Raw genomic sequence first — 56396 nt, 5'->3', positions numbered from 1 at the left:
AAGCGCCCAGGCGCGGGCGGGGACGATGCTCACGCCGTGAACCGTATCGCGGCAGTTTCGTTGGGGATCTTCCTGCTGGCGGCGGGGGTGGCGCACTTACTGGTGCCCGGCTACTTCCGCACCCTCATTCCGCGGTGGCTCACTCGGCCCGCGCTGCTGGTCGCCGCCACCGGTGCGGCGGAGATCGTGGTGGGTGTAGTGGTGCTGACCCCGCGGTGGCGTGCGGCGGGCGGGTGGTCCGCCGCTGCACTCATCAGCGCCTACCTGGTCTCCCACCTCGACGCCCTGCGGTCCGCCCGGGCCCACCGGGCCCGGTTCCTGGAACGACCAGTGGGAGTAGCAGCCCGGCTGGTGGTCAACCTCCTCTACATCTGCTGGTCGGTCATGGTTGCCAAGGCGGCCTCGTGATAAGGCACTTGACACGGACGGAAGGTGTGAAGGCCTGGACGAGTACGGATGCCTGGGGAGTGGCGCGGCGGTTACGGCCGGGTGCCGGAGCGCTCCGAGAAGTGGGCTGCCGACACCTGGCTCAGCGCCAGCACGCTGAGGCCGAACATCAGGACGCCCAAGGGGACGTGGAGCGACGGTATGTGCGCGATGCCCAGCACGACCTGCACCGAGGCGAGCACCAGGAAGCCAGCCGCGTTCAGCATGGGGCGGGGAGAGCCGCCGCCGGGCCGCCAGGCCAGGATCGCGGCGAGCAGGTACAGCATCGATGCGCCGTACATCACGCGCGCTCCGACACTGTGCAGCGTCTCGCCGTGTGAGGCCAACAGCAGGCCGGCGGTGGCCGCCTGGAAGAAGATGGCCAGGGTTTGCAGGGCGATGGCGACCTGCGGGAACGTGAGGCTGCGCTGTCCTGCCGTCCTCGGGTTGGCCATTTCGCGGTCCCCTCTTCTGCCTCGCGGCGGTTGGTCGATAGTGTCTTGGCAGTCCGACGACGCGGGCCCGCGAAATGTGAGGCGGGCTTCCGGCCTCACACGCCGATGCGGTGTCATCGGAGCGGCGGGCGCGGCAAGAGCGGAAGCGGATAACCAGGGAGCGGGTCCGACCCATGAGCACCCCATCCGAGCCGGGGCTGAGTGTGATCGTCGACGAGCGGCGCCACCTGATCAATCTCGCCTACCGGCTGCTCGGTTCCCTGGTCGAGGCAGAGGACGTCGTGCAGGAGACGTGCGCCCGCTGGTACGCGATGTCGCAGGCCCGGCAGGAGGCCATCGAGTCGCCCGGCGCCTGGCTGACGACGGTGGCCACCCGCATCTGTCTGGACCTGCTCGGGTCGGCGCGCCTCCGGCGCGAGCGCTACGTCGGTGAGTGGATACCCGAGCCGCTGCCCGACCGTACGGAGTGGATCGGCGGACCGGCGGGCGGCGGCAGGGCCGAGCCGGTCGACCCCGCCGACTGGGTCACCCTGGACGAGTCGGTGAACATGGCCTTCCTGGTCATCCTGGAGTCGATGACGCCGGCCGAGCGCGTGGCGTTCATCCTGCACGACGTCTTCCGCTACCGCTTCGCCGAGGTCGCCGAGATGGTCGGCCGGACTCCGACGGCCTGCCGGCAGCTGGCGTCCTCCGCCCGCCGACGGGTGCGCGCCGTACAGGCGCCGGCCGTTCCCGCGGCCGGACAGGCCCGTGTGGTGCGGCACTTCAAGCAGGCGTGGGAGGCCAGGGACATCGAGACCCTGGTTGGTCTGCTCGACCCTGATGCCACGATGACCGCCGACGGGGGCGGCATGGTCGGCGCCGTCCTTCGCCCGGTCCGCGGCAGCGAGCGCATCGCCCAGTACCTGATCCACATCGCCGACAACGCCCCCGGACTCACGCTCCTCGAACGGATGGTCAACGGCCATCCCGGCCTGGTCGCCCAACACGCCGGCGTGACCGCGACCGTGGCGGCGTTCAGCCTCACCGGCGGCCGCATCACCCGCATTTGGGCGGTCCGCAACCCGGAGAAACTCCGCTCGTGGACTGAGAACGGACTGAACTGACCCAGGGGCCTGACGATTAATAACTCCTTGATCTGGTGGGCTGGTTGGGTCATAGGATCAGGGTGTGACGGATGAGATGGCAACGGTGCTCGGGGAGGTGCTCGCCCGGCTGTTGCCGCAGCTGGATGAGCGGCAGCGGCGCCTGACGCTTGGGGCCGCGGCCAGGGTGCTGGGATACGGGGGCGTGCGCCGGGTTGCCCGCCTTGCGGGGGCGGCGGAGTCCACCGTGGCGCGCGGCGCCCGGGAGCTGGGGTCGGACCTGGAGCCCGCTGGCCGGGTCCGGGCCGAAGGGGGCGGGCGGAAACTGCTGCGTGAGAGTGATCCCGGCCTGGTGGCGGCGCTGCTGGCACTGGTCGAGCCGGACCAGCGTGGGGATCCGGAGTCGCCGTTGCGCTGGACGGTGAAGTCCACCCGGAATCTGGCGGCCGAGCTGACCCGCGAGGGCCACCGGATCGGGTCGGATACGGTCGCCGCGCTGCTGAAGGCCGAGGGCTTCTCCTTGCAGGGCACCTCGCGAACGACCGAGGGCGCCAGGCATCCGGACCGCGACGTCCAGTTCGGCTACATCAACGCGCGGGTCAAGGAGTTCACCGCGGCCGGGCAGCCGGTCATCAGCGTGGACACCAAGAAGAAGGAGGTGCTCGGCGACTACGCGGTCGGCGGGCGCGAATGGCACCGCGCCGGAGAGCCGGTGCGCGTGCGCGCGCACGACTTCCCCGAGAAGGACGCGCAGAAGGCGGTGCCGTACGGGATCTACGACCTTGCCGCGGACGCCGGCTGGGTGTCGGTGGGCTGCGACTGGGACACCGCCGCGTTCGCGGTGGCCACCCTGCGCCGCTGGTGGGAGGCCGAGGGCCGGCACCGTTACCCGGACGCGACGCGACTGCTGATCACCGCCGACGCGGGCGGGGCGAACGGCTACCGGGTGCGGGCCTGGAAGAAGGAACTCGCCGACTTCGCCTTCGCCACCGGCCTGACCGTGACTGTCTGTCACTTTCCGCCGGGCACTTCGAAGTGGAACAAGATAGAGCACCGGCTGTTCTCGCAGATCAGCACCAACTGGCGCGGACGCCCGCTGACCAGCCACGAAGTCGTCGTCGGCTGCATCGGCGCGACGACCACCCGCACCGGACTCACGGTCCACGCCGAACTCGACCCAGGCAGCTACCCCACCGGCGTCACCGTCCCCGACCATGTCATGGACCGACTTCCGCTGGACACCCACGCGTGGCACGGCACCTGGAACTACACTCTCCGCCCCGAGCCGCTCGCTCCCGAACCTCCAGCTGTCTCAGCAGAGTTCGGCCGCTTTCCCGTCGGCGACAAGGCACCCGCCTGGCTACACCACCCCAGCCTGACCGGCATGGAGCAACCCGACTGGCAGGACCTCCAGGAGCGCTACCGCCGCTACCTCGCTGACTACCCACCGATCATGATCCCGGGGAAGAAGACGGGGCCGGGCACCGGCAGTCGCTACCTGTCCGCCGCCGACCGCCTGCTGGTCGGCGTCCTCAAGGCGCGCTGGAAGATCCACAACCCGCCGCTCGCAGCCCTGCTCGGCACCTCACAGGCGCGGATCACCGAAGCAGTCCACGAAGCGAACCGGATCCTCGACGCCCTCGGCCACCCCATCCCCCGCGGAGCGATCACCGTGACCACAGCCGACCAACTCGCCTCCATCGCAGGCCACACCCTGACCTCCGACGAGCCCGCCAAGATCAGCAAGTAGTTTTTCGGCAGCTCCCAGGGCTTCGGCGTAGTCGTGTGACGTCCGGTTCGGCGCTGCCCGGCTCCATGCGCACAGCAACGGACAGATCGCCTTTCCGCCATCGACACCCCTACGGATTCGTCGAAACCAGTTTTCGAATCGATGTCACATCCTGCTGGGCTGTGCGGTCCACTCTTGCGAAGCCGCGCGGACGGGAGCGCAGCCGGCGGAGGAGCAGCGGAATGAAGCAGCACATCGTGGTCATCGGTGCCGGGTACGCGGGCCTGACGGCGGCACTTCGGGTAAGCCGCCGCCACCGGGTGACGTTGATCGATCCCAAGACCGAGTTCAGCGAGCGCATCCGGCTCCACGAGGTGGCCGCCGGTCGCGGATCCACCGGCGTTCCACTGCGTGAGTTGGTGGCCGGGCGTGACATCTCCACGGTCACCGCCCGCGCCGTCGCGATCGACCTGGACGGCCGCAGCGTCTCGCTCGACGACGGCACGGTGGTCGGCTATGACCGCCTGGTGTACGCCCTCGGCAGCAGGACCGACACCGCCTCAGTGCCCGGGGCGGCGGACCATGCCTACACCGTCGAGCGGGCGGGCGAGCTGAGCGCCCGACTGGCCGGGGGCGACGGCACGGTGGCGGCCGTCGGAGGCGGGCTGACCGGTATCGAGGTGGCCGCCGAGCTCGCCGAGTCCGCTGCAGGCTGGAAAACCTGTCTGGTCACCGGACAAGAACCGGGCGCGGGCCTGTCCCCCGCCGGACGCCGGCACGTCACGGCCGCACTCGAACGGCTCGGCGCCCGCATCCACGCCGACACCAGGGTGACGGCCGTCCACCCGCACGGGCTGTCGACGGACCGCGGCGAGATCCCCGCCGACGTGGTGGTCTGGACGGCGACGCTCACCGTCCCGTCCCTTGCCGCCGAGGCCGGACTGGCCGTCGACGCCAGGGGGCGCGCCCTGGTCGACGCCACTCTTCGCTCAAGCTCGCACCCCGATGTGTTCGTCGTCGGCGACGCTGCCCGCGTGAGCGCACCCGGCATCGGGGAACTTCGCATGGCCTGCGCAACCGCCATGCCGACCGGCGCCTACGCCGCCGAGGTCATCGACGCGCTCTCCCGTGGCCGACAGCCTGCTCCGTTCCGCTTCCGCTACCTTGCCCAGTGTGTGTCCCTGGGCCGCAACGACGCGGTGATCCAAGCGGTCCGCGCGGACGACTCACCCCACCACCTAGTGATCACCGGCCGCCCCGCCGCCAGGATCAACGAGTGGATCAACCGCTACACCCTCGGCGCTCTGAACGCCGAACGCCGCCGGCCCGGCACCTACCGGTGGGCCAAGCCACTGCGCACCACTGCACCGAACGCCCCCCTCCCGCCGCTGCGGAAGCCGGTCGAGGAGCCGTCGGGCCGCCGGGTCCTGTTCGGGAAGTGACCACCCGAGCGACGACGAGGGAGGGACTGCGAGCGGAGCTACCAGCCCTGCCGCTTGCCAACGCCGCTCGGGTCCCCGGCAGCAAATGACCTCCGACAGGCCGACTTCGAAGATCAAGGAGTCGGCCTGAATAACGCCGCCGCCGAGAGCTTCTTCGCCGTCCTTTGCCGGGCCTTGCTGTGCAAGGTCTCTGGCTGCTCTATGAGGAGGTGATGTCGAATTGGTCCCCGGGGGCCGGAGTCGCCTCCGAGATCCTCTCGGTGGTGGAACCCGACAGAGCTCGCGTGTAAGCCCCGCCACGAACACGATCGGCCCCCGGCTGGGCCGCTGCGTGCCCGCCGGTCTTGTTGTTCAGCCAGTAACGCATGCTTCCACCGACCGGATTCAGATTACGGTAATCCGGCCCGTAGAAGTAGGCCGGCTCGAAGTGCAGAGCCCTCACAGGGGGCAGCGCAGCCAGAGGGACCCCACGAGATCACCCCGCCGTCCGTCGCCCATCGCACGGTGGATATCGGCAAATGCCGCAGTGAAGACGGCGAACGACCCTTCGGGTATCACCCGGGCGTTGTGGGTGCCGATAAATCATCCGGCCTGGTCACGGCCTTGTCACCTGGCCGCGGGTCTGCGTCTGTCGGCCTCGTGGTTGTCTTCCCCGCGGGGCAGCACGGACGGCATGAGGGTGCATTTCTCCGGGTGCGTTTCTCCTTGAGTGACCACCCCACTGACCAGCCGCGATGCGACCGACCGCACGCGATTCGGTAGCCGGTTCCGAGACTCGTAGGGCCCAGCGGTCCACAGCATCGGGCCTGAAGGACTGGCAGGTGCATGGCGCTCACCCAGGAAGAAACGCACCCACGGCATGATGATCTGTTGTGCTGCTGCGCCTGGCCTATCTCGCCGTAACCAACGCTTTCGCCCTACTACGCCTGCTGCCGATGAGCGGGCGCGAGAAGGACATCGAGACCCTCGCGCTCCGGCACCAACTCCTCATCCTGCAGCGCCAGGTCGGCAAGCCCGCCTTCACCGACACCGACCGTGCTGTCCTTGCCGGCCTGCTCCACCACCTCCCCACCGACAAGCTGCGGCACCTTCTGGTCCTGGTCCGCCCGGACACGATCCTGCGCTGGCACCGCGACCTGCTCAAGCGGCGCCATGCCACCACCTGCGTGCCCAAGCGCCGTGGACGCCCGCCCACGGTCAGGTCGATCCGCGCCCTGGTGCTGCGCCTCGCGCGCGAGAATGCCTCGTGGGGGTATCGCCGGATCCATGGCGAACTCGCAGCCCTCGGGATCAAGGTCGCCGCCTCCACCGTCTGGGAGATCCTTCGCGAGCACGGCATCCCGCCCGCGCCCGAGCGGCAGAGCACGACCTGGGCCGACTTCCTGCGCGGCCAGGCCGAGGCCCTGCTCGCCTGCGACCTCTTCGAGACCCGCACCTTGACCGGCGCTCGCCTGTAGGTCTTCGCCGTCATTGAGCACGGCACCCGGCGCATGCGGATCCTCGGGGCCACCGCACACCCCACCTCGGAGTGGATCGTGCAGCTCGGACGTAACCTGCTCATGGACCTCGAGGACGCGGGCAACAAGGTCAGGTTCTTGATCCGGGACCGCGACTCGAAGTTCACGGCCTCCTTCGACGCCCTGATGACCGACACTGGCCTGAACGTCGTGGTCACCGGCATCCGGATACCGCAGATGAACTCCGTCATGGAGCGCTGGATACAGACCTGCCGACGCGAGCTGCTGGACCGCGCCTTGATCTGGAACCAGCGCCACCTTCTCCACGCGTTGCGCGAGTTCGAGACCTTCTACAACGAGCACCGGCCGCACCGAACTCTGAAGCAAGCCGCGCCACTCCGCCCGCTACCCGAACCGATCAACGAACCAGCACAGATCAGACGTCTGGTGGTCCGTCGGCGAGACCGACTGGGCGGAACCCTCCACGAATACCAACATGCCGCGTGACCAGGCCGGATGATTTATCGGCACCCACAGACCTGCTGGCAGCCGCCCGCGCCAGCGAGCCCGATACGCCGGCGCCGACAACGGAGGACTCCTCGTGCAGGGCCGGTCCGATGATCCGACTCACCCTCTCCGCTGTCGCCACACTCTTGGCCCTCACCGGCCTGGCCGTCCGCCACAACGACGCCGAACTCCTCCGCCAGCACCACTGGCGCGTCGAACATCAGACCGCCGCCGCCATCAGCCACTACCAGCGACTCGGCAACCCCATCCCCGCGCACCTCCGCCCCGCCGAACCGAACCGGTCACACCAGCAAGATCCGCCGCTGTAGTACGTGGTCCCCATACCGGCAGATCGCCAGAACCCTCATTCAACGAATTATGCGCAACACAGGCCGTGAACTGCCTCGATTTCTGGTCACACAGGAACTACCACTGTCCGAACGATCTTGTCAGCAAACGTCTGCCGCTTGGCGTCCCACAGCGGAAAGAGCCAGCCGATGTAGCAGGCGAGCGAATCTAGGATGTGGCACAGGTCACGGGCGAAAGTCATCAGGGTGCCGATCGGCCGGCCGGTCTCCTCCGAGACGAGCTTGATGCCCATCACTCTTTTGCCAAAACTCTGGCCTTGCCCACCCAGGATGCAGCGGTTGTAAAACCAAAAGGCCAGCGCCACAAGGTAAGCGAGCACGATGACGAAAGAGGTACGGGTGATGGCTCCGATGAAGACGATGATGAGCACGGGAACAATGTCGAGGAGGTACCCTCCGGCGCGGTGGAACCAGTCGGTATATGGGATGGCAGGTGATTTGATGCCTGGGTACGGCGCCGCGGTGCCCGTGGACCCGGGCGGCTGGCCGTACTGCCCCGGGCCGGACGCACCGGGCGGCTGGCCGTACTGCCCCGGGCCGGACGCACCGGGCGGCTGGCCGTACTGCCCCGGGCCGGACGCACCGGGCGGCTGGCCGTACTGCCCCGGGCCGGACGCACCGGGCGGCTGGCCGTACTGCCCCGGGCCGGACGCACCGGGCGGCTGGTCGTACTGGCCTGAGTGATCATCTTGGTCGGTCATTTCTGCCCCCACTCGGAGTCCTGGAACACTAGGTCAGCCGCTCGCGCGACCAGCTTTGAACCTGAGGCCTGTGACCCAAATAGGTCTCTAGAACATGGGCCCAGCCTCGTACTTGGGGCACCTATTTGTTTCGTTTTATCATCGATCTTTCTCATCGGCTCAGCCGAGCTTTGCCTGCAAGGCGATCAGCGGGTCGCAGTCGATTAGGCGTGAGGTACCGCGAGCCTGTTCAACAAGGAACATGGCCGTCGCTGGCAGCGCCTGGACCTCACGTGGCTCCAGGTCAAACTCATACACCCGTTCGGAGCTCTCACTGTCGCTGGTTGAAACGTTTCGCGACGCGCTGCTGCCCTGGCTTTGACTCACCCCGACATTCGCCGAATGGCTGACGGAGAACTGCCCGCCGAAGGTAGAGGACGTGCTGCGTCCTTGCTCGCGGCCAGAGCCGCGGCTGGTACCTTGGTCGTAGGCGACGCCGCGCGTCTTAGTTATCTCGCTGAGGACAAACTTGTGGCTGCGGCCAACCTGTTCAGCCGCGTGAGTGGCCTCCCGGTAGTCGGATAGTCGCATGAAGACGCAGATGTTGCTGGCGCCGAGCGCACCAAGCGCGTGATCACCCAGGCGGTTGAACATCAGCAAGACCCGCAGGCGGCGCGTCTCGGCAAGAGCGAGCAGCCTGTCGAGTGTGCGCTGGTAGAGCCGGTCGGCGCCGGCGACGACCAGCACGTCGCCGGCACCACTACTCCCGCCGTTGTCTGTGAGCTGCCGGAGCAGCCGCTGCACCAGCAGGTCCGCTCCGAGGTCGTGCTCATACACATTCATGTCGTGCGCGACGTCAAAGAGGAGGAGGTGCGGGACCTGACCGGCCGTCTTCGCCGCTGGGGTCGGTGCCCCACCAGCACCGCCGGTGGGTCCGGGGAGGCGGGCGAAGAACGAGAGCTCTTGCAGGGCATGTTCCAGCTGATAGGAACGGCCCAGCAGATCCGTGCCGGTGCGGATCTCCTGGCCGAACATCTCGGTGAGCGCGTCGAACTCGTCTGCGGATAGCTGAGCGTCCTCCTCTGTGAGAGGCGCCTCGCGCAGAAGGATGCGCAACGCCGAACGCAGTCGGCCCAAGCTCACGTGGGGCTCCAGTTGCATTGCGATACTACGGAGCGTTGCGCGGTCTTCCATGTGCTCCCTGCGATGGGCACTTGGGTCCTCTGTTGCAAGGGCATCGAGCACTAGCGAGATGAGCTCCTCGGAGCTGAGGCCCTCGAACAGATCGAGCGAGGATTCCCTGGCGGAAATCGTGGCCCGCTCGACGGAGACTCCCCAGGCGCTGACTAACCTCGCGCTTTCACGAAGTGGGCTGTCCGGCAGGTGATCAGCAAAGCAGAAAGGGCCTCTGACCTGCGAGAATAAGGATTGTCTAGGCCCTTGTTCCCGCACCAGCCGGAGGCACTTCCCAGGTGAGTAAGCGTATCGGGTCGTATCCGCGTGTGCGGGTGTCGGGTGGCGGTGGCGGGATTGTCTCGCAGGCCGGCGGGGTGCTGCTGGTGGAAACGACCCGAAGAACAGGGCTGGCTGATGCGCTGTCTGCGGCGCTCGCGCCGTGGCGCAAGCCCAGGGCGGTTCATGACCCCGGCAAGATCCTGTTGGATCTCGCGCTGACAGTGGCATTGGGCGGGGACTGCCTGGCGGACGTCGCGATGCTGCGGGCCGAGCCCGCCGTGTTCGGGCCGGTGGCATCGGATCCGACTGTTTCCCGCCTGGTCGACACCCTGGCGGCGGCTGGACCCAAGGCACTGACGGCAATCCGCCGTGCTCGGGCCGAAGTCCGCGAGCGGGTCTGGCGGTTGGCCCGCGAGGCGGCCCCGGACGCGGGCGGCGAGGTGATCGTGGACATCGACGGCGTGCTGGTCATGGCGCATTCCGAGAAGGAGCACGCCGCCAAGACCTGGAAGAAGACGTTCGGCCATCACCCGCTGTTCGCGTTCGTCGACCACGGCCGAGACGGGTCCGGGGAACCTGTCGCCGGCCTGCTCAGGCGCGGGAACGCGGGCAGCAACACCGCCGCCGACCACATCGAGGCCGCCCGAATGGCCCTGGGCCAGCTGCCGAAGAAGTACCGGCGTGGACGCCACACCCTGATCCGCGCCGACTCCGGCGGCGGCACCCACAAGTTCCTCAACTGGATCACTGCACGCGGAAGGTGGCTTTCCTACTCGGTGGGGATGACCATCACCGACGCCATCCACCAGACCGTCCTGCTCGTGCCGGCCTCGGCCTGGACGCCCGCGATCGGGCCGGACGGCGAGATCCGGGACGGCGCCTGGGTGGCCGAACTCGCCGGGGACGTCCTCACTGGCTGGCCGAAGGGCATGCGGCTGATCGTCCGCAAGGAACGGCCGCACCCCGGAGCCCAGTTGCGCTTCACCGACGCCGACGGAATGCGGCTGACCTGCTTCGCCACCAACACCGCCCACGTCCCGATCGCCCACCTGGAGCTGCGGCACCGCCAGCGCGCCCGCGCCGAGGACCGCATCCGCGCCGCCCGCGACACCGGCCTGCGCAACCTCCCCCTCCAAGCGGCCGCGCAGAACCAGGTCTGGCTCGAGATCATCCAGCTCGCGCTCGACCTGCTCGCCTGGATGCCCATGCTCGCCCTCACTGGGCCCGCCCGCCGGTGGGAACCCAAACGCCTGCGGCTACGGCTGTTCTCCGCCGCCGCCCAACTCGTCACCACCAGCCGCCGCCGCGTGCTCCGCCTCGCTCGACACTGGCCCTGGACCGATGTGATCACCAGCGCCTTCGAACGGCTACAAGCCCTGCCGAACCCGGGCTGACCAGCGTCGATGCCCTATCCCAGCCAGCAACTGACCCTCCCCGGAGACGTGGAACCCGGCGCCCACCCGACGCGACAGCCGGGCCACAGGCATCCTCGCCACCGCCAGAAAGCCGAAACGGCCCGCCGGATGAACCGACGGACCGTCACGAAAGATCGAGGCTAACTCGGCAAGGCTCGCGGTGACATGCCATTCGCTGAGGTTGGCGATAGTCAGGTTGTTGCCACTGGCGAGCATGGAAGTCCCCAGGGTCAGCAGGAGCGCCTCCCAGCCGATATGGGTTCCGCCGAAGACCGGTACCACGGACCAGGGCTGCTCTGGCCGAATGGAGAACCACAATGGGGCGTTCAGATATCGGTGCGCGTCCTCCGCTTCGAACTCCAGGATTCGCTTTCTCCATTTCCGCCACGTCACGGCAATATTCTCACCGTGCTGGGCTGCGGGCGGCCTGTTTCGCTCAAGCGAGCGCCTCGCCGGCTGGGGTCGCCGGAACTCCCAGCCCCAGCGTTCGGTGTGTGCGAACAAGATCTCCACTGGCGATGGGGGGACGTCAGGCCCGGCAGTCACCGCGTGAACCTCCGTTCAGCCCCCCTGCAGCGCGCGCACCGCTTCACGCGTGGGTGGACAGGCACGAAAAGTCTTAAGACAATGGTCTGGTAGATGCTCCGGCTCGGCAACTGCGTGAAGGGGGAGGTGACGGATGGCCTGGCAGACGGCCGGTTACCTCGCTGGACTCGGCATTCGCAAGGCAGTAGTCAGTGCTGCCGACAGGGCGCGACTGAGGGCGGCAATGAGTCCTGCCGGTGCTGCTGTCGCCGAGCCTTTGCTGGATATCGACCGGGTCATCACGGACGGCTACTTCTTCCAGCTGGGTGTGCCATGGGGCTGGCGAGATCTGTCCCGCCAGGAGGTTGACTATGCGGTCATGCAGATGGGGCTGCCTGTGGTGGCCGGCGTCGCAGCCGACCGAGCGGACGATGCCTGGACGGGAATGCTGGTCAGCCCGTTCCAGCTAGAAGGTCCAGGTCTGGCGGAACTCATGATGAATATGGATGAGTTTCACCGGCGCAGGTTCTCGAACGTGCCTAATGGGCATCCGCTGGGATCGCCAGGGAAGATTCTCATCGATGGTGAGCTGGGGCTGTTCCTCCACTATGGGCTCGACGACGATGGCGCCAACAGGGGGCAACCGTCCGTCCCCATCGTCCCGGTGAGCATGACCGAGGCATACTTCGCCCGGCGCGGGCAGGGGTTCCGGATGGAGTTCCGCGCCGACTCTATTGACCACGAGCGCTACTTGCCATGCCTGTGGACGATGCTCGGCAGCTGGCGGTGGCTGAGATGAGAACGAAGACCAGGCCAACCGGGGAACCTGGACACGACGTTGCGGGACTACTTGCCCTCGCCCGGAGCGCCCCACTGTGGCAGCTCGAGTCGGTCGCGGAGGTTCCTCAGTATGGCAACGCGGTGACTGAGCTGCCTCAGCGTGCTGCGGCCCTGTCGATTACCCCAGCGCTGCTTGCAGCGAACGTACTCGGCCAGCCAGTGGTGTCGGTCTGGGTCCGGAGCCGCGCTCACGGCCCGGTCGTCATCTTGAACGGTGGCTTCGACCTCGGGCCAGCCCAGGAAGAGTCTGGTCTGCGGCGGCTGGCCGCCCCGGCCACAGCGTTGGCGAGACCAGCCGACGGTCCCGCGTGGGCTGCCCTGCTCGATGGGCCGGCAGATCGCAAGGACGCTGCTGGTGACTACATTGCTCCGGAGCCGGATACCGCACGATGGCAGTGGCTCCGTTATACGCCGGTCTTCGACCCGCTCAGTACCGAGCTTGCGGGGGAGTCAACGGTGGCGGGCCTGCGCGGTGCCATGCGCGGCAGTGTCGAGGATTGCTTCGAACTCCTTGCCGCTCAGCCGCTCGCATGGTTGATCCACGCCCACCCGGTGCCGGATGCGGCGGCGGGCCGCGAGCTGACTCGCCTGGCGCACCTGATGCCCGGCCTTCGCAACAGGGCCGGGTCCGCGGAGAGCCACAAGCTGGCCCTGGAGCGCGCCGAGGCGTGGTTCCGCGAGATCTCCACTTGGCGGCCGAATGGCTGGTGGCAAGTCGACGTGTACGTGGGAGCCTGCGACGAGTCGGTGGCCCATCAAGCCGCCGCCGCACTCACCGGTGCGCCGGAGCTGCGTCAAAGCATGTACACCCTGGCACCGGTACAACTGTATGAGACGTTTGCCGCGAGTCCAGACATCCCCGACGGAAACCAGGGTGTAGACCGTCCAGGCCTCGCCGGCGCCCCAGACGGACCGGAGGGGTGGGGATCTGCGTACCTGCTGGCCTCGCTCACGCGGCCGCCCGTGCGTGAGGTGCCTGGCGTGCGCGTTGTGAAAGCGCCTCGCTTTGACCTCACCGCCGAGACTGCGGGTCCTGTCCAGATCGGCGAACTGCTCGACGCCAACCTCCTGCCGTGCGGCCAGTGGTCGATACCTCTGTCAAGCTTGAACCGGCACGCATTTGTGTGTGGGGCGACCGGCTCCGGCAAGTCGCAGACGATCCGCATCCTGCTCGAAGCCCTGAGCACCGCCGAGAAGCGCGTACCGTGGCTGGTCATAGAGCCAGCGAAGGCCGAATACGCCGGACTGGCAGCCCGGTTGCCAGCAGACCAGGATGTCGTCGTTCTTCGGCCAGGAGATCCAGACCTCATCCCCGGCGGGCTTAACCCCCTCGAGCCCGAACCCGGTTTTGGGCTGCAGACGCACATCGACCTGGTCCAGGCCCTGTTCATGGCCGCCTTCGAGGCGGACGAGCCATTCCCGCAGGTACTCAGCCGGGCGTTGGTGCGCTGCTACCAGGACCGTCGCTGGAATCTCGGAACCGGCGAGCCCGCACAGTCTTGGCGCATGCACAGCCCGCAACACCCTCCGGCCTGGCCAAGCCTCTCCGACCTGCAAGCGGCCGCCCGCCAGGTCGTCGACGACATCGGATACGGCCGGGAGGTAGCCGACAACGTCCGCGGGTTCATCGACGTACGAATAGGGAGCCTGCGTCTAGGCAGCCCGGGGCGGTTCTTCGAAGGAGGCCATCCGCTCGATATCGGCGCCCTGCTTGAGCAGAACGTCGTCATCGAGTTGGAAGGCCTCGGCTCTGATGCCGACAAGGCATTCCTCATAGGCATCGTCCTCATTCGCCTGGTCGAGCACCTGCGGGTGCACCGCGCGAAGGCCACCAGCCTCATGCACCTGACGGTGATCGAGGAGGCTCACCGATTGCTCAAGAACATGCCACCGGGGAGCCCGGCGGCACAGGCCGTGTCGCTCTTCGCTGATTTGCTGGCAGAAATTCGTGCTTACGGCGAGGGCATCGCGGTCGTAGAGCAGATCCCCTCCAAGATTATTTCCGACGTGGTGAAGAACAGCGCGGTGAAGGTGATGCACCGGCTGCCCGCCACCGACGACCGCGACTTCGTCGGGGCCACCATGAACTTGGACGATGCCGGCTCTGAATACGTCGTAACGCTGCGTCCCGGCATGGCGGTCGTGCATGCCGATGGGATGGACCGCCCCTGTCTGGTGCACGCGCGCAATGGTGAGGTACATGAGGGCGGCACCCCGGCATTCGTGCCGCCGCGAGCCACGTCGCGCCACAGGGAGTGCGGCTCGATGTGCTCCGCCTCCTCTGCAGAGGCCTGCACGCTCCGCCAGATCAGCACGGCGGAGGAGCTGGCCGCGGCCCTGCCGGAGCTGACCCTATGGTTGGAGGCCGAGCTCATCACCCACCTGATCGGCGGCGGCTACAAGCTGCCCGTACTGACCGGCACCATGTTCGAGCAGCTCCGCGCTCTCGACCCCCGCACCGTGCAGTGCACTGTCGCCTCAGTCGTGCACGGCAGCATCGACGCAAGGTACGGTCCGCTGGCCGAGTTCTATGACCCCGGCCTGCTCGGCGAACACCTGAGCTCGGCTGCCATTGGGGCAGTGGACCGATGCCGTGCTGAGGCTCCATGTTGGCCGGCGACCCGTCAGTGTGACCGCTCGGAGCCGGAATTCCAGGCAGGGCAGCGCCGATTCATCGACCTACTCGAAGAGTTGGGCAGCATGGAACCCGGAGCTGTGATCCCGAATTGGCTGGCCCAGGAAGGCCGTCGTCGCGGCGCTTCCAGGCTTGGCGATAGAAGCACTGCAGCGCAGGCGCTGGAGGTGCTCCGCAATCACCGCTGGGCCACCTATGCCGGCCAGCAGACGCTGTACTGGGGCGCAGGACCGGAGACGCCACTAACGGGCGCGATCCGGGCACTGGCTGGCTCAGCCGAGGCACGAGACCGTACCGCCGTCTTCACCGCTCTGAAGCGACTCGAGATGCAGCCGCCCGAGTGGCTCGTATCTCGGCTTTGCCCGCAGGAGGACGTCTCATCGACGGAAGGATGAACCATGGGCGCAGATGGCACGATCGGCCCCCGTCGGCCAGACGCCCCGCTGTCGGGCAGTGACAGGTCCCCTGGAAGGCCAGACGCGGGCCCGCATCGTGACGAAGGGACGCCCGCCACCGACCGGAACGATCGTCCGATTCAAGACATCAAGCCCGTCCAACGCGCCCCAAAGGGCCAGGCCTCCGGTGACGCCGCTCGTACTGCCCCGACCACAGCCGACGTACCCACCGCTGACGCCCCGCTGTCGGGCAGTGACAGGTCCCCCGGAAGGCCAGACGCCGGCCCGCATCGTGACGAAGGGACGCCCGCCACCGACCGGAACGATCGTCCGATTCAAGACATCAAGCCCGTCGAACGCGCCCCCGTTGTGATCGGCGAGCAGCAAGACAGGGTCGAATACGCCGCGAAGCGGTTCGGCGCCGAAACCTATCCAGGGCTGACTGCTGAGCAAGCCGGGCTGCCGGAGGGTAGCGCAGAACTCAAAGCCGCTCAGCTTGAGCACAACCACGCCTGGATCAACCAGATGAAGGACGAGGGGCGGCTCATCATCGACACTGGGCCTGCCGAGCCGCGCGAACATTACCCTGAGCCGACACGACGCAGGGACTGGCCGGAGGCTCCCTACGAAATGGAGTTGGGCGCCATCGAGAATTTTCCCAACGTAATCCGACCATGGGAGAACATGACAGGGGCGCCAAACTTCCCATGGAAATACGACTCATCGACCTACCAGATGGACGACGTCGCCGCTCGCCAGGAGCAGGACATCCTCCGGAAGCAGGGCAACACGGACGGGGCCGAGGACATCGAGAAGGCGATCGCCGGGCTTCCAGTGAGCGACGCCATCAAGGAAGACGCCCAGGCGTACCTCGACAGCCTGGACAAGGCGGTCTCCGACCCCGTTGACACGCCGCCCACCGACATCGACGACCGGCTGCCGATTCAACCTGACGCACGAGCCGACGCGCCGTGGACCTTGACGGTGAACGGGCCGGAGGATTTTCCCGATGTCATCCGGGAACAGCTCAACGACAACGACCTTGTAGGAATGCAGTTCCCGGTCGAGGTGGTCCATCGGCCCGCCGAAGCCAACGAACGCTGGGATAGCTACTCCAACTTCAACTGGGAGTCGGCCGAGGACCGGAGCATGGCGGAAATCATTGTTGCGGCTCGCCAGGAGCAGGACATCCTCCGGGAGCAGGGCAACATGCAGGGGGCCGAGGACATCGAGAAGGCGATCGCCGGGCTTCCAGTGAGCGACGCCATCAAGGAAGACGCCCAAGGGTACCTCGACGGCCTCCTTAAGCGGTCTGAGGTCCACGTCCGGGCAGACGAATACAAGGAAAAGTACCCCCGTAGTCTTCGGTGGTTCGGCTCCTCAGCTGAGATGGCAGACGACAGCCTCATTGGGGCGCGCGACAACATTCTGCAGACGAGTGGAGGTCAACAGCTTTCGAGAGTTGAGATGACTGACATCATCGATGCCCTTCAGGCGATCGATGCCGTAGAGGGATTCGCCTTGAGGCGGGACTTTTATGGCACCGACGGCAAGCGGCCCATAGACTACTACTCCTCAGACGCGAAGAACGCCCGGGTGTCGATCACCTTCGATGAAGGGGCCAGCATCACCTACATAGCATCGGAGGTGGCGCCACAGCCCGAGTTTGGGGGGCCTGATCACCCAGGCGGACGAGACCAGAAACGGCTGCTGGCCTTCGACGGTCGCCAGGCGTGGGTCGACGTGCGTCCTCTCGGCGCAGATATCTCGTTCGATGACAAAGACCGACCAGAAACCTACACATATCCCGACAGGAGCCCCCAAGCAGGAGGAAAAAGGCCATAAGCCTCGACAACCCTCCGACGACCCCCGCCCCAGCTGGCGGGCTCGCTCGACGCGCCGTCGCGCACACATCGGCTCTCGGCCGGGCATTCGGGTTGCCGCTGTTGGGGCAGGGCCGGGCGGGGGCTGGCGGGGCAGGGGTGCCCCCGGCAGCAAGGTGCGGTGCGTGGGTCAGAAGGGCGGTTCCGCCGGGGTGCGCTCGGGCCGGGTGAGGGCCACGCGCAGCCAGGGCCGCAGGCGGGGGCAGGTACACACGTCGTCCTGCGGCTGCGGGTCGGGTTCGAACGCGTACCGGCCGTCGGGGTGGGGGAGGGGAGTTGGCCTGTTTCCGACCTGCCGCGCGGTGTGGTGGGGCATGATCACAGCGTGAGCATGTGGTGGGCCGGGCGCAGGGACACCCTGCTGGTGATGGTTCTGCAGACACGGATAGCCCGGTTGATCACATGCGAGTGGCAAGCATGCCACCGGCTGCCCGCTACCAGCTACCGATATACCTGCGACGGGTAGCCCTCACGGGCTGATTCGGGGCAAACGTTGCCTGACGTGGCACTAGTGTCCTGCGCCGGAGATCCGTCGTTAGTTGTGTGTGAGCTCTTCTTCTCCTGATCTCCCGGTGCGCCGTCGTGGTCCCGCCTTGGAACCGTTGTTGCTGTCCGACGAGGAACGGGCCACGCTGACGCGGTGGGCCCGCAGAGCCTCGTCCGCCCAGGCGTTGGCTCTGCGGGCCCGGATCGTGCTGGCCTGCGACGGTCCTGATGTGCCGTCGATCGTCGGCGTGGCAAGGGAGTTGGGCATCACTGCGGACACGGTCCGCAAGTGGCGACGCCGGTTCCTCGCCGAGAGGCTGGACGGCCTGGTAGACGAACCCCGACCGGGCCGGCCGCCCACGATCGCGGTCGACGAGATCGAGGCGGTCGTCGTGGCGACGCTGGAGGAGATCCCGAAGAACGCGACACACTGGTCCCGGAGCTCGATGGCCGCCCGCAGCGGCCTCTCGAAGTCGACCGTCGGACGGATCTGGCGGAAGTTCCAGCTCAAGCCCCACCTGGTCGGCACCTTCAAGCTGTCCACCGACCCGCTCTTCATCGAGAAGGTCCACGACGTGATCGGCCTGTACTTCGACCCGCCCGAAGGTGCGGTGGTGCTGTCGGTCGACGAGAAGTCGCAGATCCAGGCCCTCGACCGCTCCCAGCCGGTCCTGCCCATGATGCCGGGCATGCCGGAGCGTCGAACCCACGACTACGTGCGCAACGGTCTGACCACCCTGTTCGCCGCGTTCGACACCAGCAGCGGGAAGGTCATCACTTCACTGCACCGCCGGCACCGTGCGGCGGAGTTCAAGAAGTTCCTCGTCAAGATCGACCGCGAGGTTCCCGACGGGCTCGACATCCACCTGATCTGCGACAATTACGGCACCCACAAGACCCCGGCCATCCGTGCCTGGCTGGCGCAACATCCCCGATTCCATATGCACTTCACCCCGACCGGGTCCTCGTGGATCAACCAGGTGGAGCGGTGGTTCGGCTTTCTCACCGACCAGATGATCCGACGTGGTGCCCACAAGAACGTTCAGGCCCTTGAGAGGGACATCCGCGCCTGGATCAAGAACTGGAACGAGGACCCCAAACCGTTCACCTGGACCAAGACCGCCGACGAGATCCTCGACTCCCTCGCCCGATTCTGCCGACGGATCTCCGGCGCAGGACACTAGCCTCGATCTTGCATGACGGCTCGTCAGCCTGGCTGGCGGGCCGTTTCTGCTTGGCTGGGCTGGGTGTTCTGCCGACGGGTATGGCGAGGGCCCGGCTGTCGCGTCGGGTGGGCGCCGGGTTCCACGGCTCCGGAAAGTGGCGGGTGCTCGTCGGGACGGGGTGTTGTCGCTGGTCAGCCGGGGTTCGGCAGGGCTTGCAGGCGTGCGAAGGCGTCTGTGATCAGGTCGGTCCAGGGCCAGTGGCGGGCGAGGCGGAGGTGCCAGCGGCGGCCGGTGGTGACGAGCTGGGCGGCGGCGGAGAACAGCCGCAGCCGCAGGCGCTTGGGCTCCCACCGGCGAGCGGACCCGGTCAGGGCGAGCATCGGCATCCAGGCCAGTAGGTCGAGCGCGATCTGGACGATCTCCAGCCAGACCTGGTTCTGGGCGGCGTCGTGCAGGGGCAGGTTGCGCAGTCCGGTGTCACGGGCGGCGCGGATGCGGTCCTCGGCGCGGGCCCGCTGGCGGTGCCGCAGTTCCAGGTGCGCGATCGGGGCGTGGGTGGTGTTGGTGGCGAAGCAGGTGAGCCGCATGCCGTCGGCGTCGGTGAAGCGCAACTGGGCTCCGGGGTGCGGCCGTTCCTTGCGGACGATCAGCCGCATCCCCTTCGGCCAGCCCTTGAGCACGTCACCGGCGAGCTCGGCGACCCAGGCGCCGTCACGGACCTCGCCGTCCGGCTCGACGGCCGCCGTCCAGGTCGAGGCCGGGACCAGGAGCACGGCCTGGTGGATCGCATCGGTGATAGTCATCCCGACCGAGTAGGACAGCCATCGGCCGCGTGTGGTGAGCCAGTTGAGGAACTTGTGGGTGCCCCCGCCGGAGTCCGTCCGGATCAGCGTTCGGCGTCCGCGCCGGTGCTTCCTCGGCAACTGGGCCAGCGCCAGACGGGCCGCTTCGATGTGGTCGGCGGCGGTGTTGCTGCCCGCGTTGCCCGGTCTCAGCAGGCCGGCGACCGGTTCCCCGGAACCATCGCGGCCGTGGTCGACGAACGCGAACAGCGGGTGGTGGCCGAAGGTCTTCTTCCAGGTCTTGGCGGCGTGCTCTTTCTCGGAGTGCGCCAGGACCAGGACCCCGTCGATGTCCACGATCACCTCGCCGCCCGCGTCCGGGGCAGCGTTGCCGGCCAACCGCCAGACCTGCTCGCGGACTTCGGCCCTGGCCCGGCGGATCGCCGCGAGCGCTCGCGGTCCGGCCATGGCCAGGGTGTCGACCAGGCGGGAGACGGTCGGGTCGGAGGCCACCGGGCCGAACAGGGCGGGCTCGGCCCGCAGCATCGCGATATCGGCCAGGCAGTCCCCGCCCAGGGCCACGGCGAGCGCGACGTCCAGAAGGATCTTGCCGGGATCATGAACCGCCCGCTGCTTGCGCCACGGCGTCAGCGCCGCCGACAGCGCCGCGTCCAGCCCCGCCTTGCGGGCGGTCTCGACCAGCAGCACGGCGCCGGACTGCGAGACCACCCCGCGACCATCGCCCTCGACGCGGACACTCGGATACAACCCGCTACGCTTCTTCACCTGAGGAGTGCAGCTTTCTTGATGACGATCATGACCCTAGACAAGTCCAATCGTCCCAGGTCAGCGGCACTCCTCGTTCTTTTGATCACGCCTCGGACAGCGCTGCTCGTGAAAGCGCGAGGCTAGCGACCGGGCCCCCACCTCCACCAGGTCGGCGGCCTCCTGGAGAAGGCCGCCACCGAGCTGCGCACCGCCGACCGCTTCCGCGGCACCCTCCTGCCCGTCGTCATCCGCCACCTACGCTGCGCCGCCGCCGTTCTGGCGCACGCCCGGGCCCGCCTTCAGGCACCGGCCGGGCCGACCGCCGAGACGCACCCGGGCGCCGGGTGGCCATCAGGCTCGAGAACTGCCGCGCGCTGAGCGTCGCGCACAAGGCCGACTACCGTTCCAGCGCCGACTCGATCGTCCGCAGTTGGCTACTTCGAGGCCTCCCCTCGGGCGATCGCCGCACGCCTCGACAGAGCCTGCCTCCTGGGCATCCTGTGCCGCTGCGGGCAAGCCCAAGCCACCGGCAAGGTGGTCCTCGCCGTACGGACCCCACCGAGCTTTCGGCCCCACTCGTGGAAGAGCTCGTCGCACTCCAAGGCGGAACCGAGCGTCACCAGGCGGCTGGCGCGCTGGCGGCGTGGTGCATGTCGGTGAGGGCGGAGGTCAGGCGTGTGGAGCCGACGGTGGCTGCGAGTGCGGTGGCCTGGGCGGCGTGGTGGTCGGCTTCGGTGCGCTCGCCCTGCCGGTAGAGCACGGTGGCCAGGCGTGCGGTGGCCATCGCCCGCACCCGGGCCTGGGTGGTGTCGGCGTCGGCGGCCCGGCGCAGGTCGGCGACGACCTGTGGATGCAGGCGGCCGGTGGTGGCGGACAGCAGGTAGAGGGCGAAGCCGGTGTCACTGCCGACCTTGGCTGCAGTGATGGTCTGTGTCCAGGCCGGTCCAGCGGCGGGATCGGTGACGCGTTCGTAGGTGCGCTCGGCGGCCAGCAGGTGCCGAGCCGCCTGCCGCTCATCGCCAGTGAGGGCGTGGGCCTGGGCGCGGACGGCGGCGAGCATCGCCCGCGTCGCGGCGGGCAGGCGACCGTCCACCTGCTCGGCCAGCAAGAGGGCCTGGTCGGGGTGGCGCAGGTGGATCTCCTGGCGGGCGGCGTTGGTGGCCAGGTGGCACAGCAGCCCGGGGTCGCCGTGCCCGCGGCCGGCGGTCAGGCCGAGCTGGAACAGCGGGCGGGCCTCGTCGTACAGGCCGGCGTCGAAGCTGGACCAGGCGGTCAGGTTCGCGAGGCGGGCGATCGCGCCGAGCAGCGCGCCTCGTACGGCGGGGGGTGGTGGACGCCGTGGTGAGGTCGATGGCGGCGTGCAGCTCGCGCAGCGCGAAGTCGCGTACGGCCCGCCCCCCGCAGGTGCGGTCCCAGTGCTCCAGCACGGTGGTGCGCTCGGCGATCGCGGTGACATCCGCCTTTCGCAGGCGGGAGACGGGTCGGGCGGGCGGCAGCAGGGCCGCCAGCGCGACGGCGAGGACGTCTCGGCGGTTCGAGTCACTCACCTCATCGGGATGATCGTGGTGGACCTGCTTGGCGACCAGGCCCAGCTCGGCCGCCGTCCCCACCCCCAACACCAGGCAGAGGGCCTGCCGGTAGTGCTCGTGCGGCCAGGTGATGAGGCCACGTTCTATGCGGGAGACGTAGCCGGCGTCAAACGACGATTCCCGCGCGGTCGCCGCCTCGACCACCCCTCGAACCTGGTCGGCGACCTGGCGCTGCGTCAGGCCGAGAGCCAGTCGCGCGCGCCTGAACAGCGCGTTCACCACGGGCGTCCCACCCCCAACTCTCGGTTCAGGACGAGGATTCATCGTATCGACCGCCGCACGGACTGCCCACCGATCTGCCCTGTGGATGTCACCCGATCCGGTGGTCTCCTGGATGTGCCCAACCCGCCGACAGGTACCAGGGCGAATGGGCACCCCAAGCCCGGCCGGGACCGTACAGTCCTGGCCATGAACGACAACACTGCGTCGTGGCGCGAGATCGAACGCACCACCGTATTCAGCAAGTTCGGCCGGTCCGTCGACCGAGTTGACTTCGAGCTGCCGAACGGGCGGAAGGAGGAGTTCTATCTCAAACGCGAGCGCTCGGCCGGCGCGGTGCTCGCCCTCACCCCCGACCAGCGCGTCATCCTCGCCCGCCAGTACCGGCCCGGTCCCGACCGCGTGCTGTACGAACTCCCCGGCGGCTTCATCGAACCCGGCGAGCAGGCGACCGAGGCCATCGCTCGGGAGCTGCTTGAGGAGACCGGTTACCAAGGCGAGGTGCACGCCGCCGGACCGTTTTGGCACGACGCCTACTCCAACGCCCTGCGCTTTGCCTTCTTTGCCACCGACTGCGTCAAGGTCGCCGAACCGCAGCCGGAACGCACCGAGTTCATCGACGTCGTCACCCTCACCCTGGACGAGTTCCGCACCCGCGTGCTCCGCCAAGGAGGGCTGACCGACACCGCTGCGGCTTACCTCGCCCTGGACGCTCTTGCGCTCCTGTAGCCCAGGAGACGGCGGGCGGGCCCCGGCACCCCAGCTCACCCGCCACCCGGGAGGACCCCGTGACCGAACGGAGCACCACCGAAACCCGCCCCGCCCACTGGTACACCAGCGCTCTCGTCTGCCTGCCCGCCCGTGCGGTCGCCCTGGTCCTGGCCGGCGGCAAAGGCAGCCGGCTGCGCACTGCGGCCGACCCGGAGCTTCAGGGCACGCCGAAAGTGCTGGTGCCGATCGACACCCCCGCCGGTCGCACCCCGATGCTCGGCCACGTCCTCACCGAACTCGCCGCCGTCGGGTTCCGCCGCATCGCCGTGCTCACAAGCACCGACCCGGCCAGCGGCGCCGACACCGTCGAGACCTACGCCTTGACCCACTCGGCTCGGCACGTGGAGCTGACCATCCACCGCGAGGACCACCCGCTCGGCACCGCCGGCGCCGCCTACGCCGCCCTGGCCCACCTGCCCGACACCCCGGCCGCCGTGGTGCTGCCCGCCGACACCCTCTTCCCCGCCGCCCTGCTGCCCTCCGCCGTCGCTGCGCACAACGCCCGCTCGGCCGCAGTGACCTGGACGGTCACCACCGCGCCCGGACGCTCGGCCCAGAACGCGGGCCGACTCTTCCTCGACCCCGGCAGCGAGCACATCGTCCACGCGCTGGAAGGCGTGGACGCCACCCTGCCCCCCGACAGCCGGCAAGGCCTACAGCAGGCCACCAGTACCGGCGCCGTCATCCTCACGCCCACCCCGTTCCAGGCTCTGTTCGAGGAGTACGCCCAGCGGCTCGCACAACCCGCCGAGGCGGACTTGTACCGGCAGTTCATGCCCTGGGCGATCAGCCAGGGCCACCGGGTCGGCGCCTACGACATCCGTACTCCGGCCCCCGACCTCGGCACCCCCGACCGCCTGGCCGCCTTCGGCCGCACCGCCTGAAAGGAGATCAGCACCGTGCTCACCGAACAGTCCGCCCTGACCGAGCAGCAGACCCGCCACTTCCGCGACCTCGGCTACCTTCGCCTGCCCAATCCCGGCCTGCCCCGCAACCTCCTGTCCGACGTCGCCGAGGTGGTCCGCGCCCGCGCCGCCCGCCTGCCCGCCGGGCAGGCCAAGGTCTACCGGCTCTACCAGCACAACCGGGCCCTGATGCACCGGCTGGTCGCCCACCCCGCCCTTACCGGGCCGCTGACCGCGCTGCTCGGCCCCAACGTGGTCTACGTCCTCAACCGGCAACAACCAGGGCTCCCTGAACGCCCCCGGCGCCCAGGAGGTGCGGTTGCACCGCGACATCCTCCAACCCACCCGCGGCCTGCTGACCGCCGTCGTGTACTTCGAGGACGCCACCGTGGAGACCGGCTGCACCTGGATCGTCCCCGGCTCCCACCACGCCCCCTACGTCGGCGTTCCGCAGCCCGACGGCGGCGGCACCTGGATGGACGAGCACCCCGAACTCGCCGAGCTCGCGGATCAGGCCGTCCCCGTGCCGGTCCCGGCCGGCGGCGTCCTGTTCCTCGACGGCACCGTCTTTCACACCGTCGGCCCCAACAACGGCGGCTCGACCCGCACCAGCGCGGACCTCGGCTACCGCAGCGCAGACGAGCTCGACGCCCACCCCGACCCGGACCGGCAAGTGGTCGTCGCCGGTGCCCACCTGTATCGGGGCAACGACCGGCCCAACCGACGAGAGCCAAGACGAGGCAGCAGTCCGCGCGGGGAGCGCGCACCGGGTTGGAGATGGTGCGTACTCCCCGCGTCCCTCGTTCCTGTCTTCCCCCGCCGGGCATGATGCGGCCGTCCTGCTGCGCGAGGCGTGAGCGGTGTGCCAGACGGACGATGCCCAAGCCGGTGTCCAGCCGCGACCGACATGCTGCCCCTGTGCCATGAACGGACCGCCCACCGCTGCTTCCTGCTGACGACGCCGTCGACCTCAGCGTGACCTGCTCACCACCGCTGCCCGGCCGAGGGCCGATGTGTGCGCGGCGGCGCGCCGAGCGAGCCCGCCAGCCGGTGGGGGAGGGGAGTTGGCCTGTTTCCGACCCGCCGCGCCGTGTCGTGGGGCATGATCACAGCGTGAGCATGTGGTGGGCCGGGCGCAGGGACGCCCTCCTGGCGGAACTGGCAGACGCGCTGGTGTTCTTCGGCGCCGACGTGGTCGAGGACCCCGGCATCGGCGAACTCGCCCACACCACCGAGACCCTCGCCGGGGAGTACCGCACCAGCGACCGGGGCCCCCACCTCCACCAGGCCGGCAACCTGCTCGCCCAAGCCGCCACCGAACTGCGCACCGCCGACCGCTTCCGCGGCACCCTCCTGCCCATCGTCACCCACCACCTACGCTGCGCCGCGGTTGCTCTGGCGCACGCCCGGGCCTGCCTTCAGGCACCGGTCGAGCCGACCGCCGAGACACACCCCGGCGTGAGGTGGCCGTCGGGCTCGAGATCTGCCGCGCGCTGAGCGCGGCGCACGGGGTCGACTACCGCTCGCTGTTCCATGAGGCCACCGTCCTGCTCGCCGGTCTACAGGACCCGGAGCACAAGCCACTCGCGGCCCTCATCAACCGCGCCGCCGGCCTTGGGCTTCGACACTTCCGACCGCTGCTGGCATCGTCTGGTCCGCAGGGCGGTCAGTCCCACCACAGCATCCAGCTGTCGGCGCTGACGAGGCACTGCGCGTAGGCGGTCAGGGTGCCAGTTCCCTGGAGGATGTTGTCGGGGCAGAGTGCCAGGTGTTCGGCGGCGACCACGCGGGCCTGGCTCATGCTGGCGGGCGGGGCCGCGATGCTGAGGTGGAGGGTGTTGAAGCCGGCGCCGACGACCCGGGCCCCGAAGCGCTCCTCCCAGCTGCGGAGCACTGCGGCGATCTTGCCGGTGTCGTTCTCGTGGTTGACCGGGCCGCTCCATCCGCACGCGGACAGCGCATCGGCGCCGCTGCCAGCTGGGATCAGTCCGATCCGAAGAGCGGGACGGCCTTGCAGCAGCCGGGTGGCGAGTGCGCGGGCGTGCTCGTCCGGGTCCGCCACCAGGTCGGGGGAAGGGGCCGGCCCGGGCCAGGTGGAGCCGAACGGGGCCGTGATGGCGTGCCGTTCCCCGGCTTCTTCCGGATCGTCCGTCCGGCACACCGCCACGCCATCCCACCATTCGCGCAGCAGAGCGGCCGCATCATGCCCGGCGGGGGACGACATCTGCTGCGGGTACAGCTCCTCGGACTGCCAGGGGCGGAAGTCAGGCTCGTCGCGCAGGGGAGCGAGGAGCAGCGGCCACAGCCCCGAGCGCTGCCGTTCGCGGTGGAGGCTCTCCCAGAGCCCGGCGGGGGGCCGGTCCGATGCTCATCCACATGACCGGTGTGCGGTCGTCGCCTTCGTTGGAACCGAGGAGACGGCCGGCCGGGAGAGGGGTCGCCAGGGCAAGGTGGTTGGCGGTCTGGGCCGGGAAAAGCTGGTGAAGTTCAGCCGGCAGCGGCTGGGGTGCGGTCATGCGCACACGCTAGGGGCGCATGCTGACACCACGGACGCTCAAGTCGGCCAGCCGCGAGCGACGCCCGGCGAACGCCGGAGGGGGCAGCCGGGCGGTCATCCGTCTGGCTGCCCCTGGCACTTCGGTCAGTTCGCGGGCTGGACGAGCGTGGCGGCGTCGGTGTTGGCGCCGCAGAGCACCACGCAGACCTTCTCGCCGTTGCCGGGCCGGTAGCTGCGGCTCGCCGTGGCGGGGCGGGTGGGCAGGTCCCGGCCGGGAGCGTGTTGGTCCGGGGAGGTGAGCGCGGCGAGGGCGGTGGCGGCGCCGTGTTCGACGGCGACCCGGCGGTGGTCCCACAGCGCCTGGCGGGCGCGGACGATCTCGGTGTCCGGTACCAGCACGGAGTGGACGCCGTCGTGCTGGGCGGCGGCGAGGGCCATGGTGGAGGTGCGGCGGGCGCCGAGGGAGTCGGCGGCGATCGAGTCGACGGGGACGTCGACCAGATGTCCGGCTTCCAGGGCGGCGTTGAGTGCGCGGCAGTTCTCCGGCTCGACCGCGACGGTGCGGATGCCGTGGTGCTGGGCGGCGGTGGCGACGCCGGCGAACAGGCCGCCGCCGCCGACCGCGACGACCACGGTGTCCAGGTCGGGGATCTGGGCGTGGATCTCCTCCAGCAGGGTGCCGGCGCCGGCGGCGATCAGTGGGTGGTCGTAGGCGTGGGAGGCGAGCGCGCCGGTGGCGGCGGCGAACTCCTCGCAGGCGGCCAGCGCCTCGGCGTACTCGGCGCCTACCAGGCGCACCTCGGCGCCGTAGCCGCGGAGCTTGGCCACCTTCACCGCCGGAGCGGTCTGCGGCAGGAAGACGGTGGCGCGGACGCCCTGTTGCTGGGCGGCCCAGGCACACGCCAGCCCGGCGTTACCGCCCGAGGCGATGGTCACCCCGGCGTCGGGCAGGGTGGCGGCGTCGCCGTGGGCCTGGATGAAGTTCTGCGCGCCGCGGGCCTTGAACGAGCCGGTGTGCTGCATGAACTCCAGCGCCAGCCACACCTCGCACGGCTCGACCACACGGTCGTCCAGGGGGTCGCGGTGGGCGGTGCGGATCGCGCCCGGGTCGACCTGGGCCAAGGTGACGGGGCGGATGCGTCCGGCGATGCGGTCGGTGGCGGCCTTGATGTCGCCGTACGTGAGCTGGTGCACGTCGTTGCTCCTGCGATGAGAGGTTCACGACCAGGCGATGAGCTGGCCGGTGGTGGTCAGGCCGAGGAAGAACGCGAACGCGATCCGGCGGCCGGTGGGGTTGGGTTCGACGGCGTGGAAGTTCGCGGGGTTGAACAGCAGCCCGTCGCCGAGCTGCGGCCTCAGGTCGACGTGCTGGCAGCGCTCGACCGCCTCCACCCGGAAGCCGTACGTCTGGCGGTACTGCTCGTCGGCCGGCTCCCAGCGGTGGCGCCACACGGTGGTCGCCCCACCTGCCTCCGGCACCGACACCCAGACGTTGAAGGCGAGCTGGGCGAGCACCTCCTGGTCGAATAGGCCGATGGGGAACTCGCGGTTGATGTCGTCGTAGTGGACCAGGGCGCCCGCGTTGATCTCGCGCAAGGTGCCGCCGAAGACGGCCTGGCCGCCGATCGTGGCCGGGGCGACGGCCGCGCCCCAGGCGGAGCCGAGGCGGGCCAGCGCGATGGCGATCGGGTCCGGGCGCATCCCGGCCCGCTGCCAGGCCGCCCGGGCGGCCTCCGCGTCCTGCCAGTACCGGCCGGAATCCAGGCGGCCATCCGGGCCGCGGTAGTCGTTGAGGGCCGGGCCGAACCGGACGATCCGGGTGGGCACGCGGGGCGGGTCGTAGTCGGCGGTGGGAAGCCGGTCCAGCGCGGACAGCGCGCTCGCGCAGGCCGACCGGTCGAGGAAGTCGGGGACGCGGACGGCTGCGAGGGTGCCGGCCGCGAGGTTGGCCAGGTGCCGGTCGGTGAAGGCCGCAGCGTCCACCGCGGTGAACAGCGGGTCGAGTGCCGTGGTGCGGGGCATGTCGCCTCCGTAAGGAGTCGGGGACCTACCGCGACGGTACGCTGTACCGTACGCTGACTCGCATGCCAAGGCAATCCACTTCCCTGGACCGCGCGACTCCCGAACACATCGCCGAGCAAGCCCTGTTGATCGTGGATCAGGACGGGCCCACCGCGCTCAGCTTCCGCACTCTGGCCGCCGCGTTGGACATCTCCGTCGCCTCCCTCCAGCGCCGCTGCACCGACCTGGCCGGACTGCTCGACCTGGTCACCGACCATCTCGCCGCCCAGCTCCCGGACATCGAGCCCGGCACTGACTGGGCCGCGGCGACCGAGCGGCGATTCACCGCGCTGTACGAGCTGCTGACGGCTCATCCGGGCCTGGTCGCTCTGCGCGGCGGACGCCCGTGGCTCGGCCCGCAGCTACTCAAGCGCCTGGTGGAGCCGCAGCTCGCCGACTCGATCGCGGCCGGCGTGACCGCCGAGGACGCGATCGTCACCTACCGGCGGCTCTACCTGCTGACCCTGGGCAGTGCGAGCTTCGTCGACCACCGCGACCCCAAGGCCGCGCAGGCCGCCACCCGCCAGGCCCTGGCCGCCCTCGACCCCGACGAGTTCCCGGTGCTGACCGGCCACCTGGCCCAGGTCCTGCCCGCCGTGGTCGACCACGAGGTCTACTACGGCGCTCTTCGCCAGCTGATCAGCGCCGCCGACCCGGCGCGGGCAGTCATCGTTCCCGGGCAGGCGGCCGAGGGGATGTAGTCCGTGTGGAGAGCACCCTCGCCGCCTACCGCGGCCAAACCGCGTGGCCGGAGCTGATCCACGGCCGCCCCGCCGTCGTCTACCCGCGCCAGCTCGCCGCCGGTCCGGTACGCGCCGGCGACGGCTGGTCTGGCCAGCGCCAGCCGGAAGGCTGGGCCGAGCCGCATCCGCTCTGGTCTGCCGTACTCGACGGCCAGCAGCTCACCATCACCGGCCCGGGCGGCCCGTGGTACTCCGGGCTGCTGGCCGCAACCCGCGACCGGCGCCGGGCCGCCCGGACCACCGGCGCCGTCCTGCAGATCACCGGGGAGTTCACCAACCCTCTGGAGTTCCCGGCCGCAGCCGCAGCCGGCCTCCTGCAGCTGTGCGTCGTGAAGCTCACCTTCACCGGCGACACCTGGTAAAGCCGCCGCGCCCAGGACCGAGAACGCGCCAACAGCTGCAGTGCTGCTCCTCAAGCCCGTTCAGACGTCCGCCTCCGCCGGATTCCAGATCCCGTACCGAAAGCCGTCCCAGAAGCTCCGACCGGATGCCTCCTCGCCCGTGCCGGTCGGGGCGACGCCCCCGCCGGCGCGGATTGTCAGGGCTCACACGGCGACTGTCCGGCGCTCCTGACGTCGCAGCAGGCACGCGGCTGACCGGATCGGCTCCGGAACGACGGCTGTCGGACCCGCATGCGATCGTGTGCGGAGGGGCTGACGCCCGCGCTGGTGCGGAGGGGACGGAGGGGCACGATGACGGGCTGGGCCGGTGTGACCTGGGACAGCTGGCGAGACCACGGCGACATCCGCGCGCGGCTGGAGGCTGGCGCCGACCCGGATGTGTGGAGCGGGGGGCGCCCGCTGCACCGGGCGGCAGGGTTTGGCTCTCCCGAGGTGGTGGCCGAACTGGCGGGCCGTGTCTCGGACGTGGACGCGCTGGAGTACGGGACGACGGCGCTGTGGGCGGCCGTCACGCAGGACCAACCGGACAATGCCCGAGCCCTCGTAGCCGCCGGTGCCGATCCCTGGCGGCCCCAGCTTGGCGGCTGGTCGCCGGGCCGCCTCGCCCTGGCCGGGCCAGTCCCCGACCTGTTCCCCGTCCCCGACGAAGAACCCGGCCTGACGGCAGCCGAACGGGCCACCATCCAGAGTGGCCGGCAACTCGTCGAGGCACTGGGACGTTTCCACTACGAGGGCACCGGCATCGCCTGCATCGCCGGCATCGACGCCACCGAGGCGATCCGCCGCCTGGACGCGACGCCTGTGGACGAGGAGTTCATGGCAGACTTCCTCGACAACCCGTACGAGTACGACGTGGACGAGAGCCTGCTCATCGCCGGCGTCACGACCGTTCCCGGCGGATGCATCGTCACCCAGCCCTGGGGCTACACCCCGTCCATCCCGGGCGCGATGATCCGCCTGACCACCGGTACCGTCGGCTACGGCCTCTACGCCAACCCCAAGAGTGGCAACCAGGGCAGCATCGTCCGCAACGGCACCGTCGAAGGCTGGGACCTCCACCCCGGCGGTGGCGCCCTCCCTGACGACACCCCTGAGGAGGTCCTGGCAAGCTATCTCTACCGCCGTCACGCCGTCGCCTACGCCTGCGCCTTCGCGGGTCTCCGACCCACCAGCGCCCGCGCCGTCACCGGCCCTGCCGACACCTGGATCCGGCTGCCCGACCTCGACTACTGGCAGCACTGACCTACCGGCAGGCCCCGGATGGCAGCCACACGGCGGTGGCCCGCAGGATCGAGAGGAAGCTCAACACACTGAACTTGGCAGAGCGACAGTCCCCCACACTCAACGACCGGGTGCCCGAGCTGTAGGCATGAGCACGCGGCGGCACCGTCAAGCGGCAAGTGCGTGGGCTCGGTGGGACCAAGGACCACGGCCACCGTGCGGCGAACAGTCGGCCCCGCTGCGCCCCAACCCGCTACAGGGCCTCTCGCAGCGATGCGTGTCAGCCGTGGACCTGGTGTTCCACCCGGTGCCGCAGGTAAGGGTCCGGGTGCGACCGCGCGATCGCCTGGGTGGCGCCCAGCCGCAGCCCACGTACCTCCTCCTCGAGGCGATCGGGTCCGCTCAGGCGCTCCGATGTCAGCAAGGGGTCGGGGATCTCGACCACGATGATCTGCGGTGACCACGGGGACCAGGTCCGCCAGAGCCGCGCCGCGTCCAGACAGGTGGCGGGGTGGTCGGGGGCGTGAGTGCCGGCGGATGTCGGCACAGGCGAGGGCCGTGTTCCCGGCCGAGCGGTCGGACGAGTGGACCACCACCGTCGGCGCGTGACGCCCGCGGTCAGGGCGGCGAGCTGGGCCGTGTTGAGGCCGAGCACGCGGGCCTGGCTCTTGGCGACGTTGCCGAGCAGGGTGCCGAGGGTCTGAGGGGCGGGCCCGCACAGTGCGGTCGGGAAGGGGGTCAGGCGGTGGCCTTGCCTGCGGTGACCAGGGCGGTGAGTGCGGTTCGCTGGACGTACACCATCAGGCCGACGGTGATGCCGGCCATCGCCAGGGCCATGAGGACATGGCCGAGTGCCGAGACGAGGGCGAAGCCGAGGGCGCCGAGCAGGACGTGGGTGCCGATCCGCAGGCCCACGAGGGCGAAGGCCACCTTGCGGGTGCCCTTGCCGCGCCACAGCAGTTTGGCGAGCTTCAGTCGCTTGCGCAGCAGGGTGAGCGAGACGGTGATGTTGGCCGCGACGAGGAGGATCAGGGCGGGCCAGGCGGACGGGAATGCTCGCAGCAGGTCGAAGGCGCCGGCCAGGACGCCCTCGAAGCCGAAGAACCAGGCGGGCAGCCGCATCTCGCCGACCGAGGGCAGCAGCTCACCGGCCGCGCCGGCGGCGTCGAGGCCGGCGGTGGGTTCGGATGCGGCCGCGTCGGTACCGGTGCTCGCCATGGTGTCCCCCGTGGTGTCGTCCCCTGCCGGGACCTACCCGCCCCGGTGATGATCATCAGTCTCGCATGCCGGTCCGGCCGCAGGTAGCGGCGATGCGTCAGCAAGGAGAGATGACGGATGTCATGAAGCCCGACGCCACACCGCCTCGAGCGGCTTCTCTCCGGGCGCCGGGCCCGACGCCCGGCTGGGCGTGCTCAGGGCTTGCCCTTCGAGACGAAGAGGACGACGACCGAGCCCCAGGCCACGGCGGAACCGGGCCTCGGCTCCGTGTTGATCACCGCCCCGGCCCTGGTGGTTCCGCTCCTGACCAGACGCTGGCCGGGCCTGCTTGAGGGGCTGCGCTGTGTGCGAGAGCGGTTCTGTACGACTGCTGGGTGACGTGCACGGTGACGTGCGCGGTGGCGCGCGGGCCGTCCCATAGAAGGGAACGGCCCGCGGCTGGGTGGTTCGGTGGTGTCTGCGCTCAGCCCAGTTGCTGGGCGTTCAGGCTAGTGAGGTGTTCCTGGGCGGGGCTTTCCTTCGCGTAGAGGACCTGGATGTCGATGGCGAGGCCGGTGCCGGGGTCGATGGTGTGTCCGCCGCCCGCCGGGGAGCCGAGCAGGACGCTGCCCTCGGTGCCGTCCCGCAGGATCTGGCCCCAGAAGACATCGGTGAAGCCCTTGTACAGGGCAGTCCCGTCGGGCAGGTCACCGAAGCCGAGCGCCCATTTCACGACGCGCGTCTCGGCGGCGCGCACCGTGATCCGGTAAGAGTAGATCCACTTCTGACTCTCCCAGTCCTGCCACTTGCTCAGGAAGGACTGCTCGACGATCAGGTTCCCCAGGAACGGGGCCGCCAGCGCCGACTGCGGCTGGTCGTTCCAGGTGCCGTTGGGACTGTCGGCCATCGCGATCCGCGCCAGGTTCGCGATCGAGGACCTGCGGTCCACCGGCAGCGAGTGCCCCCGCTGGTCGGCGGCCGAGAAGAGCGCGTTGTCCTCGTCGGTGCGGTTGACGACGCTGCTCACCCCGTCGCCGCTGTGGTCGAAGCTGTACACGGAGAAGTCGTTGACGTGCGAGCCCACCGGGATGGCCAGGATCTTGTCACCGACCCCCGGCCTCTGGCCGATGTTGAAGTTGGTGGCGCGGTAGAGGCAGAAGCTTCCTTCGGGGCACGCCTCTTCTCCCTGGCCGTAGATCAGCTGCGCGTTCTCGTCGCTCACTGTGTCTGCCTTCCTGTTGACGACTGATGGGCCCGCACAGGAGCGTCCGGACCCCTGCATCCGCTGGAGTCCTTCGGGCCGTGGCGTATCGGTGCCGGCCAGGGCGGTGCCCGGCGACCCGGGGCGCGCCTACGGAAACCCGTCGATACTGAAAGTGACCGTACCATTGCCATTCGTAGTCGAATGGTCCGATTCGCATGGCCACTTCGCCCCCGATTGGCCAGTACCGACTGTTCAGTTGACGCAGCAGAGCCCTGTCCGGAGCCGGCCGGTCGACCGCGTACATCTGGGCGCGGATGATGGACGACCACGACACGCCACTCACCAACGCCGCCATCAACGACTTCCTCCGCCAAGGAAGGAGATCCACCGCCACCCGCCGCTGAGCGAACCGACCGGCGATCAGGTCCACGATGGGTCACCGCCCGACGCAGTCAAGATCTACTCATGTTCTTCTGCTTCCGCGGGGATGGTCCAACGCAGCAAGGTGGTGGTGCCGCGCTGTTCCAAAGTGACGGCGTAGACCTGGTCCCAGGCACGTTCGCCGTGGTGGCGCATGGAGTGGTCGCCCGGGTCCCAGCCCAGGTGCAGGATCTGGGACCCGTCGAGGTCGATCTGCCCGGCGAGCAGGGGGTGGGCCTCTCCAGCTCGTTCGAGCAGGTGGAAGTGGGTGTGCTTGTCTACGGAGAAGACCAGGCCGGTGCGGGGCCCCTTCGACAGCCAACTCTGGAGCTCGTCGGCGAGCTCTTGGGCCTCGTGTAGGGGAAGATCCAGCTGGCCGTAGGGGCCGCGGCGCCCGTCGACCTGGGACATCGACTCGCCGCCGAAACGGACGTGGGCGTCGTCCTCGTACTTCCCCCAGTAGGTGACATCGGCGAGCCCGTCGATCGACTCGCCTGGTAGTCCGACGAACGAGTCGAGGGCTCGGGCGTCCCCGAGGATCATGCCGCACCGGTCGATCGGCAGGTCACCGAGATGGACCGGCTCTCCGCCGGGATCGCCCGGCCAGGGCAGGCCGAGATCGACTTCCAGGAGCGCGATGACCGGCCCGTCGTACGAATCCCACGTCTGCGCGCGGACCTTCAACGGCCGGTCGGCCGCAGCCGGCACCGCGACCGCTTCGCAGAACCACTCCTGGCTCGGGCCGTCCGCAGGCTCGTGGAGGTGGCCGCCACCCTGCTCCGCAGCAGCCGTTGCACGCACGGACAGCGGGTCGCCGTGCTCGGGCCACTGGTCGATCCAGCCGGCCATCCCCAGGACCAGCACGCCGGACGGTGTTGTGACGACTCCCAGGTCGACAGAGGTCTCACTCATCCGGTGATCCAACCAGGTCAGACTGTCACTAACAGTGCCTGGCTCCGCGATCGCCATCTGCCACTGCCATCCGCCGACATCGCTGAGGGTCACACAACACTCCACAACCTCACCAAGATCGTTTGGCAAGCGGTCAAGATCATCCGACACGGGACAGAGACCACGGGATTCCCTGTCAAGTCTGTATGTGTTGTGCAATCGTTAAGGTCCAACTGAGTGGCCAGCTGAACCACACCGGTGTCACCCTTCGTAGCGGTCGCTAGGGCCTTCTCATGGTTGGAGACCATCTAGTGTCCTGCGCCAGGAATTCGCTTCATATCTATAGTCTGTGTTCATGGCGCGTATGGGGCGGCCGATGGCCGAGCTGACCTTGACCGACGACGAGCGTGAGGCGCTGGTCCGCTGGTCGCGGCGGGCGAAGTCCTCGCAGGCCCTGGCCCAGCGGTGCCGGATCGTGCTCGGCTGTGCGGACGGCAAGACGAACCAGCAGGTCGCCGCAGAGCTCGGCATCTGGCCACAGACGGTCGGCAAGTGGCGGCGGCGCTTCCTGGAGCACCGCCTGGAAGGGCTCGCGGACGAGCAACGCCCTGGCGCTCCACGGAAGATCAGCGACGAACGGATCGAGGAAATCGTCGTCGCCACCCTGGAGCGCACCCCCAAGGACGCCACGCACTGGTCGCGGGCGTCGATGGCCGCCGAGACCGGGTTGTCGAAGTCCACGGTCGGCCGTGTCTGGCGGGCCTTCGGCCTCAAGCCCCACCTGGCCGACACCTTCAAGCTGTCGAAGGACCCGCAGTTCATCGACAAGGTCCGCGACGTGGTCGGGCTCTATCTGGACCCGCCGGAGCGAGCCCTGGTTCTGTGCGTCGACGAGAAGTCCCAGATCCAGGCGCTCGACCGCTCCGCCCCGGTGCTGCCGATGATGCCGGGCATGCCCGAGCGCCGCACCCACGACTACCTGCGCAACGGTGTCACCACCCTGTTCGCCGCCCTGAACGTGGCCAGCGGCGAGGTCATCGGCTCTCTCCACCGCCGCCACCGCGCGGCCGAATTCAAGAAGTTCCTCGCCAAGCTCGACAAGGAAGTGCCCGCCGGCCTGGACGTGCACCTGATCTGCGACAACTACGCCACCCACAAGACCCCCGCGATCCAGAAGTGGCTGGCCGGACACCCCCGGTTCCACCTGCACTTCACCCCGACCAGTTCGTCCTGGCTCAACCAGGTGGAGCGGTGGTTCGCGCTGCTGACGGACAAGCAGCTGCGGCGCGGCGTCCACAAGTCCGTCCATGCCCTGGAAAAGGACATCAGGGCCTGGATCAAGAGCTGGAACGAGAACCCCCGCCCGTTCACCTGGACCAGGACCGCCGACGAAATCCTCGAACGACTCGCCTCATATCTTGAACGAATTCCTGGCGCAGGACACTAGGGGTCTGTTGCGAAAGTGGATCAAGGTTGTGCATGATCGCGCGCTGTAGTGCGTGGAGATCTGACGGATTGGCAGTGGGCTCGGCTGGAGCCGTTGCTGCCGCTGGGGAAGAAGGCGGGGCGGCCTCCGGTGTGGCCGCGTCGGCAGCTGATCGACGGCATACGGCTGTGATCAGCACTTTCGTAGAACTCCTTAGTAACGCTGCACGATGGACACGAGATCGCGACACGGCCCACTCCTCGTGACGGTTGGCCGCGCCGCTGCGAGGCTGGGCGGACGAGAAGTGTGCTGGAAGGTGGGCGTTCATGGAGACATTCGTTATCCCTGACCCCGGACGCATCGCGGTGATCGAGGTGGAGGCCGACATCGCCAGGTCACCCGAGGATGCCTTCGATTACTGCAGTGACCCCATGAACGAGCCCCAGTGGAACGTCAGGATGAAGGGCGTCGAGAAGGTCACCGATGGACCGTTCGACGTCGGAGCTCGGTATCGGATGGAGTTCGTCTCCGGTCCTCCCGTGATGAGCGAGTGCGTGCGCCTCGAGCGCCCGAGCGTCTGGGAGATGTTCGGCAGGTCGAAGGTGATGCGATCGGGCTGGCGAGGCCGTGTGCTAGCGGGCCCTGCCGGCGCCCACCTCGTTCTCAGGATGGAAATCCAGCTGCGCGGGGTGCTCGCGCTTGCGACGCCCCTTCTACGCCGCCGCATGCGCCCGGAGCTCCAACGCGACATCGCCACCATCAAGGCGACCCTGGAAGAAGCCGGCAGGCCTCCCGAGCAGTCCCCTCAGAGCGGAGGCTGACTGAGTCGCTTGGCCTCCGCGCTCGAGGTGGACGGCGCCTCATTGCGATGCATGCCGCCGGATCGCGGGCTGCGGCTCGCTGAACTTCACCAGTGGTTGCGGCGCTGTGGTGATGTCCGCCCTCGAAGCCACCCCCTCTGCAGCGCAGCAGTCCGATGGCGCCACCGAGTCGGATGAGTAACTGTCGAAGTGTGCGCGAGCACCGAGCCATGGTCGGGCCGGCCGCCGTCGCTTCCGCCGCGGTCGCCTTGGTGCTCCACGGTCTTCTCCTGCGGCCGAGGATGCTGACCTGGGGCGCGACGAGCGAGGAGGCTGCACGGTCCTATCCCGGCGATGAGCTCATCCCCAGTGCTGACAGCGGCTCGACCATGGCCACCACCCTGCCCGCGCCGCCTTCGAAGGTGTGGCCATGGCTGGTGCAGATGGGCTGCGACCGCGGCGGCTGGTACAGCTGGGACCGGCTGGACAACGGCGGACGGCCGAGCGCGGATCGCATCGTCCCCCAGTGGCAGAGCCTGGCGGCGGGGCAGCGGCTTGCATCGGTGCCCGGTGGTCGCGCCTGGTTCACCGTCGCGGTACTCGTGCCGGAACGGACTCTGGTGCTGCGGGATGATACGAGAGTGCCGTCGGGCCGCCCGTTTGATCCGGCCGACGGACCCGCGCCGCGGGCGTTCGTCAGCTCGGTGTGGGGCTTCCACCTCGAACCTGCCGATGCGGGCACCCGCCTGGTCGTCCGCACGCACGGCCGCAGCCGGCCGCGCGTGCTCACCGGCCCGATGGACCTGCTGTTCTGGGAACCCGCTCACTTCGTGATGCAGACCCGCCAGTTCCACAACCTGCGCGCCCGGCTCCGACGGACCACGTGACGGGCAGCTGGGAGGCCATGATGAGCACCGGCTCGACCTTCGATCCCGTCGGCAGCCCGCTGCTGCTGGACGGTGCGCTGCCCGACTTCGGATTCTCCCGCCTCGAATACGTGGCGCTCGCCGCGGCGCCCCCCGCCGCTTACGGGGCGGCGCGCGGGCTGGACCTGCTCACCCTCGACTCTCCGCTCCTCAACGCGGCCATGTGGGCGCGCGGGCTGCCGGACCGACTTCGCGGCCGTCCTATGCCGACCCCGCCGTCGATGCGGGTGGCCGACCTGTTCGACGGTGCCGGGGCCGCGTGGGAGGACCAGCCCTGGGTGGCGCTGGGCGAGACTCCGGGGCGGGAACTTGTCTTCGGGGCGGTCGGCAAGCCCTGGCAGGCCTCGATCGAGTGGCGGAGGGTCGAACCGGAGGAGTTCACGTCGTTCGACGAGGCCGGCTGGGCGAAGATGGCTGCTGCCTTCGTGGTCCATCCGTACGGCACCCGGCGTTCGCTGCTCACCTACGAGGCGCGCACCGCCTGCACCGATGCGGAATCCACCGCCCGCTTCGGCCGCTACTGGACGCTCGTCTCCGCGGGAGTCGGCGTCGTTCTGCGTGGGACGCTCCGAGCGGTCAGGGCGGCGGCCGAAGAGCACGCCCGGGTTGCTTGGCCAGATGCGTCATCGGACCGGTGACCCGGTCGGCCCCATTGCAGTCCTTGTTCGCCTCCGCCCGTTACCCCGCTTCGGCGTGATGACGGGAGGTGTCGAACGCATGCAGGTGGTTCCGTACGCCGTTGGCGAGGACCTCGACGTCGGGACAGGCGTTCGCGTCGACGACCACGCCGATGTTGAACTGCTCGGCGTAGGAGAGCGCGGCGATGGCGAGGGTGAAGTTTCCGGTGATCGGTACCACTGGGAAGATCTCGGTGATCCGCGCTCCGGCGAGGTAGAGCGGGATCGGGGGGCCGAAGATGTTCCCGACGTAGAGGTTCGCCCAGCGTTGATGGCCGAGGCCGCGCATCATGGTCCGCTGGATGAGACGGTTGCGGCCGAGGATTCCTTCGGGCGGGCCGACGACGTAGTGCTTCTGTCGGGCGCTCGCGGCGGCTATCAGCCGCAGTCGGCGAACCGGATCGCTCTCACCGATTGGGAGCGGCACGAACATCATTCCGGACCGGTTGCCGCGCGCCTTGCCAGGTTGTTCCTGGTGGAGCGAGACGGGCACGAAGGCCCGCAGGACCAGATCCTCGACGCTTTCCCCGCGGCTGAGCAGGAGTTCTCGGAGACCGCCGGCGGTGGCCGCCATCAGGACGTCGTTCAGTTTCACCTCGTGGCTGTGGGCGATCTGTTTGACGTCGTCGAGACGGCTGCGGACGAGCGCGAGCCTGCGGTGCGGGCCGACGGGGATGTTGAAGCTCATCTGCGGCGCTCGCCCTTTGAAGTAGTTCTCGCGTACCGCGGGCCAGTTGTTCCGGGCTTGGTGCAGGGTGGTGGCGGGTCGGCGGAGCTTCGACAGCGTGCCTTCCGTCGCTCGGGCATGCCCGCGGAGGTTGTCCTCGAACAGGTCGCGGTTGGAGGGCACCGGTGCCGGGGTCCAGGGCCGGGCGTGCGTCGTCGGCGTATCGGCGCTCGGATCGAGGAACGCGCCGAGCAGAGCCACGCCCGCCGCGCCGTCGGCGATCGTGTGGTGCACCTTGATGAACACGGCCACCCGGTCGCCGGTCAGGCCGGGCAGGAACCACATCTCCCACAGCGGCCGCGACCGGTCCAGGGGAAGGGCCCGCACGTGCTCGACAGCCTGGAGAAGACCCGCTTCATCGGGAGGAGCGGCGAAGGGGAGGACCCGGACGTGCTCGGTGAGATCGAAGACCGAGGCGTCGACCCACAGCGGCCGGCCGAGCCCGCGCCGGGGCGTGTGGAGAAGCTGACGGAAGCGAGGGACCTGAGACAGGCGGCTTCCCACCACCTTCCGCACTGTCTCGGTCCGGAAGCGACCGTCTGAATCGAGGAGCCTGGCACCGTCGAGGATGGCGAGGGCTCCGATGACCTCGGGCCAGCCGAAATCGTCCGACCACAGCAGCATGAGATCCTGCGGGGCCAACCGTTCCATGACCGGGAGCCGGGCGCCGGGCCGGGCAAGGCCAGAGACGTCGCTTGACGCGTTCATGAATTTACCCTCGCTCGCTCGGGACGAAGATCAGCAACATGCCTCTCGTGCTTCAATTGTCCTGCTGACCCGGCTCGGTGGCGGGTTGCCCATCGGTCTCAGGCTTGCTCACTGCGTAATGCGCGGGGCAGGAGTGATCCCGGTGCGAGTAAAGACTGTGTCCATTGGTGGCGAGCCGGATGAGGGCGATCGCCATCCACGGATCACAGTTCCCCGCTGCGCGAGCAGGGTGTGTCTGCTGCGCACCCTGTGGTTCGTACCTCCTCATGCAGGATCGTTGACGACGAGGTGGAACTCCCCGACGCGGGCGCGGGCGGGCAGACAGAGGAGGTCAGACTAGGTTTGCAACCCACGCGCTGGTTGCCAGGCCACCACCTCCTCGCTGCTGGCGCTAGTTGAGGGCCGCGATGATGGCGGCGATGGCACCGGCGACCGTCATGATGCCGACGATAAAGGACCCGATCTTGCGAGAGCGGGTCCAAAAGGGCGTCTGATCGGGAGCCGCACCACCCACGCTAACGGTGCTCTTGCCGCGGTTCTTGGCCTGCGAGTTATTGACGGTGACCCGCGATCCTTTCCCGTAAACGGCGACGCTGACCGCCTGGTCGGCGATCCCGGCCGATGGAACATCCTCGTCGTCTGGCATTCCCGCACGCATCTCTGCGATCAGTGAAACCAGCGTGGTGCGAATCCTGTCGAGGATGGCGCGGATACTTGCTATGGAGACCTCATAATAGACGGCGGTGATCTTCTGGTCCGGGTCTCCGTTCGCATAGTTCAGGAGGTCGGCGACATCTGCGCCCATCGGCAGTGAGATCCGCACGTGCCCTTGGCTTCGATACTGATCGACGACACCTTCGAGCTCACCGACCCCACTCCGAAAGGAGTGGCTCTCGTCGATCGCTTCCCGCAGCGGTGCAGGAAGCACCCGCGGACTGATGCGCTGGCCCCTGATCTGGGCGTTGAATGTGATGGCATCGACCTTGATAGGTGCGCCAACGGTGCGGTATTCGGGCAGCTCATCGTTGGGACCGTAGCCCGTGAGCTCGCGCGATGCGCATTCGCGCAGACTGACAGAGCCTGCTTTCCCTCCGAGGATGATGCACTTCCTGAGCGCCTCACTGAGGTCCTTGGTGGCGTCTAGGGCGTCCCGCTCAACCTGGGCAATAAGGCGCCGGTCACGATTCTTCATGATGTCTTGTCCAATCTTCTGGGACTAAGGCTTCTCCGTTCGAACAAAGATCATCCCCATTGTCGCATAACTCATGAGGCACGAAATTGGACCTCGAAATCAGCCTTGCCGCTCGGTGGCCACTGCTGCATGAGGGCGGCAGTCTGGACACCATCGGAATCTCGAAATTTCGGACATACTTGACGCGAAACGCTAAATTTCTGGTACCTCGGTGATGTAGCGGACGTGCGGGCCCTGGAAGTAGCCGCGGACGATGTGCGGCTGTTTCTGGCGTCGGTGGAAGAAGCGCCGGACCTCGTCGGCGAGCTGGGTGGCGTTGCGGGCTCGGGAGGCCGGCAGCAGGGTCCGTTTCAGGTCGGCGTTGACCAGCTCATCCGGGTTGGTCTCGGGCGCGTATGCGGGCAGCAGGTGCAGAGTGATGCGGCCGGGATGATCGGCGAGCCAGGCTCTGACCTTCTTGCTGCGGTGAACGGAGTGCCGGTCGACGACCAGGTGGACCGGGCGGTCGAACTGCCTGTTCAGACGGTCGAGGAAGTCGCAGAACACCTCGGCCGTGAACGATCCCCGGTAGACGGTGAACCACATCCGGCCCCGGGGGCTGATCGCTGACATCGCATTGACCGAGAAGCGGTTGCCCGTGCGCCGCACGGTCGGCGTCTCGCCGCGCGGGGCCCAGGTCCGGCCCGACACCTGGTCGGAGCGGACGCCGGTCTGGTCGGCGAACAGCACCTCGGCACCTTCCTCCTGGGCCTTCGCACGGATGGCGGGCCAGGTCTCCTCGCGCCAGGTGCGGACCGCCTCCACGTCCTGCTCGATCGCGCGCTTGTCCGGGCGCTGGAACGACAGCCCCCATCGTTTGAGGTACTTGCCCACGCCCTGCTCGGTCAGCCGCACCCGGTAGAGCAGGGCGATCAGGTCGCCCACGATCGCGCGGGTCCACAACTGCCCGCCCAGACCGAGGTCTTCGGGACGGTGGTCGATCAGGGCCTGCCGGACGCACTGCTGCTGGTCCGGGTCGAGCACCTGATGCTCGCCCGACCGCCGGCCACGGGTCCTGGACACCAGCGCATCCCGACCGCCGGCCTGCCATGCGGCCCACCAGTCGGTCACCGACTCCACGGTGACACCCAGAAGTTCGGCCACCTCGTTCCGGCCCCGGCCAGCGCGAAGCGCCGCAACCGCCCGCATCCGCAGAGCTTCCTGAGCCTTCGGCGACAGGCGCCGCGCGTCTCCCACCAGATCCGTCACACCCGGATCAACGAGCGCGGAACCTTACCGTTTCGGGTCAGATAGCACCTACGCGTCATGGGAGAACCACTCTCAGCGAGAGCGGGAGCGGGAGCCTCTTCACGCAAGCGCTGGCGCCCATCTGGTAGGCAACTGCCGGAGGACTCCGCAGTCTTCAATAGCCGAGTGTTCTCGCGCACCCGTAGCACCACGAGGGTTTCGCGGGTGCGCAGGGCGGTGCGGGCTTGGCTGGTGGAGACCGGTCGGGCCGTCGAGGACGCCGACATCCAGTACCTCGAAGTCCGCGGCTGGATCCCCCGGTAACACCGGGCCCCGGCACCACCCCATGACTTGGCAGACCAGAAGGAGACGCACCGCCGTGGACACCACGACCACCACCACCGCAGAGGCCGCCGTGTCGGCCGGGCCGCTGCCCATCCCCCGCGCAGCCGTCCGCCAGCACCGCCGTGGTGAACCCGCTGCCGCTGCACTGGTTCCAGAAAGACGCGGTGGCGGCCGCCGTACGCGCGGTGAAGAACGGCGGCCGCGCGACCGTCGTCGCCGCCACCGGATCCGGCAAGACCCTGATCGCGGCCGGCTGCGCCCGGCGCCTGGCCGCGCGCGGCGTCGTCCTGGTCCTGGTGCCCACGATCGAACTCCTGGAACAGACCGCCGAGGCGTGGTCGCTGAAGGGCGGGCGCCGGGGACTCGCGGTGGCAGCCTGCTCGCGGGAGGAAGCGCTGGAGAGCGCGGAAGCCGGCGGCCGGATCCGCGCACAGGTGTCGACACAGGCCGCGCGGATCGCCGACCTGGTCACCTCGGCCAAGCCCGGCGAGCCGGTCACGGTGTACGCGACCTACGCGTCCCTGGAGCGGATCGTCCAGGCCCACCAGCTACACGGCCTCCCGGCGTGGGACCTGGTGGTCGTCGATGAGGCGCACCGCACCGCCGGCTCCGACGGCAAGGCCTGGGCCGCCGTCCACGCCGACGACCAGGTCCCCGCCGTCCGGCGGCTGTACTTCACTGCGACGCCGAGGATCGCGGACGACCGCAAGGCCAAGGACGACCTGACCGACCTCGGCGCCGACACCGACAGCGACGGCGCCGAGCAGCTGCCCGCGTTGTGCTCGATGGACGACGAGAGCATCTACGGCCCGACCGTCTACACCTGGACGCTGGGCCAGGGGATCGAGCACGGCTACCTCGCCGACTACCGGGTCCTCGTGCCGGTGGTCACGGACGAGGACCTGCGCGACCTGCTGAACCTGCCCGCGGTCGCCGACCTGCGCTCCCAGCGCTCGAACGAGGACCTGCTGCGCCTCGCGTTGCAGGTCGCGGTGCTGCGGGCGGTCGCGGATCTGGAGCTGCGGCGGGTGATCACGTTCCACTCGCGGGTGTCCGGGGCGCGGGAGTTCGCCGCGGACCTGCCGGCGGCGGCCGCGCTGCTGAAGGACGCGGACCGCCCGGAGCGGATCTGGGCGAAGGCCGTCGCGGGCACCGACCGACTGCGGGACCTCCGCCAGGCGTTCGCGGAGTTCAAGGCCCACACCGGAGACGACGGCGAAGAGTGCGGCATCCTCTGCAACAGCCGGCTGCTCACCGAGGGCATCGACGTGGCCGCGGTCGACGCGGTCTGCTTCGCCGACCCCAAATCGTCGGTGATCGACATCGTGCAGGCCGTCGGCCGGGCGCTGCGCCAGTCCTACCGGCAGGGCAAGGTCTCCTGGGTCATCATCCCGGTCTACCTCCCGACCCCCGAGGTCGGCGACGACACGGCGGCCGCCGACCCGTCCGAGGTGAAGGATGCGGGCGAGGCCGTGAAGGCCGAGGCCGACACCGAGATCGAAGCCTCCAGCTTCCGCACGATCTGGCGGGTCCTGCGCGCCCTGGCCGCGCACGACGCCCGGGTCGTCGGCCGCATCACCGAGCTGCGCGCCCACCGCGCCCAGCCCCAGCACGCCACGGCACAGGCCGCCGAGGAAGGCGAGGCCGCCGAGGCCGGGGCGGGCGAGCAGCCGCCGGCGGTGGTGGAGTCGCCGGTGGACTGGCTGCGGATCGACGCCCGCCGCCACGCGGCGCGGATCCTCCAGACGGTGAAGCTGCGCGCGTTCAATCCGCGGGCGAGCGAGTGGCAACGGATGCACGCGGTCGCCGCCGTGTTCCACCTCGAGCACGGCCACCTCGACCCCACCGACAAGACCCGCCACGCGGAGCTGATCTCCTGGCTCGACCGGCAGCGCTACCTGAGCGGCCAGGGCCTGCTCGACCCGGCCCGGGTCAGCGAGTTGGACGCGCTGGGCATGATCTGGTCGAAGAACGCGAACGCCTGGGAGCGCGGCTACGCCTACGCGGCCGCCTTCCATCACCAGCACGGGCACTTGGCGATCCCGGCGACGGAGAAGCTGGACGACTACGCGGTGGGTGCGTGGATGCGCCGCCAGCGCAAGGCCGACAACCTGACCAAGGACCAGACCGCGAAGCTGGACGCGCTGGACGAGCTGTGGCGGCTGGAGCCGGACTGGAACAGGTCGTACCGCCGCCTGCTCGCCTACCTCGCCGTCGGCGGTACCCTGGACGGCCCGGCGAACCGGACCGGCGGCGAGGCGGACCCGACCTTCCGCCCCGGCACGTGGCTGCGCAAGCAAGCAACGGCGCGCACTGACGGCAAGCTGACCGACCACCAGAGCGCGCTTCTGGACGCGCTCGACCGGCACGCCGAGACCGTCGCTGGCTGACCCGCCCCGCACCGACGTCGCCGTCCCCCCGTGCCGGGCGGCCCGGTGACCTCCAAACCTCCCGAACACCCCCGGCTTGTAGGCTGGCGCGGAAAATCTCCGGTTCGTTGAGGGAGGGCCCGGTGCGCGTCCGCCGGTGGATATGTGTGCTCGCGGGAGCCGTCGCGCTGAGCAGCCCGACGGCCGCCTACGCCCGCGGCGGGGGCGGCGGTCACGGCTTCGGTGGCCACGGTGGCGGGGGCAGTGGGGGCAGTGGCAGTGGGGGCGGCCATGGCGGCGGCTTCCACGGGTCGGGCGGCGGCTTCGGAGCGGGCGTCGGGGCCGGGAGCGGCGGGCTCCTCACCGTGCTGGTGATCGTGGCCGTCGTCCTCCTGATCCTGTGGCTGTGGTCCCGGCGCCGCAGGGCAAAACTGGCACAGGGCCTGAACACCGTCTCCGACCGCACGGCGCACCGCGCGGACGCGCAGGCGCGCGAGCGCGCCGCCCGCATCTCAGCCCGCGTCGACGCCATCGCCGACACGGATGCGACCTTCGAGCGCGCGGCGCTCGAGCAACGCGCCGTATGGCTGTACGAGACGGCCCAACGTGCCTGGAGCGGGCACGATCACGCCATGCTGCAGCGGATCCTGTCCCCGGTGCTGTACGGCAAGTGGGCCGAGGAGCTGCACGACTACGCCTCACGCGGCGAGGTCAACGTCGTGGAGATCGTCTCCGGCCCGGTCGTCGAACTGGTCGACGTCGCCAACCGCGCGGGCGAGGTGAACGACACCGTCACCTTCCGGATCACCGCGACGCTCAACGACTACGTACGCCGCGCCGACGGTGGGCAGTCCGTGCGCAAGGACGGCTCGACGCGCCCGGTCGAGTACTGGACACTGCGCAAGAACACGGCCGGGCAGTGGATCGTGTCGTCGCTGGAACAGGCCGCCGAGGGCGCGCACCACCTGAGCGGCGCCATCGAGACGGACGGCTGGGACCAAAAAGAGGTCGCCCGCGAGGCCGTGCTCGAGGTGGCCGGCAAGAGCACAGTCACCAAGGTGAGCGACATCCTGTCGCTCACCAACATCTCGTGGAGCACCGACGCCGACACCGCCGCCGGCGACCTGAGCGTCCTCGACGGCCGGTTCGACAAGTCCGTCCTCGAGGTCGCCGTCGAGCGGTTCCTCGAGGAATGGGCCATGAACGACGGCAGCCTCGACTTCACGCCCGTCCGCACCGCCCACCGGACCGTCATGCGCCAGGCCACCGTCACCCGCGTCACGGTGCGCTCGCTGGTCTCCCGCGACCCGGTCGTCTTCCGCGTCACGGTCGACACCGAGGGCGTCTACTACGAAGTCGACCGCCGCAGCGAACAGGTACTGCGCGGTGACCCGCACAAACGCAGGCCCATCACCTTCACCTTCGACCTGCGCCTGGACGACACACCGGCCAACGCGTGGACCGTCATCGCCGCCACGGTCGAGTAGACCAGCCCACGTCGGCACCACGGGCTCTCACGCCCACACCCCGGCGCCGCCCCGCCCGGACACCCACCACCACGCACGGACCGCTCACGGCCACCGAACCGGGGCGCGGGGACCCACGGGGCGGCCGCGCCAGCCACCGGACCGGGCCGGCACGGCCATGGCCGGGCCTGGCAACGACCGCAGCCCCACCCCCAACACTCTCCCGGAAAGGGCGGGGAGAGCCTGCGGGACGGGACCGGAAAGAACCCGCCACGGGCAGCGGACCCAGGACGAGCCCCACGCGGACGGTGCCAGGGCCCGAGCCGGGGGCCGGGACCGATTCTCGCGACCGAGATGGCCCTACGGAGCGACCGGGACACAGCGGAGGTCATCCGGTCGATCGGCGGCCGGTAGGGCCAGGCGGTCCCGCGCGGGCCTGCCACCGGTCGCGCCCTGGTCCTGGAGGCCGGCCGCAAGCGCACCCGACCCGGAGCGAAGCGGCTCCACCCCGGAGCAGAAGGCGGAGAAGGCTAAGCGGGACCACCAGCGGCTGCTGCACCGCATGACCGAGGTCGAGGCCGCCTCCGAGGACATCTGGCACGCCCCCGCGTACGGCGGCGACGCCGTCCACGCCCGCGACCACCACCGGGCGCTGCCGGTGGTGGCCACCACCTTGCCGCTGCTGCGCCGCCACGGGGCCGACGCGGCGGTCTGGCACCGGTTCGGTCGCCGCGGCTGGCACACCCTCACCGAGGCGCTCGATAACCCGGACGGCGACGAGCTGCTGGCCGTCGAGCGGGCGGAGGCGGATCGGGGCTGCCGGGCGCGGGAGGCGGCGGAGCGGGAGCGGCGCCGTCCGGCGTGCCGCCGCTGCTCGGCGCCGTTCTCGGATGAGCGGTGGGAGGAGAAGGAACGGGGCTGGAACGACGACGGGCTGTGCGCTGGCTGCCGCCAGGCCGACGCTGACCGGAAGGCGCGGGAGGCTGCCGAGCGGGAGCGGGCCGCCGCCGAAGCCGCGGCCGCCGAGGCGAAGCGCACCAGCTCCTGGTGGCGCCGGTCCTGACCCGGCCTCACCCCGAGCACCGGCCGCTGACCTGAACTGGGGAGTTTCGCCCAGGGCCGGTGAGTTTCGCCTTGAACCCGGTGAGTTTCGGGTGTCGTGGCAGGTCAGCGGCCGGTGAGAACGGACTGCGGTACGCCGTCCGGTCGGCGGCGGGGTTCGGCGGGATGGCGAGGTGGGCGGAGCCTGCGACATGACGACACCCATCACCAGGCGCCGCCGTCGCCGCCGCCCGGCCGCGCCCACCGCCTCCCCGGTCCGCGCCGGATGGCCGCCGGCCCCGGCCCGGCCGGGCAGCACCGGGTGCTGCCGGACCTGGTCGAGCGAGCACCTGACCCCGGGCGGGGTGGTCGTCCGCACCACCTGGCATGAGCCGGCCTGCCCGGCCTGGGCCCGGCGGTGACCACCACTACGGTGGCCGGACCGGTCCGGGTGCGGGTAGGTGCACGGTGCTGGTCCACGACGGCCGGGTGTGTCTGATCCGGCGCCAGCGGGAGACCGGCCCCAGCACTCGCTGCCCGGCGGCCTGGTCGAGGACGGCGAAGACCCGGCCGACGCGCTGCGCCGGGAGCTGCTCGAGGACCTTGGCCTCGACCTGGCGGCGCTGCCCATCCCGTCGGTGCTGCGCCTGGTTCAGGATCAGGAGATCGAGCGGCCGGGCGAGGCGGAGCCGTTCCGGCGCCGGCACCTGGTCTTCACCGTTCCACCTGCCCGATCACCTGGTGAAGGCAGTCGCCCAGGCGGAGCAGGACGACCCGGGTCAGGCGCCGAGGTATGGCTGCCGGTGGCCGACGCGGCCAGGCCGTCCGGCTCGACACCGCTGCGTGCGGCCCGGTACTGCTCCCGGCGATTGCGCTGGCTGATGCCGCGCGCTGGCAGTACACCCACACGCGAAAACCGGTGGCAGGTGGTCCGAGGACCGCAGGACGATAAGTGCGTGGCTGCATACCTGTATGACCGGCATGTCACGGATGACGAGTACCGTCAGCGTGTTCGCCGACACCGACCGAGCTCCCTGCTGCCGCTGGTCGCCGCAGCGGCCGTCAGGTGGGGCCAGCCTGGGCAGGAGCACCCCTGGCTGAACAGCCCCTACCGGAAGTACACGCCGTGGGCCCTGGCGGACATCGCCCGCGTCGCGCTCACCTTCGGCACCGAGTTCCACCGCGCCGAGGCCACCGAGGACGACCTGCTGAAGATCCTCTGCGCGTACTCTCAGCTGAAGGACCTCACCCTTCACAATGACGACGGCGACCTGAGCGTCCGGGTGCGGGACTTCCTGATGCGCACCTCTGGCGAACAGTTCGTTTGGCAGGCCCCGGAGGCCACGACCCTGGCCCGCACTGGCGCGATCTTCCGCGACACCGCGTTCCCCGATCACCGCACACCCCAGGTGCTGGTCCCGGGCTGGGACACGGACCTGTTGGGCTGCACCTTGACCGACTACATCGGCGTCACCCAGATCCTGTGGGCCGCCGCGATGTACTCGCAAGGCCGCTTCGACCTCGCCTACCTGGACGCCCCCCAGGCCGCCGGCATCTACGACATCATCGACCGCACCACCCTGCTGGCCACCGTTGACCGACACTTCGCCACGGATACCGAGGCGTTCAGAGCTGCCGAACGCGACACCGCCACGCGCGTCGCGAGGACCCCCGGCGCCTCCCACCCGCAGCTGCGTCGCTTCACGCACAACCCGCTCCTGGCGCGCCCGGCCGTCACCGGATTCGGCGACGCCTGGCTGCTGTGCCCCGTCCCGCAGCTCGTTCACCGCAAGGCCAGTCCGGCCAGCCTCTACTTCACAGGCTTCGCCAGCCTCGGCCCGGGCTTCACCATCGAGACCGGTTACCTCTTCGAACAGTACATAGGCCGTCAGCTGCGCCTACTAGTGGACGCCAACGTGCTCCCGGAGATCACTTACATGGTGGGGAAGCAGAAGAGGGAGAGCGTTGACTGGATCGTCGTGTTCGACGACCTCGTCCTGCTGGTCGAAGTGAAGGCCTGCATGCCGACGGAGAACGTCCGCCTCGGCCTGGCCTTCGGTGTGGACGAGACCGTCCGAAAGATCGGCAAGGCGTACGAGCAGATCAACCGGACGGAGCAGCTGATCGCCAACGGACACCCGGACTTCGCTGCCGTGCCGAAGGACCGGCCTCGTCACGGCATCGTCGTCACTCTGGAGCCGTTCCCCATCGCCAACGCACCCTTCCCCACCCCCGGCCTGCCCAGCACTGCCTTGCCTGTCACCGTTGCCAGCGCGCAGGAGATCGAGCACCTCGTCATGCTCACCGACACCTCGGCGTCCGCTCTCCTCCTGGCACGAGCCGCCGATCCTCAGGAGTCCACGTGGAGCCTCGACGCGGTCCTTGCCCGCCACAGTGTGGACCGCAACCCGGTTCTGGACGATGTCTGGAACTCCTACCACTGGTCTGAGAAGCGATTCCCAAACCGATGGATACGACTGCCGCTCGAACTTCCGTGCGCATCAGCCTCGTTCGAGTGATCACTCCGTGGCCGGCGCATAGCAGAAGGGCCTCCTGCACAGCTCGGTGATGTCGAGTCAACCAAGCACCAGGAGGCCCAGGTGTCCCACTGTGGCGTGTCGACCCCGTCCGCGTCCAACTCCGGCGTGTCGCCGTGCGATTGCCTGGCCCACCGGCTCGGCAACGCAGCCGACCAGCCCGACCGGACCCGCCGCTACAGCTCCGACCTCACCGACGCCGAATGGCACCTGGTCCGGCCGCTGCTGCCGGTCCCGGCCTGGCTGAACGGAAAGGGCGGACGCCCGGAGGGCTTCTGCCACCGCCAGATGATCGACGGCGTGCGCTACCTGGTCGCCGAGGGCGTGCGCTGGGCCAGTCTGCCGACCGACTTCCCCAAGTGGCGGGCCGTATACCGGTTCTTCCGCCGCTGGCGCGACAACGACCTGATCAAGGAGCTCTACGGCCGACTGCGCGCCCGCCTGCGAGAACTGGCCGGCAAGAAGGCGGAGCCGACCGCCGCGATCATCGACTCGCAGTCGGTCAAGGCCGACGCCACCGTGCCGACCGCCTCGCGCGGCTACGACGCCGGAAAGAAGATCAACGGCCGCAAACGGCACATCGCCGTCGACACCCTGGGCCTGCTGCTGACCGTGCTGGTCACCGCCGCCTCGGTCAAAGACAACGACGCCGGCCGCGACCTCCTTGACCAACTGCGCACCGAACACCGCCGCATCGCCCTGGTCTGGGCCGACAGCGGCTACACCGGCTGGCTGGTCGCCTTCGCCACCACCGTCCTGGCCCTTGCGCTCACCGTCGTCAAACGCAGCGACGACGCCACCGGGTTCGTGGTGCTGCCGCGCCGCTGGGTCGTGGAACGATCATTTTCCTGGCTGATCCGGGCGAGACGCCTCGCCCGGGACTACGAGACCCGCATCGACAGCACCGAGGCGATGGCCTGGTGGGCCGCGAGCATCCCGGCCACGCGCCGCCTGGCCCGCTCCGGCGCCCCCGCGCCCCGCCGCGTCAAGCTGTCCGCGGCCTGAACAGCCCCGGCCGCTGCTCGGTCAGCCAGCCGCGCTCGACCAGCCGCTTCGCCCGGAACCGGGCGGCCTGCTCCTTCGCGTCGCTCGACGCCCAGCCCAGATGCTCGCGCATGGCCCGAGCCCGCACTCCCTCCCCGCCACCGGCCGCGTCGCGCTCGACCAGGGCCACGATCCGCGCGCAGTCGAGCGGCAGCTCCCCGGTCCCCACGCCCTCGCACCACAGCGGCACCTTCACCCGCGGCCCCGCAGCCCCCGCAGCCGGCACCTCCACCGGCGCATCGACCGCGCCAGCCGCCTCGGCCAGGGCCTCAACCGTCTCCTCGCGGGCGATGACCGCGCGCCGCGCGGCCTCCTCCGCCTCGGCCAACGCGGCCTGGAGCCGCTCCACTTCGGACCGCAGTTCCTCCGCCCGGGCCAGCGCCACTCGCTCGCGCTTCTCCAGCACTCCCAGCACCGACGGCATCCGCCACCTCCGAGCACGCCCCGCACCAGCACGACGATCCGAGCATGCCTACCGAACGACGGCCACACCCCTCACCTGGGAAAACGTGACCCTACCTTCGATTTGGGAATGGCTTCTCAGGGCAGGCGGAAGTCACATGATCGGCCGGACAGCTCCTAGTGGCCGCCGGGCCGCCGTCTGCCGTGCGGCCACCCGCGGCTGGCGTTGTCGTCCGCCACCATCCGTCCCTGGCCGTCCCCACCGTTTGCTGCGCCGCGCCACCGGCCGTCCCGCGCGGCCGACGTCGCCGGTCGTCGGGCTGCGCCGTTGTTCATCCTTGACCTACGTCCCGGCCTGCTGCCGTTCCGTCCGCTGTGCTGCCTGGACCGGTCGCCGCTGCCTCGCCGCTGGAACCGGCCGAGGAGGCCGCCCGCACGGCTAACGCCGTGCTGCGGCCGTGCTGGACGTGCCGGGGCTCGATCGGGGGGAAGGAGGGCTCGGAGCTGGATCTGCGGGAGAGGGCCGGGCCGGACCGGAGTGCCCCGAGTGTGTACAGGCCCGCGCCGCAAAGGACTTGGGCCCGCTGATGCTGCCGGTTCGGATCAAGCGCGAGCTGGTGGCCGCTCTGGTCTCCACTCCAGACGATCCGTGGTGGGAGAACCGCGTGCTGCACGCAAAGCTCTACCCGGCGAGGGGCCGTCGGGTGTGACCTGTTGGTGCATTCCGGTCACGGCAGCCCCGCCACTCTCCATGGCGGGCTGCTGACGGTCGCGGTTGGTGCGGCCGGTGCCTCGCACGGCCGGGACCCGGGCATCCCCCTGTCCCCGCGGTCCCGGCCGGCTGACGCGGGCGAGCGCACGCGGTGATCCTGCAGTGACTGAAGCGACTTGATGGGGCGACAGGTCGGAGCCTTATAGTCCGACGGTGTACTTGTGCTACGTCGATGATTCGGGCTCGGATAGGATCCGCACGCTGACCGGTCTGCTGGTGCCGGCAGCGGGGTGGGGAGACCTGCTGCACTGCTGGCTGGAAGGCCGGCGAGAGGTCGAGTCGGAATGGGGCGTGCCCAAGAACGCCGAGCTGCACGCGGTGAAGCTGGTCAAGGGGCGGGGGCCAGTTCTGCTCGACCCCGGAGCAAGAGGCCAGGTTCCACAAACGGAGCCGGATCGCCGCGCACGAGATGCTGCTCAAGCGCCTGGCACGGTGCGAGAACTTAACCGTGACCACGGTGGCGTGCCGCACCAGCGTGCTCCCGCCAGCGCGGCCGTACATTTGGCGCTTGATCATTTTGATCCGGTTGACGTGGCCTTCGACGACGCCGGAGCTCCAGGGCAGTGTCAGGCCGGCGGTGACGGCGGCGAGATCGCGTTCGAGGCCGTTGGCGAAGGTGTGGAGGCTGGGCAGGTCGTCGGCGCGGACCGCCTTGATCCATTGCGGGAGCTGGTTGCCCTGGAGCTGGGTGAGCATCTTCCCGAACGCGCGGATGTGCTCGGTGAGGGCCTCAAGTTCGGGGCAGCCGGCGAGGACGGCTTTGAGCTTCAGACGTTCGCTCTCCGGGGGTTTGGCCAAGGTGAGGCGGGTAGCCGCCGCACCTTGGCCAGACCCCTGACAGACCCACTGCTGTGGCTGCTGCTATGGCGGTATGTCGGGACGCGTGTCGCGATCAGGGCGCGGGGTGTCGTCGGTCATTGGTGCGTCTTCGGGGCGCTGGGGGAGTGGCACATGACGGTGATGACATGGCGCATCGCGTCGCGTCGGTCCTGGTCAGGGATGTTGTCGTTGGGGGCGTGGATCATCGCGTAGCCGATGGCGGATTCGATGCCGTCCCTGTCGCGTCCGTGGCACAGGGTGTTGCCGGTGGCGTGGTCGGCGAGAAGGAATTGGGTGCGGGCCCACCGCAGGGCGGGGCTGTCGTCCGGGGCCGTCGTGGTGGGTGTGGTGGTGCTGACACAGGCGGTGAGAGCGGCGAGCATGGCCAGGGTGGCAGCTATGCAGGTGGTGGGTCGCAAGGTGTTCCTTCGGGGCGTGGGTGTACGGCCGTGCCGACGCCCGCATGGGTTGTCGGCACGGCCGGCTGTTGATCGGTCAGCGGCCAGAGCGGATACGGCTGCCGTCGGCGGTGAAGGCGCGGGCGCGGGCCGAGACCTCGACGGCGACCAGGATCGACGCGGCGTTGTTGAACGGGATGTTCGCACGGTGGTGGTCGCGCCCGATCTTCAGCCATTCGGCGAAGCCGCAGCGTACTCGGCGATCTGCTCACGGGGAAGCTCGATCTCAGCGTGCCCAGAAGGGGCCACGAGCGGCGCACCGGCGCCGGGGGCTGACGGAACGACGGGCTGCGGGTTTGGGGGTTGGTTGAGAAGGGCCAGGCCGTGGTGAGGTGGTTCAGGGGTGGGGCCGGTTCTGCGGGGGTGTTGCTGGTCGGGTGTCAGGGTTGTTTGACCTGCGTGTTTTGGTGCTTGGTTGAGAACTTGTGGATCACGCGAGAAGTAGTGGGGATTTCCGCGGTCTGGATGAGAGCCCTGTATGCGCCGGGGGTGGTTGGTGGCTGGCATGTTGTGGCGGGTGGGTGGGTTGCTGGTTGATCTTGTTGGTGGGTTGGGGGTTCGCGGGTGGGTTGAGAAGTCTGGGGTGGGGCTGGGTTCGTGTTCGGGGGTAAGAAGCCGTTGTCGTACCGAACTTGATCGGTGTGTTTCCGCAGCTCAGGCATGATGTCGCTGTTGGCGAGGCAAGCTCGGGTGGTCGGGTTGTCTTGCTGGTGGAGGTGCCGGGATGGCGTCGGTCGTGGGTCTGTTGGACGAGCGGGAGCTGGCCGCCCGGGAGCGGGTGGAGGGACTGCGAGAGGTAGCGGACCGGGTCCTGGCTGAGCTCGCGGAAGCGGAGACGGAGTGGCAGGAGTGGTTGATCGCCCGGCAGCGCGTCGGCGAGGTGCTGTCCGCGCCGCGGCGCCGGGATGCCGATGCGGGACCGGCCGGGGAGCCGTTCGCACCGGAGCCGGCGCCCGTCCCGGACGCTGCCCCTGCCGAAAATCTCATCCGCCCTGCTCAGGCCGCATGTTGATACTCGTGGAGGAGGCCGCCGAGCCGGTCGCGCCTTCGTATGTCGAGGCGGTTGATCTGCTCGGGGGCGCTGATCGGTTCGGGGAGCGGGTGTAGCGGGCGGGCATTCGCGATGCCCTGGTGTGGCCTGTGCCCGTTGTAGAAGTGCTCGAACTCGCGCAACGGGTGCATGAGGTGGCGCTGGTTCCAGATCAGCGTGCGGTCCAGCCGTTCTCGCCTGCAGGTCTGCACCCACCGCTCCATGAGCGAGTTCATTCTCGGCATCCGGACCCCGCTGAGCACGACCTCGATCCCCGCGTCCTGCAGGACGGCGTCGAACAGCGTGGGGAACTTCCCGTCCCGGTCCCTGATCAGGTAGCGGGCCCGGCATCCGGCGTCCTCGAGGTCCATGACAAGGTTCTTCGCCGTCTGCGTTACCCAGGACGCGGTCGGATGCTCGGTGGCGCCCAGGACCCGGATCCGCCGGTTGGCAGGGGCTGTCGCCGTGTTCGGCAAGCAGGTCGAGCAGCAGTCGGTAGCCTGCCGCGTCGTCGGTGATCCGGCGCTTCGGAAGATTTCAAGTCCAGTGAGACGGTCGTGACGCTATGAGGTTTGTGGTGCGGGTTCCCTGCGCTTCGCGGGGTCGTTGATCCACGCCGTCTTCGGGATCTCGGGTGGTCTGGGACGGCGGCCGAAGCGTTCGGGGTGGCGCGCGTAGGCCTCGGCGAGGGTGACGGCCCGCTGGTCACGGATCTCCTCCGCGGTGCCGAAGTGGACGCTGGCGGGCGTGTGCAGTCCGATGCCCGAGTGCCTGTGCTCGTGGTTGTAGTACGAGATGAAGGCGTCGAACCATTCACGGGCGTGGGCCAGGGAATCGAACCGCTCGGGATAATCGGACATGTACTTGGTGGTCTTGAACTGGGCCTCGCTGTAGGGGTTGTCGTTGCTCATCTTGGGGCGCGAGTGACTCCTGGTGACGCCGAGATCGATCAGCAGCTGGGAGACCTTCTTGGAGGTCATCGAGGTGCCCCGGTCGGCGTGCACGGTCTCGGGACGATGCCGTTGCGCGCGATGGCCTCCCGGATCAACTCCTCTGCCCGTTCGGCTGATTCGGCCAGTTCGACGGTGTGGCCGACGATGTAGCGGCTGAAGATGTCGATGATGACGTAGGCGTGGTACCAGATGCCCTTGCTGGGGCCGGCCGCTTTGGTGGTGTCCCAGGTGAACACCAGGGAGGGGCCGTCAGCGACCAGTTCGGGCACCGTCTTGGCGGGGTGGGCGGCCTGGCGGCGGCGCTCACCCGACTGCCCCCGCTCACGCAGAATCCGGTACATCGTGGAAACCGAGCAGTGGTAGCGCCCGGTGTCCAGCTCGCGGGCCCAGATCTGTGCGGGTGGCAGTTCGGCGTACTCGGGGCTGTTCATCAACGCCAGTACCGCATCGCGTCCTTCGGCTGTCAGGGCCGAGGGCTGGGCCTGTGGGGACCTGGGCCCGCGCGGGGGCGGCGGTTTCAGGCGGCGGTAGTGGGTGGCCCGGGAGCGGCCGGTCAGCCGGCACGCGGCCGTGGTGCCCAGCTGGTGTTCGACGGCGGTGAACGCCTCGTCCACGACGGGGTCGGCGGCGTGCGTCAGTCCGCGCTCTCGGAGATCATTTCCAAGAGCGCCGACGCTTTTCCCAGGACCTCCAGTGCGGCCTTGTTCCGGGCGAGTTCCTTCTCCAGCCGTTCCACCTGGCGGCGCAGCTTCTCGTTCTCGACCTCGGCGGCGGACTTCTTCGGGCGGGCCGGGCTCGTGCGCCGGTCGACCAGGTTCTCCAAGGCCCCGGCGTCGCGCGCGGCCCGCCACTCGGTGAC

55 protein-coding genes and 3 pseudogenes (1 of these 58 running past the window's edge) are annotated in these 56396 nt (G+C 69.3%); 33 read left to right on the top strand and 25 right to left on the bottom strand.

Going from position 1 to position 56396, the window contains the following annotated elements:
• A protein-coding gene (locus tag F7Q99_RS28570) for a helix-turn-helix domain-containing protein (protein ID WP_326847292.1) crosses the window boundary here: on the bottom strand, positions 1-33 show its 5' portion. 726 nt of this gene lie to the left of the window's left edge; the window shows 33 of its 759 coding nt (coding positions 1-33); its start codon is at positions 31-33; its stop codon lies off the left edge, out of view.
• Positions 34-36: 3 nt separating this feature from the next.
• Between F7Q99_RS28570 and F7Q99_RS28565 the strand changes: the two genes are divergently transcribed.
• Positions 37-408 (top strand): DoxX family protein, encoded by a 372-nt coding sequence (locus F7Q99_RS28565; protein WP_153466839.1) that lies wholly within the window; start codon positions 37-39, stop codon positions 406-408.
• 71 nt (positions 409-479) lie between these two features.
• Here F7Q99_RS28565 and F7Q99_RS28560 read toward each other — a convergent pair whose 3' ends face one another.
• Positions 480-881 (bottom strand): hypothetical protein, encoded by a 402-nt coding sequence (locus F7Q99_RS28560; protein WP_153466838.1) that lies wholly within the window; start codon positions 879-881, stop codon positions 480-482.
• A 173-nt stretch (positions 882-1054) separates the two neighbouring features.
• Here F7Q99_RS28560 and sigJ point away from each other — a divergent pair, with 173 nt between their 5' ends.
• The 5 genes and pseudogenes from sigJ to F7Q99_RS28535 all read left to right on the top strand — a co-directional run bounded on the left by sigJ (position 1055) and on the right by F7Q99_RS28535 (position 7430).
• Complete coding sequence (gene sigJ / locus F7Q99_RS28555) at positions 1055-1987, top strand: RNA polymerase sigma factor SigJ (RefSeq protein ID WP_153466837.1); 933 nt, start codon at positions 1055-1057, stop codon at positions 1985-1987.
• A gap of 76 nt (positions 1988-2063) precedes the next feature.
• A complete protein-coding gene (locus F7Q99_RS28550) occupies positions 2064-3716 on the top strand; it encodes an ISAzo13 family transposase (RefSeq protein WP_153467489.1) in 1653 nt (550 codons plus the stop codon).
• 221 nt (positions 3717-3937) lie between these two features.
• The gene (locus tag F7Q99_RS28545) at positions 3938-5137 is read left to right on the top strand and encodes an NAD(P)/FAD-dependent oxidoreductase (protein WP_153466836.1); all 1200 of its coding nucleotides are present in this window, start codon (positions 3938-3940) and stop codon (positions 5135-5137) included.
• Positions 5138-6009: 872 nt separating this feature from the next.
• Positions 6010-7101, top strand: a pseudogene (locus tag F7Q99_RS28540) (integrase core domain-containing protein).
• A gap of 110 nt (positions 7102-7211) precedes the next feature.
• Positions 7212-7430, top strand: a complete 219-nt coding sequence (locus F7Q99_RS28535; RefSeq protein WP_153466835.1) for a hypothetical protein — start codon at positions 7212-7214, stop codon at positions 7428-7430.
• 86 nt (positions 7431-7516) lie between these two features.
• Here the strand turns inward: F7Q99_RS28535 and F7Q99_RS41680 are convergent, their stop codons facing one another.
• Positions 7517-7897 carry an RDD family protein gene (locus F7Q99_RS41680; protein ID WP_326847364.1) on the bottom strand — a complete coding sequence of 127 codons (381 nt, stop codon included), beginning with the start codon at positions 7895-7897 and terminating at the stop codon, positions 7517-7519.
• A 13-nt stretch (positions 7898-7910) separates the two neighbouring features.
• Between F7Q99_RS41680 and F7Q99_RS41675 the strand changes: the two genes are divergently transcribed.
• Entirely contained in the window at positions 7911-8153 is a 243-nt protein-coding gene (locus F7Q99_RS41675) for a hypothetical protein (RefSeq protein ID WP_230210969.1), read from the top strand.
• Between the two features lie 176 nt (positions 8154-8329).
• Here the strand turns inward: F7Q99_RS41675 and F7Q99_RS28525 are convergent, their stop codons facing one another.
• Positions 8330-9310, bottom strand: a complete 981-nt coding sequence (locus tag F7Q99_RS28525; RefSeq protein ID WP_153466833.1) for a hypothetical protein — start codon at positions 9308-9310, stop codon at positions 8330-8332.
• A 311-nt stretch (positions 9311-9621) separates the two neighbouring features.
• Between F7Q99_RS28525 and F7Q99_RS28520 the strand changes: the two genes are divergently transcribed.
• On the top strand, positions 9622-10998 hold the full coding sequence (locus F7Q99_RS28520) for an IS1380 family transposase (RefSeq protein WP_326846080.1): 1377 nt from the start codon (positions 9622-9624) through the stop codon (positions 10996-10998).
• Here the strand turns inward: F7Q99_RS28520 and F7Q99_RS28515 are convergent.
• Positions 10972-11412 (bottom strand): hypothetical protein, encoded by a 441-nt coding sequence (locus F7Q99_RS28515; protein WP_153466832.1) that lies wholly within the window; start codon positions 11410-11412, stop codon positions 10972-10974. The genes F7Q99_RS28520 and F7Q99_RS28515 overlap by 27 nt on opposite strands.
• 286 nt (positions 11413-11698) lie before the next feature.
• Between F7Q99_RS28515 and F7Q99_RS28510 the strand changes: the two genes are divergently transcribed.
• The 3 genes from F7Q99_RS28510 (at position 11699) to F7Q99_RS28500 (ending at position 17259) form a co-directional block, all read left to right on the top strand.
• Positions 11699-12343, top strand: a complete 645-nt coding sequence (locus F7Q99_RS28510) for a hypothetical protein (RefSeq protein WP_153466831.1) — start codon at positions 11699-11701, stop codon at positions 12341-12343.
• A gap of 122 nt (positions 12344-12465) precedes the next feature.
• Entirely contained in the window at positions 12466-15414 is a 2949-nt protein-coding gene (locus tag F7Q99_RS28505) for an ATP-binding protein (protein WP_195911286.1), read from the top strand.
• Between the two features lie 369 nt (positions 15415-15783).
• Positions 15784-17259, top strand: a complete 1476-nt coding sequence (locus tag F7Q99_RS28500; protein WP_153466829.1) for a hypothetical protein — start codon at positions 15784-15786, stop codon at positions 17257-17259.
• Between the two features lie 168 nt (positions 17260-17427).
• Here the strand turns inward: F7Q99_RS28500 and F7Q99_RS28495 are convergent, their stop codons facing one another.
• Positions 17428-17613 (bottom strand): hypothetical protein, encoded by a 186-nt coding sequence (locus F7Q99_RS28495; protein WP_153466828.1) that lies wholly within the window; start codon positions 17611-17613, stop codon positions 17428-17430.
• Positions 17614-17869: 256 nt separating this feature from the next.
• Between F7Q99_RS28495 and F7Q99_RS28490 the strand changes: the two genes are divergently transcribed.
• On the top strand, positions 17870-18967 hold the full coding sequence (locus F7Q99_RS28490; protein ID WP_326846951.1) for an IS630 family transposase: 1098 nt from the start codon (positions 17870-17872) through the stop codon (positions 18965-18967).
• A gap of 173 nt (positions 18968-19140) precedes the next feature.
• Here F7Q99_RS28490 and F7Q99_RS28485 read toward each other — a convergent pair whose 3' ends face one another.
• Positions 19141-20517, bottom strand: coding sequence for an IS1380 family transposase (locus tag F7Q99_RS28485; protein ID WP_326847291.1), 1377 nt, complete (start codon positions 20515-20517; stop codon positions 19141-19143).
• Positions 20518-21115: 598 nt separating this feature from the next.
• Positions 21116-21955 (bottom strand): hypothetical protein, encoded by an 840-nt coding sequence (locus F7Q99_RS28480; protein ID WP_153466827.1) that lies wholly within the window; start codon positions 21953-21955, stop codon positions 21116-21118.
• Between F7Q99_RS28480 and F7Q99_RS43340 the strand changes: the two genes are divergently transcribed.
• The 4 genes from F7Q99_RS43340 (at position 21915) to F7Q99_RS28460 (ending at position 25480) form a co-directional block, all read left to right on the top strand.
• A complete protein-coding gene (locus F7Q99_RS43340) occupies positions 21915-23036 on the top strand; it encodes an NUDIX hydrolase (protein ID WP_326847290.1) in 1122 nt (373 codons plus the stop codon). The two genes, F7Q99_RS28480 and F7Q99_RS43340, sit on opposite strands and share 41 nt — an antisense overlap.
• Positions 23037-23095: 59 nt before the next feature.
• Positions 23096-23962 (top strand): nucleotidyltransferase family protein, encoded by an 867-nt coding sequence (locus tag F7Q99_RS28470; protein WP_326847289.1) that lies wholly within the window; start codon positions 23096-23098, stop codon positions 23960-23962.
• Between the two features lie 340 nt (positions 23963-24302).
• Complete coding sequence (locus F7Q99_RS41670) at positions 24303-24812, top strand: phytanoyl-CoA dioxygenase family protein (protein ID WP_230210968.1); 510 nt, start codon at positions 24303-24305, stop codon at positions 24810-24812.
• Positions 24813-25096: 284 nt separating this feature from the next.
• Positions 25097-25480 (top strand): hypothetical protein, encoded by a 384-nt coding sequence (locus tag F7Q99_RS28460; protein WP_153466826.1) that lies wholly within the window; start codon positions 25097-25099, stop codon positions 25478-25480.
• Between the two features lie 169 nt (positions 25481-25649).
• On the opposite strand, the gene F7Q99_RS28455 is transcribed toward F7Q99_RS28460, so the two are convergent.
• The 3 genes from F7Q99_RS28455 to F7Q99_RS28445 all read right to left on the bottom strand — a co-directional run bounded on the left by F7Q99_RS28455 (position 25650) and on the right by F7Q99_RS28445 (position 28502).
• Positions 25650-26207: a DUF4253 domain-containing protein gene (locus F7Q99_RS28455; RefSeq protein WP_230210967.1), complete on the bottom strand. Its 558-nt coding sequence runs from the start codon at positions 26205-26207 to the stop codon at positions 25650-25652.
• 417 nt (positions 26208-26624) lie between these two features.
• The gene (locus F7Q99_RS28450) at positions 26625-27674 is read right to left on the bottom strand and encodes a threonine/serine dehydratase (protein ID WP_326847288.1); all 1050 of its coding nucleotides are present in this window, start codon (positions 27672-27674) and stop codon (positions 26625-26627) included.
• A 24-nt stretch (positions 27675-27698) separates the two neighbouring features.
• The gene (locus tag F7Q99_RS28445) at positions 27699-28502 is read right to left on the bottom strand and encodes a phytanoyl-CoA dioxygenase family protein (RefSeq protein ID WP_153466825.1); all 804 of its coding nucleotides are present in this window, start codon (positions 28500-28502) and stop codon (positions 27699-27701) included.
• Positions 28503-28564: 62 nt separating this feature from the next.
• On the opposite strand from F7Q99_RS28445, the gene F7Q99_RS28440 reads away from it, so the two are divergent.
• The 3 genes from F7Q99_RS28440 (at position 28565) to F7Q99_RS28430 (ending at position 30927) form a co-directional block, all read left to right on the top strand.
• Positions 28565-29242, top strand: a complete 678-nt coding sequence (locus F7Q99_RS28440) for a TetR/AcrR family transcriptional regulator C-terminal domain-containing protein (protein WP_153466824.1) — start codon at positions 28565-28567, stop codon at positions 29240-29242.
• A 5-nt stretch (positions 29243-29247) separates the two neighbouring features.
• Positions 29248-29646 (top strand): hypothetical protein, encoded by a 399-nt coding sequence (locus F7Q99_RS28435; protein WP_153466823.1) that lies wholly within the window; start codon positions 29248-29250, stop codon positions 29644-29646.
• Positions 29647-29976: 330 nt separating this feature from the next.
• Positions 29977-30927 (top strand): ankyrin repeat domain-containing protein, encoded by a 951-nt coding sequence (locus F7Q99_RS28430; RefSeq protein ID WP_153466822.1) that lies wholly within the window; start codon positions 29977-29979, stop codon positions 30925-30927.
• 259 nt (positions 30928-31186) lie between these two features.
• Here the strand turns inward: F7Q99_RS28430 and F7Q99_RS28425 are convergent, their stop codons facing one another.
• The 4 genes from F7Q99_RS28425 to F7Q99_RS28410 form a co-directional block, all read right to left on the bottom strand.
• Complete coding sequence (locus tag F7Q99_RS28425; RefSeq protein ID WP_153466821.1) at positions 31187-31453, bottom strand: hypothetical protein; 267 nt, start codon at positions 31451-31453, stop codon at positions 31187-31189.
• Between the two features lie 191 nt (positions 31454-31644).
• Positions 31645-32124, bottom strand: a complete 480-nt coding sequence (locus F7Q99_RS28420; protein ID WP_153466820.1) for a hypothetical protein — start codon at positions 32122-32124, stop codon at positions 31645-31647.
• Positions 32125-32587: 463 nt separating this feature from the next.
• Entirely contained in the window at positions 32588-33325 is a 738-nt protein-coding gene (locus F7Q99_RS28415; protein ID WP_326847287.1) for a peptidase inhibitor family I36 protein, read from the bottom strand.
• A gap of 441 nt (positions 33326-33766) precedes the next feature.
• Positions 33767-34639, bottom strand: coding sequence for a hypothetical protein (locus F7Q99_RS28410; protein WP_153466819.1), 873 nt, complete (start codon positions 34637-34639; stop codon positions 33767-33769).
• Between the two features lie 343 nt (positions 34640-34982).
• Between F7Q99_RS28410 and F7Q99_RS28405 the strand changes: the two genes are divergently transcribed.
• The 5 genes from F7Q99_RS28405 (at position 34983) to F7Q99_RS28385 (ending at position 38408) form a co-directional block, all read left to right on the top strand.
• The gene (locus F7Q99_RS28405; RefSeq protein ID WP_153466636.1) at positions 34983-36065 is read left to right on the top strand and encodes an IS630 family transposase; all 1083 of its coding nucleotides are present in this window, start codon (positions 34983-34985) and stop codon (positions 36063-36065) included.
• A gap of 48 nt (positions 36066-36113) precedes the next feature.
• The gene (locus tag F7Q99_RS43335) at positions 36114-36236 is read left to right on the top strand and encodes a transposase (RefSeq protein ID WP_326847286.1); all 123 of its coding nucleotides are present in this window, start codon (positions 36114-36116) and stop codon (positions 36234-36236) included.
• 134 nt (positions 36237-36370) lie between these two features.
• On the top strand, positions 36371-36865 hold the full coding sequence (locus F7Q99_RS28395) for an SRPBCC family protein (RefSeq protein ID WP_153466818.1): 495 nt from the start codon (positions 36371-36373) through the stop codon (positions 36863-36865).
• A gap of 191 nt (positions 36866-37056) precedes the next feature.
• On the top strand, positions 37057-37731 hold the full coding sequence (locus F7Q99_RS28390) for a hypothetical protein (RefSeq protein WP_326847285.1): 675 nt from the start codon (positions 37057-37059) through the stop codon (positions 37729-37731).
• Positions 37728-38408, top strand: a complete 681-nt coding sequence (locus F7Q99_RS28385; RefSeq protein WP_153466816.1) for a hypothetical protein — start codon at positions 37728-37730, stop codon at positions 38406-38408. The genes F7Q99_RS28390 and F7Q99_RS28385 overlap by 4 nt, the downstream gene beginning before the upstream one ends.
• 40 nt (positions 38409-38448) lie before the next feature.
• Here F7Q99_RS28385 and F7Q99_RS28380 read toward each other — a convergent pair whose 3' ends face one another.
• From F7Q99_RS28380 to F7Q99_RS28370, 3 genes are all read right to left on the bottom strand, one after another.
• Positions 38449-39825: a wax ester/triacylglycerol synthase family O-acyltransferase gene (locus tag F7Q99_RS28380; protein WP_153466815.1), complete on the bottom strand. Its 1377-nt coding sequence runs from the start codon at positions 39823-39825 to the stop codon at positions 38449-38451.
• A 448-nt stretch (positions 39826-40273) separates the two neighbouring features.
• Complete coding sequence (locus F7Q99_RS28375; RefSeq protein ID WP_153466814.1) at positions 40274-41074, bottom strand: AbiTii domain-containing protein; 801 nt, start codon at positions 41072-41074, stop codon at positions 40274-40276.
• A gap of 192 nt (positions 41075-41266) precedes the next feature.
• Positions 41267-42310 carry an IS630 family transposase gene (locus F7Q99_RS28370; protein WP_407697890.1) on the bottom strand — a complete coding sequence of 348 codons (1044 nt, stop codon included), beginning with the start codon at positions 42308-42310 and terminating at the stop codon, positions 41267-41269.
• A 461-nt stretch (positions 42311-42771) separates the two neighbouring features.
• On the opposite strand from F7Q99_RS28370, the gene F7Q99_RS28365 reads away from it, so the two are divergent.
• From F7Q99_RS28365 to F7Q99_RS28340, 7 genes and pseudogenes are all read left to right on the top strand, one after another.
• Positions 42772-45036 (top strand): DEAD/DEAH box helicase, encoded by a 2265-nt coding sequence (locus F7Q99_RS28365; protein WP_153466812.1) that lies wholly within the window; start codon positions 42772-42774, stop codon positions 45034-45036.
• Positions 45037-45158: 122 nt separating this feature from the next.
• Positions 45159-46502 carry a TIM44-like domain-containing protein gene (locus tag F7Q99_RS28360; protein ID WP_326847284.1) on the top strand — a complete coding sequence of 448 codons (1344 nt, stop codon included), beginning with the start codon at positions 45159-45161 and terminating at the stop codon, positions 46500-46502.
• A 541-nt stretch (positions 46503-47043) separates the two neighbouring features.
• A complete protein-coding gene (locus tag F7Q99_RS28355) occupies positions 47044-47544 on the top strand; it encodes a hypothetical protein (protein ID WP_153466810.1) in 501 nt (166 codons plus the stop codon).
• A 190-nt stretch (positions 47545-47734) separates the two neighbouring features.
• Positions 47735-47944 carry a hypothetical protein gene (locus tag F7Q99_RS28350; RefSeq protein ID WP_153466809.1) on the top strand — a complete coding sequence of 70 codons (210 nt, stop codon included), beginning with the start codon at positions 47735-47737 and terminating at the stop codon, positions 47942-47944.
• Positions 47945-47983: 39 nt separating this feature from the next.
• Positions 47984-48286, top strand: a pseudogene (locus tag F7Q99_RS43330) (NUDIX hydrolase); the annotation flags it as partial.
• Between the two features lie 192 nt (positions 48287-48478).
• Positions 48479-50041 carry a nuclease-related domain-containing protein gene (locus F7Q99_RS28345; RefSeq protein WP_326847367.1) on the top strand — a complete coding sequence of 521 codons (1563 nt, stop codon included), beginning with the start codon at positions 48479-48481 and terminating at the stop codon, positions 50039-50041.
• 81 nt (positions 50042-50122) lie between these two features.
• The gene (locus F7Q99_RS28340) at positions 50123-51064 is read left to right on the top strand and encodes an IS5 family transposase (RefSeq protein WP_326847283.1); all 942 of its coding nucleotides are present in this window, start codon (positions 50123-50125) and stop codon (positions 51062-51064) included.
• On the opposite strand, the gene F7Q99_RS28335 is transcribed toward F7Q99_RS28340, so the two are convergent.
• On the bottom strand, positions 51045-51527 hold the full coding sequence (locus F7Q99_RS28335; protein WP_153466807.1) for a hypothetical protein: 483 nt from the start codon (positions 51525-51527) through the stop codon (positions 51045-51047). The genes F7Q99_RS28340 and F7Q99_RS28335 overlap by 20 nt on opposite strands.
• Before the next feature lie 565 nt (positions 51528-52092).
• Here F7Q99_RS28335 and F7Q99_RS42755 point away from each other — a divergent pair.
• Positions 52093-52215 carry a hypothetical protein gene (locus F7Q99_RS42755; protein ID WP_268267683.1) on the top strand — a complete coding sequence of 41 codons (123 nt, stop codon included), beginning with the start codon at positions 52093-52095 and terminating at the stop codon, positions 52213-52215.
• Between the two features lie 545 nt (positions 52216-52760).
• On the opposite strand, the pseudogene F7Q99_RS41665 reads toward F7Q99_RS42755, so the two are convergent.
• Together F7Q99_RS41665 and F7Q99_RS28325 are read right to left on the bottom strand one after the other, a co-directional pair.
• A pseudogene (locus F7Q99_RS41665) lies at positions 52761-53060 on the bottom strand (transposase); the annotation flags it as partial.
• Positions 53061-53191: 131 nt separating this feature from the next.
• Positions 53192-53515, bottom strand: coding sequence for a hypothetical protein (locus F7Q99_RS28325; protein ID WP_153466805.1), 324 nt, complete (start codon positions 53513-53515; stop codon positions 53192-53194).
• Positions 53516-54278: 763 nt separating this feature from the next.
• Between F7Q99_RS28325 and F7Q99_RS28320 the strand changes: the two genes are divergently transcribed.
• A complete protein-coding gene (locus F7Q99_RS28320) occupies positions 54279-54566 on the top strand; it encodes a hypothetical protein (protein ID WP_153466804.1) in 288 nt (95 codons plus the stop codon).
• Here F7Q99_RS28320 and F7Q99_RS28315 read toward each other — a convergent pair.
• From F7Q99_RS28315 to F7Q99_RS28300, 4 genes are all read right to left on the bottom strand, one after another.
• A complete protein-coding gene (locus F7Q99_RS28315) occupies positions 54551-54955 on the bottom strand; it encodes an integrase core domain-containing protein (RefSeq protein WP_230210965.1) in 405 nt (134 codons plus the stop codon). The genes F7Q99_RS28320 and F7Q99_RS28315 overlap by 16 nt on opposite strands.
• Positions 54956-55147: 192 nt before the next feature.
• Entirely contained in the window at positions 55148-55588 is a 441-nt protein-coding gene (locus tag F7Q99_RS28310; protein WP_195911285.1) for an integrase core domain-containing protein, read from the bottom strand.
• Positions 55561-56151 (bottom strand): DDE-type integrase/transposase/recombinase, encoded by a 591-nt coding sequence (locus tag F7Q99_RS28305; RefSeq protein ID WP_153466801.1) that lies wholly within the window; start codon positions 56149-56151, stop codon positions 55561-55563. Before F7Q99_RS28305 ends, F7Q99_RS28310 begins: the two co-directional genes overlap by 28 nt.
• A gap of 20 nt (positions 56152-56171) precedes the next feature.
• A complete protein-coding gene (locus F7Q99_RS28300) occupies positions 56172-56360 on the bottom strand; it encodes a hypothetical protein (RefSeq protein ID WP_153466800.1) in 189 nt (62 codons plus the stop codon).
• Between the last annotated feature and the right edge of the window lie 36 nt (positions 56361-56396).

Origin of the sequence: Streptomyces kaniharaensis (assembly GCF_009569385.1) — a bacterium.
Classification (GTDB): Bacteria; Actinomycetota; Actinomycetes; order Streptomycetales; family Streptomycetaceae; genus Kitasatospora; species Kitasatospora kaniharaensis.
The sequence above is the reverse complement of the archived record's forward strand: the minus strand, read 5'-3'. Positions and strand labels throughout refer to the sequence as shown.

What these genes read in the sequence shown, in the direction of transcription:
- F7Q99_RS28560 (WP_153466838.1), bottom strand. Translation starts at nt 881, where the DNA reads ATGGCCAACCCGAGGACGGCAGGACAGCGCAGCCTCACGTTCCCGCAG.
- sigJ (WP_153466837.1), top strand. Translation starts at nt 1,055, where the DNA reads ATGAGCACCCCATCCGAGCCGGGGCTGAGTGTGATCGTCGACGAGCGG.
- F7Q99_RS28550 (WP_153467489.1), top strand. Translation starts at nt 2,064, where the DNA reads ATGGCAACGGTGCTCGGGGAGGTGCTCGCCCGGCTGTTGCCGCAGCTG.
- F7Q99_RS28545 (WP_153466836.1), top strand. Translation starts at nt 3,938, where the DNA reads ATGAAGCAGCACATCGTGGTCATCGGTGCCGGGTACGCGGGCCTGACG.
- F7Q99_RS28535 (WP_153466835.1), top strand. Translation starts at nt 7,212, where the DNA reads ATGATCCGACTCACCCTCTCCGCTGTCGCCACACTCTTGGCCCTCACC.
- F7Q99_RS41675 (WP_230210969.1), top strand. Translation starts at nt 7,911, where the DNA reads ATGCCTGGGTACGGCGCCGCGGTGCCCGTGGACCCGGGCGGCTGGCCG.
- F7Q99_RS28525 (WP_153466833.1), bottom strand. Translation starts at nt 9,310, where the DNA reads ATGCAACTGGAGCCCCACGTGAGCTTGGGCCGACTGCGTTCGGCGTTG.
- F7Q99_RS28510 (WP_153466831.1), top strand. Translation starts at nt 11,699, where the DNA reads ATGGCCTGGCAGACGGCCGGTTACCTCGCTGGACTCGGCATTCGCAAG.
- F7Q99_RS28495 (WP_153466828.1), bottom strand. Translation starts at nt 17,613, where the DNA reads ATGCCCCACCACACCGCGCGGCAGGTCGGAAACAGGCCAACTCCCCTC.
- F7Q99_RS28480 (WP_153466827.1), bottom strand. Translation starts at nt 21,955, where the DNA reads ATGTCACCGCGATCGCCGAGCGCACCACCGTGCTGGAGCACTGGGACC.
- F7Q99_RS28455 (WP_230210967.1), bottom strand. Translation starts at nt 26,207, where the DNA reads ATGTCGTCCCCCGCCGGGCATGATGCGGCCGCTCTGCTGCGCGAATGG.
- F7Q99_RS28445 (WP_153466825.1), bottom strand. Translation starts at nt 28,502, where the DNA reads ATGCCCCGCACCACGGCACTCGACCCGCTGTTCACCGCGGTGGACGCT.
- F7Q99_RS28440 (WP_153466824.1), top strand. Translation starts at nt 28,565, where the DNA reads ATGCCAAGGCAATCCACTTCCCTGGACCGCGCGACTCCCGAACACATC.
- F7Q99_RS28430 (WP_153466822.1), top strand. Translation starts at nt 29,977, where the DNA reads ATGACGGGCTGGGCCGGTGTGACCTGGGACAGCTGGCGAGACCACGGC.
- F7Q99_RS28420 (WP_153466820.1), bottom strand. Translation starts at nt 32,124, where the DNA reads ATGGCGAGCACCGGTACCGACGCGGCCGCATCCGAACCCACCGCCGGC.
- F7Q99_RS28410 (WP_153466819.1), bottom strand. Translation starts at nt 34,639, where the DNA reads ATGAGTGAGACCTCTGTCGACCTGGGAGTCGTCACAACACCGTCCGGC.
- F7Q99_RS28405 (WP_153466636.1), top strand. Translation starts at nt 34,983, where the DNA reads ATGGGGCGGCCGATGGCCGAGCTGACCTTGACCGACGACGAGCGTGAG.
- F7Q99_RS28395 (WP_153466818.1), top strand. Translation starts at nt 36,371, where the DNA reads ATGGAGACATTCGTTATCCCTGACCCCGGACGCATCGCGGTGATCGAG.
- F7Q99_RS28380 (WP_153466815.1), bottom strand. Translation starts at nt 39,825, where the DNA reads ATGGAACGGTTGGCCCCGCAGGATCTCATGCTGCTGTGGTCGGACGAT.
- F7Q99_RS28375 (WP_153466814.1), bottom strand. Translation starts at nt 41,074, where the DNA reads ATGAAGAATCGTGACCGGCGCCTTATTGCCCAGGTTGAGCGGGACGCC.
- F7Q99_RS28355 (WP_153466810.1), top strand. Translation starts at nt 47,044, where the DNA reads ATGACCGAGGTCGAGGCCGCCTCCGAGGACATCTGGCACGCCCCCGCG.
- F7Q99_RS28350 (WP_153466809.1), top strand. Translation starts at nt 47,735, where the DNA reads ATGACGACACCCATCACCAGGCGCCGCCGTCGCCGCCGCCCGGCCGCG.
- F7Q99_RS28335 (WP_153466807.1), bottom strand. Translation starts at nt 51,527, where the DNA reads ATGCCGTCGGTGCTGGGAGTGCTGGAGAAGCGCGAGCGAGTGGCGCTG.
- F7Q99_RS42755 (WP_268267683.1), top strand. Translation starts at nt 52,093, where the DNA reads ATGCTGCCGGTTCGGATCAAGCGCGAGCTGGTGGCCGCTCTGGTCTCC.
- F7Q99_RS28320 (WP_153466804.1), top strand. Translation starts at nt 54,279, where the DNA reads ATGGCGTCGGTCGTGGGTCTGTTGGACGAGCGGGAGCTGGCCGCCCGG.
- F7Q99_RS28315 (WP_230210965.1), bottom strand. Translation starts at nt 54,955, where the DNA reads ATGGACCTCGAGGACGCCGGATGCCGGGCCCGCTACCTGATCAGGGAC.